The sequence below is a fragment of the Cupriavidus taiwanensis genome (genome assembly GCF_900250115.1).
Lineage (GTDB): Bacteria > Pseudomonadota > Gammaproteobacteria > Burkholderiales > Burkholderiaceae > Cupriavidus > Cupriavidus taiwanensis_B.
In genome coordinates this window covers 56394-112578 of sequence record NZ_LT984804.1, presented here as the reverse complement: position 1 = coordinate 112578, position 56185 = coordinate 56394, and the positions used below count along the sequence as shown (strand labels likewise).

The following is a 56185-nucleotide window of genomic DNA, read 5'->3' as shown; positions in this document are numbered from 1 at the left end:
GTGCAGCAACAGCGCCGCCAGCACGGCGGTCAGCAGGATCAGCGTCGACATCGCCGCGGCGGGCGCGGTATCGCCGGCATCGTCCATGTTCAGCACCGAGATCGCGGCCAGCACGGTGTCGGGGCTGTACAGGAAGATCACCGCCGAGACCGTGGTCATCGACGACACGAACAGGTAGCGGAAAATGTCGAGCAGCGCCGGCAGGCACACCGGCACGGTCACGCGCCAGCACGTCAGCAGCGGCGCCACGCCCAGCGACAGCGCGGCGGCCTCGAACTCCTGGTCGAGCTGGCGCAGCGCCGCGGCAGCGGTCAGGTGGCCGGTGGTGTAGCAGTGCGCGACATTGCACAGCACCAGCAGCGCCATGGTCCCGTACAGCGGGTGCAGCGGATTGCCGGGCGCGTTGAAGAAAAACACATAGCCCAGCCCCAGCACCAGGCCCGGCACCGCCATCGGCAGCAGGAAGCCCGCGCGCAGCACGCCATGCAGCCACGCGGGGCCGCGCGTGCGCAGGGTCAGCCAGGCACCGAGGAAGATCGCCACGGTGCCGGCCAGCGCGGTCAGTACGGACAGCTTCAGGCTGTTGCGATAGGCCAGCCAGCCGCCGCCATCCATGTTGTCGAAGTCGTAGTGCGCCAGCGTCAGGCTCAGGTTGTACGGCCACAGCCTGACCAGCGACGCGCCCACCGCGGTGACGACCACCGCCAGCAGCGCGGCGCTGACGGCCAGCACCAGCAGCAGGCAGGCGCTGTCGCGGCCGCGCTCGGGCGCCGGCACGTAGACCTGGGCGCGGCTGCCCAGCTGCGTGCGCTGGCGCCGCTGCAGCGCCATGTCGACGGCAAAGGTCAGCAGCGCGGGCGCCAGCAGCAGCATGCCGATCAGCGCGCCGCGGTCGAACTGCTGCTGCCCCACCACGGCCTTGTAGGCCTCGAGCGCCAGCACCGGGTAGCCGCCGCCCACCACCTTGGGCACGCCAAAGTCCGTGATCACCAGCGTCAGCACCAGGCAGGCCGCGGCGAACAGGCCCTGGCGCGCGCCCGGCAGCGTCACGGTGCGGAAGGTGCGCCACGGGCCGGCGCCCATGGCGCGCGCCGCTTCATAGAGGCGCGCATCGGCCAGTGACAGCGTCGCCACCAGCACCATCAGCGCGTGCGGGAAGGTGTAGAAGGCCTCGCCCAGCACGATGCCCCAGAAGCCGTAGATGCCGCCCGGGCCGAAGGCGTCGCGGAAGATGCCCTGGTTGCCGAACAGGTAGACCAGCGCGATCGCCGGCAGCAGCGACGGCGCGAACAGCGGCAGCAGCGCAATGCCGCGCCACAGCGGCCGCAGCGCGATGCAGGAGCGCTGCAGCGCATAGGCAAAGCCGAACGCCGGCGGCACCACCAGCGCCACCACCGTCAGCGACACCGCCACGCTGCGGCCCAGCAGCGGCAGGAAGTTGGGGCCGGACACCAGCGCGGCCAGGCGCGCGCCCAGCACCCACTGGCCGGCGCCGTCGAACCAGGCCTGGCGGAACAGCGCCAGCAGCGGCAGCAGCAGGCCGACGGCAAGCCCGGCCAGCCACAGCCACTTCATCGCCGCGGGCGCGCCGTGCGCCAGCCGCGCGGCCAGTCCGGTGCCGTGCTGCCGGCACGCCGGTGCCTGCGCCGGCAGCAAGGCGGTGGCGGCGCGCATCATGCGAATCCCCGCAGCGCCGGCGCCGGCAGCGCGATCCAGAACTTGTGCCCGCCGGGCTCCGGCAGCCGGTGCCGCGCCTCGCGCGCCACCTCGGCAAACAACGTCAGGCCGGGCAGGCGGTCGGCTTCCAGCGCCAGGCGGTAGCGGTTGCCGAGGTAGGTCTGGTCGACCACGCGCGCCAGCAGCCGGTTGGGCTCGGCGGGGTCCGGGTCCAGCCGCACGGCCTCCGGGCGGCAGCACAGCCGGCGGGCGCCAGCCAGCGGCTGCGGCGCGTCGACCTGCAACTCGAGCGCCTGGCTGCCTTCGCCAATCGTGAAGCGCCCGCCCGGCGCGCCGTGCCCGGGCAGCCAGTTGGCCTGCCCGACAAAGCCGGCGACGAAGGCCGACGCCGGCTGCTCGTAGATCTCGGCGGGGGTGCCCGCCTGCACGATGCGCCCGCCATCCATCACGGCGATGCGGTCGGCCATGGTCATGGCCTCTTCCTGGTCGTGCGTGACCATCACGGTGGTGATGTTCAGGCGGCGCTGCAGCTGGCGCAGCTCCACGCGCAGATGCTCGCGCACGCGTGCATCGAGCGCGGACATCGGCTCATCCAGCAACAGCAGCGACGGCGCCGGCGCCAGTGCGCGCGCCATCGCCACGCGCTGCTGCTGGCCGCCCGAGAGCTGCCCGGGAAACTTGCCTTCGCTGCCGGCCAGGCCGACCAGGTCGAGCATCTCGGCCACGCGCGCGTCGCGGCGCGCGCCCCCCATGCCGCGCCCGTGCAGGCCGTAGGCGACGTTCTGCGCCACGGTCAGGTTGGGGAACAGCGCGTAGGACTGGAACAGGATGCCGTAGTCGCGTGCCTGCGGCGGCAGGCCCGTCAGCTCGCGCGCGCCGGCGTGGATGCGGCCGGCGTCCTCGCGCTCCAGTCCGGCGATGATGCGCAGCAGGGTGGTCTTGCCGCAGCCGGACGGGCCCAGCAGGCACAGCAGCTCGCCCTGCCCCACCGACAGCGACACGCCGTCCAGCGCAAGGAAGCCGCCGGAGCCGCCCGAGCCGCCAAAGCGCTTGCTGACCTGCTCCACGGCCAGGAACGCCCTGCCCTGCGTTGGCTTGCCTGCCTGCATCACCGAACCTCCGTTGCATCTCGATCGAACCGGCCGCCAGCATAGGCAGCGCAGATGCCAGCCATATGGCAGATCGGCAAAGTATTTCGATGGAGGTATCGGGGGATTTGGGATGCGGCGCGCGAGTCAGGCCCGTTGCGGTGTGGAGGCGCTGGGCGCGCTATCTGTGTCCGGCACCGGCAGCGGCTTGCGCAGCACTTCGCGCAGCGCCTGCTGCGGCACGCCCTGGCTGAACAGGAAGCCCTGCAGTCCGTCGCATCCCTGCGCGCGCAGGAAGGCGAACTGCGCCGCGGTCTCCACCCCTTCGGCGATCACCTTGAGATGCAGCTGGTGGCCCAGCGCGATGATGGCCGCGGCCACGGCCTGGTCGTGGCCCGGCGTGGCCACGCCGTCGACGAAGGACTTGTCGATCTTGAGCCGGCTGATCGGCAGCCGGGTCAGGTAGTTGAGTCCGGAATAGCCGGTGCCGAAATCGTCGATCGACAGCCCCACGCCCAGCTCGCGCAGGCGACGGAAGGTCTCGATGGTGGTCTCGCCGCCATCGACCAGGATGCCCTCGGTGACTTCGATCACCAGCCCCTGCGGCGGCAGGCCGGCCTGCCGCAGGCAGCGCGCCACGGTGTCGGGGAAATCGGCCTGGCGCAGCTGCAGCGGCGAGATATTGACCGCCACCTCGAGCTCGCGGCCCAGTTCCGTGCGCAGCGCCTGGATCTCGCGGCAGGCGGTGGCCAGCGCCCATTCGCCCAGCGGCACCACCAGGCCGCTCTGCTCGGCAATGGGGATGAACTCGGCCGGCTGCATCACGCCGCGCTCCGCGGTCTCCCAGGTGATCAGCGCCTCGACCGCGGGAATGGTCAGCGTGGCGGTATCGACGATCGGCTGGTAGCGCAGCCGGAATTCGTTGCCGGCCAGCGCGCGCCGCAGCAGGCCTTCGATGGTGAAGCGCGTCAGCGAGGCCTCGGCCATGGCGCTGGCAAAGCGGCACAGGCGCGCGCGCCCGCCCTGCTTGGCGGCGTAGACCGCGGAGTCGGCGGACTTGAGAAGCTCGGTCAGCGTGTCGCCGTCGTCGGGGAACACCGCCATGCCGATCGACGGCGTCACGCGCAGGCGCTGGCCGCCGGCCAGCAGCTCTTCATTGACGCGCGCCTGGATCTTGGCGGCGATCAGTTCGGCCTCGCTGTCGTGGCGCAGGCCGCCCAGCACCACGCCGAACTCGTCGCCGCCCATGCGCGCCACCAGGTCGCCCTGGCGCACCGTGCCCTTGATGCGGTCGGCCATGGTGCGCAGCACGTCGTCGCCCACGGGGTGGCCGAGCGAATCGTTGATGCGCTTGAAGTGGTCCAGGTCGAGCAGCAGCAGCGCCACGCGCTCGCCGCGCGTGCGCGCGTGCAGCAGCAAGGCCTGGGCGCGCTCGCTCAGCTCGGCACGGTTTGGCACGCCGGTGAGCGGATCGTGCAGCGCCAGGTGGCGGATGTACTCGTCCACGCGCAGGCGCTCGGTCAGGTCGTAGCCGAGCGCCTGGTAGCCGGGCGACGGCGCGCCGGTTGCAGTCACCGGCAAGGCGGACACCGCCAGCCGCACCGGCATGCGCGAGCCGCCCTTGCGCACCCAGGTCCATTCGCGTTCATCGGTCAGCCCCAGCCGCGGCTTGGCCAGCAGCGCGGGCAGGCCCGCCGGCACCGGCGCGCCCAGCTCGGCGCCGAGCGCGCGCGCATGCTCGGCCAGTTCGGCGGCGACATGCAGGCCGGTCATGGGCATGTGGCCGACCAGTTCGGCGCTGCTGTACCACAACATGCGCTGGCCGGCCGCGTTGATGCCGGTGATCAGGCCGTGCTCGTCGAAGGTGATGACGCAGAAGGCGGCGTGGTCGAGCAGGCCGGCGTAGCGCGCCGCCTGCATCGCGGCGGCCTCCTGCGCGCGCCGCTCGGGCGCGAGGTCGGTGACCGCCCACAGCCAGTGCGACGCCGCACCTTCGCCGGCGGACAGGCGCGCGGCGCTGACGCGCAGCGCAAAGCTGTCGCCGTCGGCACGCACGCCGGCCAGTTCGCGGTGGATCGCCGAACTCGCCGCGGCGTCGGCGGGCACCACGCCGGTGGCGCCGGGGACCAGCGCGTCCAGGCCGCGCCCGGCCAGGCGCGTGGCCTCGGTGCCGAACAATTGCCCGGCGCGCTCGCTGGCGCGCACCACCACGCCCTGCGCATCGGTCACGACGAAGCCGTCGGCGGACTGCGCCAGGCAGGCCTGCAGCATGGCGCTGTCGTCTTCCCAGGCGTGCACGGCCCGTGCCTCGCGCTGGCGCGCGGCGCGGCCCTGGCGCGCCAGCGCATAAGTCAGCCATGCCAGCAGCAGTGTCGCCAGCGCACCCGTGGACGCGGCCAGCAAGGCGGGCCGCGTCCCATGCGCGGCCTCGAAGGCCGGGCGGGTGGCGGCGCGCAGCGTCCAGCTGCGGCCGCCATAGTGGAACTGGCGCTCGCCCCGCAGCAGCGGGGCGCTGCCGTCTTCGCGCAGCTCGCCTTCGGTGGGGCCGCCCGACAGCAGCGCGCCGGCGGCGGCAGGGCCGCCCTCGTGCAGCGACAGCTCGAGTTCGTTCGACGCCGCGGCCCCGACCGCGTGCATCAGGTCGCCCAGCCGCAATGACAGGTAGACGTAGCCGAGCACGGCCTCGCGCCGTTGCGCCACCGTGCTGAGCGCGGCACCGCCGCCGTAGACCGGCAGGAACACCAGCGCGCCGCGCTGGCGTGCCACGGCCTCGGCCTCGGCCTCGCGGATCGGGTCCAGGCCGGCGCTCAGGCGCGGCTCGCCGCTGTCGCGCGCGGCCTCGAGCGCGGCCCGGCGGGTGGGCTCGGAGAGCATGTCGAAACCCGCCACGCGCATGCTGCGCCCGTCCAGCGGATCGATGTAGAGGATGGGCGCGTATAACTCGCGCGCGCCGGCGGGATGGATGGTGTAATCGGCAAGGCCGTCGGCGCGGGCGGCCTGCACCAGCCGCGGTGCCTGCCTGGGCGTGGCGAGCGGTGCGTAGCCGATGGCCTGGGTGCCGGCCGGCAGGTCGTCGCGCTGCGCGGTATAGAGGTAGTTGCGCCATTGCGCGCGCGAGGCGCCGGGATTGGCCGTCATCACCGCGGCCACGCCGCGCAGCAGCCGTTCGTTCTCCAGCATGCGCTCGCGCAATGCGCTGCCGGCTTGCGCCAGCAGCGCGTCGAAGTGCTGCTGGGCGGCGCGGCGCTCGAGCCGGTCGGCCTGCAGCCATGCCCCCGCCGTCAGCAGCGTGCCGCCGGCCGCGACCAGCAAGGACAACAGGGCGGGAGAAAGCGAAGTCAGTCTCATGGTCGCTGGGTTCCGGCATGCGGCAGGGGCCCGGCCCCTGGCAGGCATGCCGCCACGCGGTCAGCCTTCGCCTTAGCGCGGGACTATACCGTGGCGCAGGCAGCGCGCACAGCCCCGCCGCGGCATGGCAACGGCTGCGGGGAAATGCCGGATGCCCCACCAAGGCAGGGGTATGGTAGGGTTGCACCCGAGACTCGACCTGCAGTTTGCGACAAGCCTGCGCTGTTCCCCGCTGCCCTTGCGCCCCCACTGCACACGACATGCCCGTTTACACGCCCACGCTGAAAGCGCGCATTGCGATCATCACCACCGTGCTGGCCGCGGTGTTCGGCACCGGCATCATACTGATCGCCCTGTATGACGCCCACAGCGATCTGCACGATGCGCTCGAGGGCCAGCAGGATTCCGTGGTCAAGCTGACCGCCAACCAGCTCGACACGGCCATGAACGACCGCATCCAGCTGCTGTCGCACCAGGCCGGCCAGCTCGGCGGCCTGCTGGCGCAGGCGCATGGCGCCGCGGCGCGGCAGCGCGCGCTGCAGGCGCTGTCCGCCGCGATCCCGGTGCCGGCGGCATTCAACGCGCTGCTGGTCGCGGACCAGCACGGCAATGTCCTCAGCGACCTGGGCGACGGTGCCGAAGTCAGCGACCGCGCCTACTTCCGCGAGGCCGCGCGCACGCTGGCGCCGGTGGTATCGCCGCCGATCCGCTCGCGCGCCAGCGGCCAGATGGGCGTGCTGGTGGCGGTGCCGGTGCTGTCGCCGCAGCGCGGCTTCCTGGGCCTGGTGGGCGGATGGCTGGACCTCTCCAGCGCCAATTTCCTGGTCGACATCCTGCACAACCGGCTCGGCACCACCGGCTACTACTGCCTGGTATCGGCCGGTCGCGAACCGGTCTACGTGCGCCATCCCGATCCCGCCCAGGCACGCCAGCCGGCCCGGCCCGTGGCCGACACCTGCGGCGAGGACGACAGCCCCGCGCCGCTGGAATTCCTGACGCCGGCGCGGCCGGTGATTGCGCGCTACCTGATGTCGAGCACCGGCTGGGAACTGGTGGCGCTGCTGCCGGCGCGCGAGGCTTACGCGCCGCTGCGGCAGATGCAGCAGCGCTTCCTCGGCATGGCTGGGGTGGCGATGGCCGGGGTGGCGCTGCTGATCTGGCTGGCAGTGCGGCGCCAGCTGGCGCCGCTGTCGCGCCTGCACCGGGTGGTGCTGGCCAGCGCCAACGACCTGTCCGCGTTCGAGCGCCTGCCCACGCGCCAGCAGCGCGACGAGATCGGTGACCTGACGCGCGCCTTCATCAAGCTGATGCGCGACGTGCGCGAGCGCCGCCAGGCGCTGGACCGCAGCGAGCGGCGGCTGCGCGCGGTGACCGACACGCTGCCGTCGCTGCTGGCCTTTGTCGACACCGAAGCGCGCTATGTCTTCAACAACCTGGCCTATGAGCGGGTGTTCGGCCTGAAGCCGGAACAACTGCGCGGCAGGCCGATGCGCGAGGTCCTCGGCGAGGCGCGCTTCGCGCGCGTGCGGCCGTTCCTGGAACGGGCGCTGGCCGGCAGCGCGGTCACCTTCGAAACCGAGGACGAGGGCTCCGACTACCATTGCATGGAAACCAGCCTGCGCCCGGAATGGAGCGCCGACGGCAGCGAAGTGGTCGGCGTGCATGTCCACGTGCAGGACATCACCCAGCGCAAGCTCGAGACCCGGCGCCTGGCGCGCATGTCGCGCACCGACCACCTGACGCAGCTGCTCAACCGCAGCGCCTTCGAAGGGCAGCTGCACGCAGCCATGGCGCGCAGCCGCGACGAAGGCACGCTGATGGCGCTGCTGTATCTGGACATGGACCGCTTCAAGGCGGTCAACGATATCCACGGCCACGCCGCCGGCGACCTGCTGCTGCAGGACTTCGCCCAGCGCGTGCGCGACTGCGTGCGCGACAGCGATACCGTGGCGCGGCTGGGCGGCGACGAGTTCGCCGTGGTGCTGGAAGACCTGCCGCAGCCCGCCGCCGCGCGCCGGGTCGCGCAAGCGATCCTGCAGGCGATGGATGTTCCGTTCAGCTTCGAGGGCGTGCGCGCCGACGTCGATGTCAGCATCGGCGTGGCGCTGTACCGCGGCGGCCCGGCGCAGGACCACGAGCTGATGCGGCTCGCGGACGTGCTGCTATACCGGGCCAAGGGCGCGGGCCGCGGCCGCTACGAGATCGGCCCGCCCGAGCTGGCCGACGCACCCGGCCCGCAGCACGCGCGGCCTTCCGCGGCTCAGTGAAGCGTGCCCGCGGGCTTGTCCGGCACCGCGCCGGCCGCGCCCTCGGGCTCGAACGGCACGTGGCGGCCGTCGCTGGACTGGTAGCCGAGCTGGGCATCGGCGCCGAGCATCTTTTCCCAGGCGATCATGGCCTGGGCGACGGCCTCGGGCGCGCCCTTGAACACCACCACGTCGTTGCCGCAGTTCGGGCATTCGCCGCCGAACACCGCGTCGATGCCGGGCAGGCCCGGCACGTCGAGCGCGTCGAACTGCGCGAAGGCGGTCTTGCAGTGCCCGCAGACCAGCTGGGCGGGGCGCAAGGCCTCGATCTTTGCGCGTGCCTGTGCCGCACGCTCCTCGGGAGTACCCCGCCGTTTTGCCTCGCCCATGATGTCCTTCCTTCCCCGTGCTGCCGGTGTGTGTGTTTGCAGCGGCCGGCCGCCTTGGCCGGTGCCGTGCCTGTTAGATGCGCAATGCGGGCCGGTGGTGCCCCGGACCGTGGCGCAGGTGACGGCTGCGATGCCTGAGTGCCGGCGCCTGCGTGCCGCGCTTACCCGGCATTGTAACCAGCGCTGCGCAGCAAATACCGGGCCGACAGGAAGCTGCAGCGCCTGCTATTGTGGATAACGATGCCCGGTGCGGGCGCGGATGCGCCGCCTGCCGCACTGCGGGCATGCCGGTTCCATCCACCTACCCCCGAAGGAGGACGTTCCATGATCCGACCCACCGTGCAGGAAAACGCCGCCCGCTACGCCGACTGCATTGCCGCCTGCAATGCCGCGGCGGCGGCCGCCCTCAAGTGCGCGGCCGCCTGCCTGGAAGAACAGGACGTGCGCAAGATGGCGCGCTGCATTGCGCTGGACATGGATTGCGCCGGCATCGCCCAGCTGGCCGCCTCGTACATGCTGCGCAACAGCGAGTTCGCGCCGCTGGTGTGCGAGGACTGCGCCGAGGTCTGCAAGTGGTGCAAGGAGGAATGCGAGCGCCATGATGCCGAGCACTGCCAGGAATGCGCACGCGCCTGCGCGGTGTGCATGGAGCAGTGCCTGAAAATGACGGCGTAGCGCCAGCGGAACTCAGTCGGCCGCGCCGCTGGCGCGCACCGGCGGCGTGTCCGCCAGCGCGGCGAAGGCATCGATCAGCCGTGCGCCGCGCCGCTCGCGCAGGCAATACAGGTATTCGTGCAGGCACGGCGCGGCATCGGTGAAGCCCAGCACGCGCAGGTCAGGATGGCTCGGCACCTCGTGCCGGGCGATCACCGAAACGCCCAGGTTGCGGATCACCGCTTCGCGGATCGACTCACGGCTGCCGATTTCCATCTGCGCCGCGGGGCTGACGCGCGCCTGCGCCAGCATGTCCTCGGTGGCGATGCGGGTGGTCGATCCCAGCTCGCGCGTCAGCAGCCGGCAGCCCGCCAGCGCGCTCACCGGCACTTCGCTACGCCCGGCGAGCGCATGGGTGCGATGCACCACCAGCATCAGCGGATCCACCCCCAGCAGCATGCGCGAAAGGCGCGCGTCGTCGACGCGCTGCGACGAGGTGGCGAGATCGACGCGGTACTCCTGCAGCGCCTCCAGCACCTCCTGCGAATTGCCGGTGACCACGCTCACGTCGATCGCCGGGAACCGGTCGCTGAAGCGGCGGATCAGTTCCAGCACGTAGTAAGGCGCGGTGGCGCCCACGCGCAGGCTGCCGGTGCGCAGGTCGCCCGAATGGCGCAGGAAGAAATCGATCTCGGTTTCCTGCTGCACCAGCGCCTCGACCCGCGGCAGCAGCGCCAGCCCCGCGTCGGACAGCGCCAGCCGGCGCCCGCCGCGGTGGAACAGCTCGACCCCATAGGCCTCTTCCAGCGCGCGGATCTGCGCGGTGATGGTGGGCTGCGACAGGCCCAGGCGCTTGGCCGCCTGCGTGACGCTGCCGATGCGGGCCACCATGAAGAAGGATTTGAGCTGGGCGATGAGCATGCGGCGGGAAGATGTCGCGAACGCCGGCAACGCGGCAAGACGGCGGCACGCGGGCGCTCGCCATGGCGAAGCGTTATTCTAATGGACCGCACCACGCCCTCCGGCCCAGCCGCCCGCCGCCTTGCCAAGGAGTAGCCCATGCCAGACCCGTCCACCACCGCCACCCGCATTGAAAAAGACAGCCTGGGCGACGTGCCCGTGCCCGCCGGCCATCTGTGGGGAGCGCAGACCGAACGCTCGCGCCAGAATTTCCGCATCGGCACCGAGAAGATGCCGCCCGCGCTGATCGAGGCCTTTGCCATCCTGAAGCTGTGCGCGGCGCGCGCCAACGGCGAACTGGGCGTGCTGCGGCCCGAACTGGCGCAGGCCATCGAGCAGGCCGCCGCCGAGGTGATCGAAGGCCGCTGGCCCGAAGAGTTCCCGCTGTCGGTCTGGCAGACCGGCTCCGGCACGCAGACCAACATGAACCTGAACGAGGTCATCGCCAACCGCGCCATCCAGTTGCTCGGCGGCGAGGTCGGCAGCAAGACCCCGGTGCATCCCAACGACCACGTCAACGCCAGCCAGTCGTCCAACGACAGCTTTCCCACCGCGATGCACATCGCCGCCACGCGCGCGGTCCAGCAGCAACTGCTGCCCGCGCTGGAGCAGTTGCAGCAGACCTTCGCGCGCAAGGTCGAGGCCTTTGCCGATATCGTCAAGGTGGGCCGCACGCACCTGCAGGACGCGGTGCCGCTGACCCTGGGGCAGGAGTTCTCCGGCTACATGGCGCAGGTGGCCGATGCGCAGTCGCGCCTGCAGCAGGCCATGCTGCGCGCGATGCCGGTGGCGCAGGGCGGCACCGCGGTAGGCACCGGCCTGAACGCGCCGCACGGCTTTGCCGCGGCCTTTGCGCGCGCGCTGGCCGACTACACCGGCCTGCCGTTCGAGCCCGCGCCCAACCGCTATGCGCTGCAGGCCGCGCACGACGCGCTGGCCGACCTGTCGGGCGCGCTCAACACCACCGCCTCGTCATTCCTGAAGATCGCGCGCGACTTCATGCTGCTCGGCTCCGGCCCGCGCGCCGGCTTTGCCGAGCTGGTGCTGCCGGCCAACGAGCCGGGCTCGTCGATCATGCCGGGCAAGGTCAACCCGACCCAGGCCGAGGCGCTGGCGATGGTGTGCTGCCGCGTGATCGGCAACCACACCACGGTGACGCTGGCGAACGGACTGGGCACGCTGGAGCTGAACGCCTACAAGCCGGTGATCATCTACAGCCTGCTGCAATCGGTGAGCCTGCTGGCGGGCGCGGCTTCGAGCTTTGCCGAGCACATGGTCGAGGGGGTCGAGGCCGATCGCGCGCGCATCGCCGAACTGCTGGAGCGCTCGCTGATGCCGGTGACCGCGCTCAATCCGCATATCGGCTACGACCGCGCCGCGGAGATCGCCAAGCTGGCGGTCAAGCGCAACCTGTCGCTGCGCGAGGCGGCGATCGCCTCGGGGCATGTCACCGAGGCGCAGTTCGCCGAGTGGATCGACCTGAAGGGGATGACGCGCGAGGTGTAGCGCGCGGATACAACCAAGGCGCCCGGCGCGGCATCGCTGCGCGCCGGGGCGGGCCGGCCTCAGCCGACGAAAGCCTTTTCCAGCACGAAATGGCCGGGGTGGCTCATATTGCCTTCGGCAAAGCCGCGCGCTTCCAGGATCGCGCGCACGTCCTTCAGCATATCGGGGCTGCCGCACAGCATGATGCGGTCGTTCTCGGTCGAGAACGGCGCCGTGTCCAGGCGCTCGAACAGCTCGCCCGAGGCGATCAGGTCGGTGATGCGGCCGCGGTTGTCGAACTCTTCGCGCGTCACGGTCGGGAAGTACACCAGCTTTTCGCGCACCAGTTCGCCCAGATGCTCGTGCTGCGGCAGGTGCTCCTGGATCAGCTCGCGGTAGGCCAGCTCTTCGACGAAGCGGCAGGTGTGGGTCAGCACGACCTTGTCGTAGCGCTCGTAGACGTCGGGGTCGCGGATGATCGACAGGAACGGCGCCAGGCCGGTGCCGGTGGCGAGCAGCCACAGGGTCTTGCCGGGCAGCAGATTGTCGACCAGCAGGGTGCCGGTCGGCTTCTTGCCGACGTAGATCTGGTCGCCTTCGCGCAGGTGCTGCAGGCGCGAAGTCAGAGGGCCGTCGGGCACCTTGATGCTGAAGAATTCCAGCGTTTCTTCGTAGTTGGCGCTGGCGATGCTGTAGGCGCGCAGCAGCGGGCGGCCGTTCACTTCCAGGCCGACCATGGCGAACTGGCCGTTTTCAAAGCGGAAACCGGGGTCGCGCGTGCAGGTGAAGCTGAAAAGGGTGTCGGTCCAGTGATGGACGGAAAGGATGGATTGCTGGTTGAGATTGCTCATGGCAAGACGCGGAATGCAGCGCAACGGCGCGCCAAAAATCGGCTGGGAAGGAAGCGATCTTAACGCAAGGCTCCGCTCGGCGCAGGCGGTGCCTGCAACGCCAGCAAGGGATTAGCCGTGAATCCGGGCCTGGTGAGCCGGATCCGTCACGCCCTGGATTGTTGATCGACCTTGTCTAATCCTTTCGCGCTGCGCCCATTTATCCAGCGAACGCCAACATCCATCATGCAGCCATTCCCACCCCACCAGGAAACTGCCATGACCTCCCTTCCCGCTACCTCACGCCGTGCCGCGCTCGTCACCGGCGCCTCGCGCGGCATTGGCCGCGCCATCGCCTTGCGGCTTGCCGCCGACGGCTTTGACGTCGTCGTCGGCTATGCCGGCAACGCCGCCCGCGCCGAAGAATCCGTCGCGGCGGCACGCGCGGCCGGGGCCAACGCGATCGCCGTCCAGGGCGACGTGGCGCAGGCGCCCGACGTGGCGCGCCTGTTCGATGCCGCGCAACAGGCCTTCGGCCGGCTCGACGTGGTGGTCAACAGCGCCGGCATCATGCCGATGGCGCCGGTGGCGCCGGCCGGCATCGACGCCTTTGACCAGACCCTCGCCACCAACCTGCGCGGCGCCTTCCTGGTGCTGGGCCAGGCCGCGGCTCGGCTGGGCCAGGGCGGACGCATCATCGCGCTGTCGACCAGCGTGATTGCGCGCGCCTTCCCGGGCTACGGGCCGTACATCGCGGCCAAGGCCGGCGTCGAAGGGCTGGTGCGGGTACTGGCCAACGAGCTGCGCGGCCGCGGCATCACCGTCAACGCGGTGGCGCCGGGGCCGGTCGCGACCGACCTGTTCTTCGACGGCAAGTCAGAGGAGCAGGTGGCGCAGCTGGCAAAACTGGCGCCGCTGGAGCGCCTCGGCACACCGGACGACATCGCCGCGGCGGTGGCCTTCCTGGCGGGGCCGGACGGTGCGTGGGTCAATGCGCAGGTACTGCGCGCCAATGGCGGCTATGCCTGAAGCCGACGTCCCGGCTTCACCCGCCGGGGGTGAGCGCGCCGGACAGTTCGCAGCGCTGGCGCGCCAGCGCTTCGCGCGAGTAGCCGTGGCGCACGCGCAGCTGGTGCTCGACGGCGTCGGCCTGGTCCAGGCACGCGAACACCAGGTCGTCCTTGACGCGTTGTGACACGCCCTTCAGGCGCGGCGCCTCGTACGCGACCTGGCGCGCGCGGCAGCGCAGGAACAGCAGGGTTTCCTGGGAAGCGATGATCAGCTGGTCATGCTCGATCCGCTTGCAGTCGACCAGATCCTGGGCGGAGGCGCTGGCGCCGGCAAAGAACAAAGGCAGGCACAGCCATCGGCGCAACGAGCGGTGCATGGCAAACGGGGGCGCAGTAGGCCAGTTGAGGGTACGGCTCGAATCATTGCCCAGACCCGCGCACAGTGCAAGCCGCAGTGCGCGCAACAGCGCATTGCGGGGCGCGGGGCCGGACCGTGCCGATCCGGATCCAGGGTCCGGCAAACCGGATCACGCTATGGCCGGCCGGGTTCCTGCGGCATCGCGGCATGCCAGCGGCGGCAGGCCCGGGCGTCGGTTCCTGGCCCGCCCACGCGGGGCCGGCGGCGCCCGGCATGGCAATATACGGGGGCTGTCACCGCCCCCGTCTTCTCCGATTACCCCATGGACCTGAATGCCCTGCGCCTGTTCGTCGACATCGTCGACGCCGGCAACCTGAGCGCGGCCGCGCGCAAGCTCAAGATGACGCGCGCCAATGTCAGCTACCGGCTCAAGGCGCTGGAGGAAGAGCTGGGCGTGCAGCTGCTGCGCCGGACCACGCGCCATGTCGAACCGACGCCGGTCGGCGCGGGGCTGTACGAGCACGGCCGCAATATCCTGGGCGAGGTCGCGGCGGCCAATGCGCTGATCAGCAACATGGGCAAGAGCCTGCAGGGCCATGTGCGGCTGTCGGTGCCGACCGGGCTGGGCCATTCGCTGCTGTCGCCGCTGCTGGTGCGGTTCAAGCAACGATACCCCGACATCACGCTCGACGTGGTGTTCGACAATCGCGTGCACAACCTGGTGTCCGAAGACGTGGAGGTGGCGCTGCGAATCATCTCGACGCCGCCGGATTCGGTGGTGGCCACCGAGATCGGCGCGGTCGACTGGATCGTCTGCGCCGCGCCCGCGTACCTTGCCGGCCACCCTGCGCCGCCGGCACTGGCCGGGCTGCAGTCGCACGCCATCGTGTGCGCGTCGCCGGTGGGCCAGAAGCTCAAGGCGTCGGGCGCGCGCGCGGGCGGCAATGGCAATGACGAGGTGCGCGAACAAGTGGTGCTCGAGCCCACGCTCAGCTCGGAGAATTTCGCCTTCCTGAAAGAGGCGGTGCTGGCCGGCCTGGGCATCGGCATCTTCCCGATCTATGCGATCGGCGCGGAACTCGACAGCGGCGCGCTGGTGCCGCTGCTGGCCGACTACCGCATCAGCGTGTTCGGCAGCAAGCTCTACATGCTGACCATGCCCAACCGCTACCAGACCCTGGCGACACGCTACCTGCTGAATTTCCTGAAGACCGAGCTGCAGGCGGTGTGGCCGCGGCTGCACCGCTAGCAGCGGGCCATCGCCATGGCGCCGGCGCACTATATTAGGAGCACAAGGATAACCGTCGGCGCATCCGAACCTAGGAGCAATCATGGCCCTGGCTAGTACGCTCGCAAACTGCCTGAGCAGCAAGAACACCCGCTACGACATCATCCGCCACCCCTACACCCTGAGCAGCATGGCCACGGCAGAGGCCGCGCACGTGCCCGGGGACCGGCTGGCCAAGACGCTGTTGCTGGAGGACGAACGCGGCTATGTCGCCGCTGTGATCCCTTCGAGCCATCACCTGCAGATGGCCGCCATCTGCGAACAGACCGGGCGCAACCTGGTGCTGGCGCACGAGGACGAGATCCGCGAGATATTCAAGGATTGCGACCTCGGCGCAATTCCGCCCGTGGCCATGGCATACGGCATGCAGACCTATGTGGACGACAGCCTGATGCAGCAGCCCGACGTGTATTTCGAGGGCGGCGACCACCAGGACCTGGTCCACATGAGCGGCGACCAGTTCAAGCAACTGATGTCGGATGCCGGACATGGGCAGTTCTCGCGCCGCATGATGTAAGCGGTGCGACGGCAGCGGCCACCACGCGGGTTGCGGCCCGCAGGGTGGCCGTTTTGCTGCTTCAGCGGCGCTGCGGGGTTGCCGCGGCGCTGCCCGCGGGCAACGCCGGCGCGCTGTCGTCCTTCAGGTCCACGCCGGAGCGCCCGAGCGCCGCCGCGCCGCGCAGCAGGAACACCAGCCGCTCGGCGGCCTGCGCATAGGACAGCCCCTCCGGGCGCACGTTGGAGATGCAGTTGCGCTCGGCATCGGTGCGGCCCACGCGCGGCGCATGGGTCAGGTAGATGCCAAGGCTGTCGGGCGAACTCAGCCCCGGCCGCTCGCCGATCAGCATCACCACCTGGCGCGCGCCCAGGCGCTCGCTGATCTCGTCGCCCAGCGCCACGCGCGACTGCTCGGCCACCACCACCGGACCGATGTGCCAGCCCTGCGGCAAGTGCTCGCGCGCCGCCTGCAGCAGCGGCAGCGCATGGCGCTGGGTCGCCAGCGCGGACAGGCCATCGGCAATCACGAACACCACATCCGGCGCCTGCCGCGGCCGCGCCGCATCCAGCCGCGCGCGGCTGGCTTCGTCGAGACGACGGCCCAGGTCGGGGCGGCGCAGGTAGTGCTCGCGGTCCGGCGCCGCGCTGTGCACCGCCGCGTGCGCAAGCCCGGCCGCATCCAGCGCCGCGGTGAGCGCGCCCACCTCCAGCGCCAGGTGCACCGCATCGCGCGCCTGCGCATGGGCCAGGCCGAAGGCCAGCACGGCGTCGGTGGGCTGGCTGTGGCCGGTGCGGCCCAGCGCGATGCGCGCGCGCGTGAAGCGGCGCAGCCGTTGCCACGGGTCGGCTTCGGCGGCGGCGGGTTCCGGCATGGCGGGAGCCTGGCGTCTGGCGGTCATCGTGGCGCCTTACAGGGTGTGGGCCATCTGCAGCAGCGGCTGGCGCGCGGCGGGCTCGAGCAGCCGGCCGGCGCCGTCGGCAATGCCCATGCGCAGCAGCCAGGCCTCGAATTCCGGCGCCGGGCGCAGCCCCAGCACTTCGCGCAGGTACAGCGCATCGTGGAACGAGGTGCTCTGGTAGTTCAGCATGATGTCGTCGGCGCCCGGCACGCCCATGATGAAGTTGATGCCGGCCACGCCGAACAGCGTCAGCAGCGTATCCATGTCGTCCTGGTCGGCCTCGGCATGGTTGGTGTAGCAGACGTCGCAGCCCATCGGCACGCCCATCAGCTTGCCGCAGAAGTGGTCTTCCAGCCCGGCGCGGATGATCTGCTTGCCGTCGTACAGGTATTCAGGCCCGATAAAGCCCACCACGGTATTGACCAGCAGCGGCGAGAACGCGCGCGCCACCGCATAGGCGCGCGCCTCCATGGTCTGCTGGTCGACGCCATGGTGCGCGTCGGCCGACAGCGCGCTGCCCTGCCCGGTCTCGAAATACATCAGGTTGTCGCCCACGGTGCCGCGCGCCAGCGCCTGCGCGGCGTCGTGCGCCTCGGCCAGCAGCGCCAGGCTGATGCCGAACGCCGCATTGGCGCGCTCGCTGCCGGCCACCGACTGGAACACCAGGTCCACCGGCGCGCCCTGGCCGATCGCGCGCAGCGTGTTGGTGACGTGGGTCAGCACGCACGACTGCGTAGGGATGTCGAAGCGGCTGCGCAGCTCGTCGATCATGCGCAGCAAAGAGACGATCGTGGCGAGGTTGTCCGAGGCCGGATTGACGCCGATGGTGGCGTCGCCGCAGCCATAAAGCAGCCCGTCGATGATCGACGCGGCGATGCCCTTGGGGTCGTCGGTCGGATGGTTGGGCTGCAGCCGCACCGCCAGCCGGCCCGGCAGCCCCACCGTGCTGCGAAAGCGCGTGACCACCTGGCACTTGCGCGCCACCGCGACCAGGTCCTGGTTGCGCATCAGCTTGCTGACCGCCGCCGCCATCTCCGGGGTGATGCCGGGCGCGACCCGCGCCAGCATGGCGCTGTCGGTCTCATGCCGCAGTAGCCAGTTGCGCAGGTCGCCCACGGTGGTGGCGCCGATCGCGGCAAAGGCGGCGGCGTCGTGGCGGTCGTGGATCAGGCGCGTGATCTCGTCGTCTTCATAAGGCACCAGCGCCTCGTTGAGGAAGCGCGTCAGCGGCACCTCGGCCAGCGCCAGCCTCGCCGCCATCCGCTCCTGTTCGCTCTGCGCGGCGAGGCCCGCCAGTGCGTCGCCGGAGCGCGCCGGGCTGGCCCGGGCCAGCAGCGTACGCAGGTCGGCAAAGACGTGGCGCTGGTTGCCGATGGTATGGGTGTAGGCCATGCGTTGCGTTCCTGTACCTGGCGACAAACGAAGACAGCGCGGCAAACCGCCGTGCACGATTCCCCCTAATATAGACACCCTTTGCGTGTGCCGATATGCCAACATCGGCATCAGGTCGCGGCGGCAGGTGCGACTGACGCAGCCATTACATCTGGATCGGCGAGAATCCAGGAATCATTTCAGCAAATTGCATGCCGGAGACTCCGATGAAAGACCCCGACCCGACCGCCACCCCGCGCCTGCCACCGGCCGCGTGGTACAGCGTCGGCACCGTCGCCTACCTGCTGACCGTGCTGGCGCTCTGGACTGTGCTGCACGCCAATCTGGTCGCGGCGCTGCTGTCCGGGCTGCTGCTGTATTCGCTGGTGGACGTGCTGGCGCCGCGCCTGAAGCGCCTGCACCAGCGCCACGACGCGCTCGCCGTGGCGATCCTGTCGGCGCTGATCCTGCTGGGGCTGACGCTCGCTGGCTGGCTGCTGGTGCGCTTTGTCAGCGGCGAGGGCAATACCCTGGACGGCTTGCTTAACCACGTCGCCGACATCATCGACCGCTCGCGCGGGCAGCTGCCGCCGTGGCTCAGCGACGCGCTGCCCAACGGCGTCGACGAGCTGGCCAACACGCTGATCGACACCCTGCGCGAGCATGCCGCGATGGCGCAGAAGCTGGGCGCCGAGGTGCTGCGCACGCTGGTGCATATCCTGATCGGGCTGGTGATCGGCGCGATGGTGGCGCTGTACCGCGCCGTGGCGCGCCCCAACCGGCGCCCGCTGGCGGCCGCGCTGGTGGCACGGGCGCGCACGCTGCAGCAGGCGTTCTCGCAATTCATCTTCGCGCAGATCCAGATCTCGACGATCAACACCGTGCTGACCGCGATCTACCTGCTGGTGGTGCTGCCGCTGTTCGGCGTGCACCTGCCGCTGAGCAAGACCCTGGTGGTGATCACGTTTGTGGCGGGGCTGCTGCCGGTGCTGGGCAACCTGATCTCGAACACGGCCATCGTGGTGGCCTCGCTGTCGGTGTCGCTGCCGATCGCGGTGGCATCGCTGGTGTTCCTGGTGGTGATCCACAAGCTCGAGTACTTCCTGAACGCGCGCATCATCGGCGCGCGCATCCAGGCGGCGGCGTGGGAACTGCTGATGGTGATGCTGCTGATGGAAACGCTGTTCGGCATCCCGGGCGTGATCGCCGGTCCGATCTTTTATGCGTACCTGAAGCGCGAGCTCGCCGGCGCCGGGCTGGTCTGAATGCAGTGGCCGGCACGCGCGGCCGGTGGTCGGACCAATAACCGGCTGTTAGCGCCTGGATTCAGGCCGCGTCCTGCTCCACGCGGCTGCGCACGAAGTCGATGTGGGTCTGCATTGCCGTGCGCGCCTCTTCCGGACGGCGCGCGCAGATGGCATCGCACAGCGTGCGGTGCTGCAGCAGCAGCAGGTCCGAGGCGCCGTCGTCCTGTTCGCGCAGGCCGGTGCCGTTGATGGTGATGTGCTCGCGCAGCATGCCGATCACGCTGGTATGCAGGTGCAGGAACATGGTGTTGTGCGAGGCCTGGGCGATGGCGTCATGCAGCTGCGCGTCGGCATCGGCCTCGGCCTGCTTGTCGTCGGCGGCGCGCGCGCGTTCCAGCTCGGCCATCAGTGCGCGGATGCGCTTCACGTCGGCGGCATCCGCGCGCAGCGCCGCAAAGTAGGCGGTGGCGCCTTCCAGCACGCGGCGGAACTCGAGGATGTCTTCGCGCAGCGCGGGATGGTCCGCCACCAGCTGGCCCCACGGCGAGGCAATGCCGGCGCGCAGCTGGTCGGTGGCATAGACGCCGGCGCCGCGCCGGCTCTGCAGCAGGCCGCGCGCGGCCAGGCGCTGGATCGCCTCGCGCACGGTGTTGCGCGCCACCGCGTACTGCTCGGCCAGCACGCGCTCGGCCGGCAGCCGCGTGCCGGGCGGCCAGGTGCCGTCGAGCAGCGCGGTCTCCATGCGCCGCATCACCGACTCCACGCGTCCACGGGTATGCCCGTGCCTGGCTGCCGTCATGCCGTGTTTCCTCGCCCCTGAACTTGCCGGAATGCGCGGGCCGCTTTCGGGTTGGTCCAACCAATTTGAAGTGCCGCGCGGAAGCGGGAATTATGCGCCCAAACGTGCGACCCAGCACGTGTGGAGCGAGACATGAAGGATCGTCAGTACCCCAGCGGGCCTGCCCCCATGCAGGCCTACCTGTTTGCCACCTGCCTGGTCGACATGTTCGTGCCCGAGGCCGGCCTCGATGCGGTGCGGCTGCTCGAGCGCGAAGGCCTGACCGTGCATTTCCCGCGCGGCCAGAGCTGCTGCGGCCAGCCTGCCTACAGCAGCGGCAACCCCGACGCGGCCCGTGCGGTGGCGCGCGCCCAGCTCGACCTGTTCGGCCAGCCTTGGCCGGTGATCGTGCCGTCCGGCTCGTGCGCCGGCATGATGCGCCACCACTGGCCGCAGCTGTTTGCCGACGATCCGGTGGCCGGCCCCAGGGCGCGCGAACTGGCCGGGCGCGTCTACGAGCTGGGCGAGTTCCTGCTTCACGTGCTGAAGGTGGACTTCGGCGCGGTGGCGCCGTCGGCCCAGCCGCCGGAGCGCATCGTGCTCCATACCTCGTGCGGCGCCCGTCGAGAAATGGGTACGCGCCAGCACGGCGTGGCGCTGGTCGACGCGCTGCCGGGCGTGACCCGCGTCGAGCATGCGCGCGAGTCCGAATGCTGCGGCTTCGGCGGCACCTTCTCGCTCAAGCATCCCGATATCTCGGGTGCGATGGTGCGCGACAAGGTGGCCTCGGCCTGCGCCACCGGCTGCGAGCGCCTGGTCTCGGCCGACTGCGGCTGCCTGCTCAATATCGGCCACACCGCCGCGCACGACCGCGCGCCGCTGCAAGTCGAGCACCTCGCCAGCTTCCTGTGGCGCCGCACCGGAGGTGCCGCATGAGCACGCCCGGCGCCCGCGAACGCATGCTCGGCCGGCTGCGCGCCGCCGCACCCGTGCCGTCCCCGCAGACCACCGAACTCGACCGCCGCATCGACAGCCATTTCGAAGCACGCCGCCGTGGCACATCCACGACGGGCGCACGCGTTGCCGCGATGCAGGCGGCGCTGCAAGGCCTGCATGCCGAAGTCTGGTGCGCCGACGCCAGCACCTGGCCGGCGCTGCTCGCGGCAGAACTGGCCCGGGCGGGGGTGAAGCGCCTGCTGCTCGATCCGGCCACGGTCGCCGGCGCGGCGCTGGCGGCCGCGCTGCCGGCCGGGATCGAAGCCATCGGCTACGAGCGCCCGATCGAAGCCTGGAAGGCCGAACTGTTCGACACCGTGGACGCCGGCTTCACCGTGGCGCGCTCCGGCATCGCCGCCACCGGCACGCTGGTGCTGGCGCCCGACGCGGGCTCGCCGCGCACGGTGTCGCTGGTGCCGCCGCTGCATGTCGCGCTGGTGCGCGCCTCGACCCTGCATGACGACCTGCACCTGGCCGCGCGCGCCGAGCGCTGGGCCGACGGCATGCCGACCAACCTGGTGCTGGTCTCCGGCCCGTCCAAGACCTCGGACATCCAGCAGACGCTGGCCTACGGTGCGCATGGTCCGCGCCGGCTGTGGGTCGTGATCGAGACCGACACCGCGGAGGCCGCACAATGAGCCAGCACACCCTGCAATTCGTCGCGCCGCAGGCGTTCAAGGCGCGCGCCCGCGAGGCGCTGGACGACCCCAAGCTGCGCCAGAGCTTCCGTGGCGCGATGGACTTCCTGCAAGGCAAGCGCCTGGCGCAGTTCCCCGACGCCGACGAGCTCGAGCGCCTGCGCGACCTGGGCGAGGCGGTGCGCCAGCACGCGCTGGCCAACCTGCCGGACCTGCTGGTGCAGCTGGAACAGAAGCTGACAGCGGCCGGCGTGCAGGTGCACTGGGCCGAGACCGCCGACGAGGCCAACGCCATCATCCACGGCATCGCCAGCGCCAGGCAGGCCACGCGCGTGATCAAGGGCAAGTCGATGGCCAGCGAGGAAATCGAGCTGAACCATTACCTGGCCGAGCGCGGCGTGGCTTGCATCGAGTCCGACATGGGCGAGTACATCGTTCAGCTCGCCGGCGAGAAGCCCTCGCATATCGTGATGCCGGCGATCCACAAGACCAAGGGCGATATCGCGCAGCTGTTCACCGAGCATATCCCCGACACGCCCTATACCGAGGACGTCGACACGCTGATCCAGACCGGCCGCCGCGCGCTGCGCCAGGCCTTTGTCGAGGCCGACATCGGCCTGTCCGGCGTGAACTTCGCCGCCGCCGACACCGGCACGCTGTGGCTGGTGGAGAACGAGGGCAACGGCCGGCTCTCCACCACCGTGCCCGACGTGCATATCGCCATCATGGGCATGGAGAAGGTGGTGGCCAGGCTCGAGCACATCGTGCCGCTGTCGACGCTGCTGACGCGCTCGGCCACGGGGCAGGCCATCACCACTTACTTCAACCTGATCTCGGGGCCGCGCCGCGCGGGCGAGCGCGACGGCCCGCGCGAAGTGCACCTGGTGCTGCTCGACAACGGCCGCACCCAGGCCTATGCCGACGCGCAACTGCGCGCCACGCTGCAATGCATCCGCTGCGGCGCGTGCATGAACCACTGCCCGGTCTACACCCGCATCGGCGGCCACGCCTACGGCACCACCTACCCGGGCCCGATCGGCAAGATCCTGTCGCCCCACCTGCTGGGGCTGGACGCCACCGCCGACCTGGCCACCGCCTCGAGCCTGTGCGGCGCCTGCGGCGAGGTCTGCCCGGTGCGCATCCCGATTCCGCAACTGCTGGTGCGCCTGCGCACCGAGGCCAACCGCGATCCCGCAGAGCCGGTCGCCAACCCGCTGCGCGGGCAGGGCACCAAGTACAGCCGCGGCGAACACCTGGTGTGGCGCTTCTGGAGCGGCGCCTATTCGCATCCGGCGGCCTACCGGCTGTTCCGCTGGGCCGCGACGCGCCTGCGCGCGCTGACACCGGCGCGGCAGATGGGATGGACGCAGCACCGCACGCCGCTGAAACCGGCGGCGAAGAGCCTGGCGGATCTGCTCAAGGAAAAGGGGCAGCCGGAGTAGGCGTCGGCGCCAGGCGCAGCGTAGCTGCTGACGCTTCCAGCACTGTGTACTCCCTCTCCCGCTTGCGGGAGAGGGTTGGGGAGAGGGCGGGAGCATCGACGAAGTACAGCGCTGCCGCATAACGACGTCCTGCCCTCTCCCCCCGCCCCTCTCCCGCAAGCGGGAGAGGGGCGCAAACAAACGGGAACCGAAACGGTCTCGGCACCCGCACACACAACAAGAATTCTTCCCGAACCACCACCAAATCAGGAGACCAACCTTGCAACCCTGGACCCAACTCTACACACCGCTAGGCAGCCTGTGGCTGTCCTCGCTGGCGGCAGCAATCCCCATCCTGTTCTTCTTCTTTGCGCTCGCGGTGTGGCGCATGAAGGGCCATGTCGCTGCGGCGGTGACGCTGCTGCTGGCGCTGGCCGTGGCGATCCTGGCCTACGGCATGCCCGCGCAGCAGGCGCTGGCTTCGGCCGGCTTCGGCTTTGCCTACGGGCTGTGGCCGATTGCGTGGATCATCGTGACCGCGGTGTTCCTCTACAAGATCGTGGTCAAGACCGGCCAGTTCGACGTGATCCGCGCCTCGGTGCTGTCGATCACCGACGACCAGCGCCTGCAGATGCTGCTGATCGGCTTTGCCTTCGGCGCCTTCCTGGAAGGCGCGGCCGGCTTCGGCGCGCCGGTGGCGATCACCGCGGCGCTGCTGGTGGGGCTGGGCTTCAACCCGCTGTACGCGGCCGGGCTGTGCCTGATCGCCAATACCGCGCCGGTGGCGTTCGGCGCGATGGGCATTCCCATCATCGTGGCCGGGCAGGTGACGGGCCTCGATCCCTTCCATATCGGCGCCATGGCCGGACGCCAGCTGCCGCTGCTGTCGCTGCTGGTGCCGTTCTGGCTGGTGTTCATGATGGACGGCGCCAAGGGCGTGCGCGAGACCTGGCCGGCGGCGCTGGTGTGCGGCGGCAGCTTCGCCGTGACGCAGTACTTCACCTCCAACCATATCGGGCCGGAACTGCCGGACATCACCTCGGCGCTGGTCAGCCTGGTATCGCTGGCGGCGTTCCTGAAGGTGTGGCAGCCGCGCAGCGCATCGCAGCGCGCCGGCGGCAGCGCCGGCAGCGTCAGCGGCGGCACCGTCGCGCTGGCTGGCTTCGGCGGCGGCTTCGGCGGCGCGATGGCAAGCCGCAAGGCATCGCCCTACACGCTGGCGCAGACGCTGCGCGCGTGGGCGCCGTTCGGCATCCTGACCGCCATCGTCACGGTGTGGAGCCTGCAGCCGTTCAAGGCGCTGTTCGCCGCCAACGGCCCGCTCGCCGGCACGGTGCTGAAGTTCAAGATCCCGGGGCTGGACCAGCTGGTGATCAAGGCCGCGCCGATCGTGGCCACGCCCAAGGCCTATGACGCCGTGCTGAAGATCGACCTGCTGTCAGCGGTGGGCACCGCGATCCTGCTGACCGCGCTGATCTCCGCCGTGCTGCTGCGCATGAAACCGCGCGACCTGCTGGCCACGTTCGGGGAAACGCTGGTGGAACTGGCGCGCCCGGTGCTGTCGATCGGGCTGGTGCTGGCCTTCGCCTTCGTCGCCAACTATTCCGGCATGTCGTCGACGCTGGCGCTGCTGCTGGCCGGCACGGGTGCGGCGTTCCCGTTCTTCTCGCCGTTCCTGGGCTGGCTGGGCGTGTTCCTGACCGGCTCCGACACCTCGTCGAATGCGCTCTTCTGCGCGCTGCAGAACACCACCGCGCACCAGATCGGCGTGTCCGACACGCTCATGGTCGCGGCCAACACCACCGGCGGCGTCACCGCCAAGATGATCTCGCCGCAATCGATCGCGGTGGCCTGCGCGGCGACCGGGCTGGTGGGCAAGGAATCGGAGCTGTTCCGCTTCACGGTCAAGCATAGCCTGCTGTTCGCGGTGATCATCGGGGTGATCACGATGGTGCAGGCGTACTGGCTGCCGGGGATGATTCCGGGCTGACACCTGCGCATCACCGATTGGGGGCTCCCCCCTCTCCCGCTCGCAAGCGGGAGAGGGGAACAAACCGGTGGAGTATGTCTGCCCGGCAGCGCCTATTCGAGGAAATCACTGCCCTCCGTCAACGGCGCATACCGGTACGTCGCCGGCGTCCTGCTCAGCTTCACCGGCGCGCCCAGCCCCTGGTACCCCCCTTCCATCTCCACCACCATGCCGCGGTGCCGCGTATGCGGATGCTGCAAGGCATCGGCCACCGACAGCACCGGCGCGCACGGCACGCCGGCGGCCACCAGCGACTCCGCCAGCGCCTTGCCGTCGAACGTGCGCATGCGCGCTTCCAGCCCGGCCTTCAGCGCCACGCGATTGACCGAACGCGCGCCGGCGGTGGCGTAGCGCTCGTCGTCGGCGAGCGCCGGCACCTGCAGGTGCTCGCACAGGATGCGGAACTGCCGGTCATTGCCCACCGCCAGGAACACCGGGTCGGTGGCCGTGGCGACGGTGTCGTACGGATAGATATTGGGATGCGCATTGCCGGTGCGCTGCGGCGTCTTGCCGCTCATGAACCAGTTGGCCGCATGCGGATGCAATAGCGACAGCCCCGAGTCATACAGCGCGGCCTCGACGAACTGCCCGCGCCCGCTGCGGGCGCGTTCCTGCAGCGCCAGCAGCACGCCGATCACGGCGTTGAGGCCGGTCACCATGTCGACCACCGGCAAGCCCACCCGCAACGGATCACCATCGGCCTCGCCGTTGATGCTGAGGATGCCGGACATGGCCTGGATCGCGGCATCGTAGCCGGGCAGGCCGCCCAGCGGGCCGTCGGCGCCGAAGCCCGACACGCGGCAATGGACCAGGCGCGGGAAGCGCTCCGACAGCACGTCATAGCCCAGCCCCCACTTCTCCAGCGTGCCGGTCTTGAAGTTCTCGACCAGCACGTCGGCCTCGGCCAGCAGCGCCAGCAGCACCTCGCGGTCGGGCTCGGCGTTCAGGTCCAGCCGCATCACGCGCTTGTTGCGGTTGAGGCCGAAGTAGTAGGAGGCCACGCCGTCCTTGAACGGCGGGCCCCAGGTACGGGTGTCGTCGCCCTGCGGCGGTTCGATCTTGAGCACGTCGGCGCCGTGGTCGCCCAGGATCTGGCCGCAGTACGGGCCGCCCAGGATGCGGGACAGGTCGACCACGCGGATGCCGGCGAGCGCGCCGGGACTGGCTTGGGTCATGGCTGCGATCTCCTGTGCGTGGTCAGTCAAGCTGGGCGCCGGACTTCTGCACCACGGCGCGCCACTTGCCGACCTCGGCCTTGACGAAGTTGCCCAGCTGCTCCGGCGTGGTCGACGGCGCGAACTCCAGCCCTTGCGCCTGCAGCGTCTTGCGCACGTCGGGCTGTTTCAGCGCGTCGGCAAAGGCGCGGTTGAGCTTGCCCACCACCTCCGCCGGCGTGCCGGCTGGCGCGACCACGCCGAAGAACACCGACACGTCAAACCCGGGCACGCCTTGCTCGGTCACCGTCGGCACGTCGGGCAGCGCCTGCGAGCGCGCCCTGGTGGTCACGCCCAGCGCGCGCACCTTGCCGCTCTTGATGAAGGGCATCGCGGTCAGCACGTCGGTAAAGGTCATGCTGACCTGGCCGCCCAGCAGGTCGTTCAGCGCGGGGCCGGTGCCCTTGTACGGGATGTGCTGGAAATCGGTGCCGGTGACGTTGTTGAACAGCACGCCCGCCAAATGCGACGAAGCGCCATTGCCGGACGAGGCATAGGTCAGCTTGCCCGGGTTGGCCTTGCCATAGGCGATCAGTTCATTGACGTTCTTCGCCGGCACCGACGGATTGACCACCAGCACATTGGGCAGCTGGCCGATCTGGATCACCGGGGTGAAGCTCTTGACCGGGTCGTAGTTGATCTTGCGGTACAGGCTGACGTTGATCGCCAGCGGCGCCGAGGTGCCGAACATCAGCGTATAGCCATCGGGCTCGGCGCGCGCCACCGCCTCGGCGCCGATATTGCCGCCGGCGCCGGCGCGGTTCTCGACCACCACCGGCTGTCCCAGGCTGGTCTTGAGCGCGGCCGCCAGCGTCCGGGCCATGGCATCGGTGGGGCCGCCCGGCGGATAGGTGACCACCATCATGATCGGCTTGGTCGGGAAGTCCTTCTGCGCCAAGGCAGGGGCGATAAACAGCGAACACGCGGCGATGGCCGCGACGCGGTGCCAGAGTTTCATGGCGTTGTCTCCTGATGTAGGACGTCTCCCGCGGGGTCTGCGGGATGGTTTTGGGGGTGCTCCCTCTCCCGCTTGCGGGAGAGGGTTCGGGAGAGGGCGGGAGTTTCGACGAAGTGACGTGTGTCGGTATGCCAGTGCCTGCCCTCTCCCCCGGCCCCTCTCCCGCAAGCGGGAGAGGGGAGCAAACAAGCGGCAAGCGGGATGTCGTCAGAACACGTTGACCTGATCGATCGCGCCGGCGGCACGCACCGCGCCGTCAGCCGGCGCCACGGTCTCGGCCAGCCACTCCGGCTCGGCGCCAGCCGCCAGCGGGTCCTGCGGCAGCACGCGGTGACGCAGCACCAGCTGCGCCAGCCGCATGCGGCGCACCGAGCCGATGCGCCCGGCTTCCCAGGCCATCGCCACCGCGCTGGTCACGTGGTACAGCGCCGAGGCCGCCTGGCGCGCCAGCAGCTCGCCGTCGGCACCGGCCGCGGCAGCCTGGCCGGCCAGTCGGGCGGCGCTGGCGATGGCGCCTTCGAACACGGCGCGGGCGTCCGCCTGCATCGGCGTATCGGCCAGCAGCCCGGCCAGGTGCGCCTGCAGCACCGGCAGCGCGCCCTCGCGCCGGACCGCACGCAGCACGTCGAGCGCGACGATATTGCTGGTGCCTTCCCAGATCGAACCGAGGTGGGCGTCGCGCACCAGGCGCGGGTCGCTCCATTCCTCGATATAGCCGCAGCCGCCGCGAATCTCCATGGCGTCGCCGGTGACCTTGCGCGCGTCGCGACAGGCGCGGAACTTGATCAGCGGGGTCAGGATGCGCATCAGCGCGTAGGCGTCGGTCTCGCCGGCGTCGGCGCGGCGCAGCGCCTCGGCGGTCTGGAATACCATGGTGCGCGCCTGCTCGGTCGGCAGCGTCAGCTTGAGCAACTGGCGGCGCATCAGCGGCATGTCCTGCAGGCGCTTGCCGAAGGCCTGGCGCTCGCGCGCGATGAACAGGCCTTCGGTCAGCGCGCGGCGCATCAGCCCGGCGGCGCGTACGCCGTTGGACAGGCGCGAGTTGTTGATCATGTCGGCCATCTGCACGAAGCCGCGGCCGGGTTCGCCGACCAGCCAGGCATGCGCGCCTTCGAGGCGGATTTCGCCACTGGCCATCGAGCGCGTGCCCAGCTTGTCCTTGAGCCGGATGATGCGGTAGTGGTTGGCGCTGCCGTCGGCCAGCTTGCGCGGCAGCAGGAACAGCGACACGCCCTTGTGGCCGGGCACGGCGTTGCCGGCCTCGTCTTCCACGCGCGCCAGCACCATCGCCAGCGCGGCATCGGGGTTGGAGCAGAACCACTTGTCGCCATGCAGGCGCCAGCCGCCCTCGGCCGAGGCATCGCGCACCGCGCGGGTGGCGGTGGCGGCCACGTCGGAGCCCGCGCCCTGCTCGGTCATGAACATCGCGCCCTGGTACAGGTCGTCAAAGACCTGCGTGGTCAGGTTGGGCAGGTAGCGCCCGACCAGCGCCGGGTCGCCGAACTTGCGCAGCGTGCGCGTCAGCGAATCGGTCATCGACAGCGGGCAGCACAGGCCGAATTCCGCCTGCACGAACAGATAGGTAAGCGCGTACTTGGCCGCCGGCGGCATGGGCTTGTCCCAGCCCAGCACGCCGCCACGGTGCGACGCCGCGGCGAGCCCGAACTCGGCGAAGGCCACGCGCTCCATCTCGACATAGGCCGGATGCTTGTCGATGCGCTGCGCATCGACCCCGGCGCGGGTGCGGTAAGTCAGCTCCGGCGGGTTGCGGTCGGCCACGCCGGCGAGCTCGTCGAGCACGCCGCCGGCCAGCGCGCCCATGCGCTCGAGGTGCGGTAACAGGTGGTTGAACAGGTCGGGCGGCAGGTACAGCGGCAGCAGCGCGCGCAGGTCCGGGTCGGCGGCGAACAGGCTGCCGCCCTGGCGGTCAGGCACCGGATGCACGGCCGCCGCTTGCGCGGCGTGGTGTTGCTGGGGGATGTCGCGCACGGCGCTGGATGGCATGGCAGGTCTCCTGGTATGGCGGTGCCGGCTGGCGGCCCCTTTGGGCTCCATTATTCAAACCCCATGGATTTGCGTCTAATTCTAAAATTGGCTTGATCCATATAATTTCTGTATCGCCATGGAATTCCGCCACCTGCGTTACTTCCTCGTGCTGGCCGAGGAACTGCACTTCGGCCGCGCCGCGCGCCGGCTGGCCATTTCGCAGCCGCCGCTGTCGCTCAATATCCAGCAGCTCGAGGCCTCGGTCGGGGCGCGGCTGTTCGACCGCGACAGCCGCGGCGTGCGGCTGACCGCGGCCGGCCGGGCCTTTCGCGAAGCGGCCACGGCGCTGCTGGCGCAGGCCGAGGCCGCGCGGGTGCTGGCGCGCGAGATCGAAGCGGGCGCGATCGGCCGCCTGCGCGTGGGCTTTGTCGGCTCGATGCTGTACCGCGGGCTGCCGCAGACGCTGCGCGAGTTCGAGGCGGCCTACCCCGGCATCCACGTGGCGCTGACCGAACTGAACTCGCAGGAACAGATCGACGCGTTGCTGCATGACGAACTCGACGCCGCCTTCATCCACACCGGCCGGGTGCCGGACACGCTGCAGGCCACGCTGGTGCACGCCGAGCCGTTCGTCTGCTGCCTGCCCGCCGACCATGCGCTGGCCGCGCTGGCGCAGCTGCCGCTGACCGCCTTGCGCGGCGAACCGTTCGTGCTGTTCTCGCGCAAGGCCTCGCCGGACTATTACAGCCGGATCTTCGACATGTGCGCCGCGCAAGGCTTCTTCCCGCAGATCCGGCATGAGGTGCGGCACTGGCTGTCGGTGGTGTCGCTGGTGTCGCAAGGCATGGGCGTGGCGGTGGTGCCCGCGGCGCTTGCGCGCTCGGGCATGGCCGGCGCGGCGTTCCGGCCGCTGGCGGAGGCGGCGGTGCGCTCGGAGGTCCATTGCGCGTGGAAGACGGCACCGGACCATCCGGCGCGCGACCACTTCGTCGCCATGGTGGCGGGCAAGGCGGCGCAGCCAAAGCGCGGCCACAAAGAAAAAGCCACCGGTCCAGGGACCGATGGCTTGTGAAGTACGCGTGGAACGGGGTGTTCAGCGTGCTGTGAGCTTAACGCCGCTGGCTTGCGGCTTCTATAACGCAAATGCAGTAATTGCACCCGCTTGGAGGCATTGGGCGCCCTCGCTGTTTCATGCCCGAAGCGCCGTGCGCATATAGAACCACGGCCGCGCCCCCGCACGCGCTCAGCGATATCGCCTTAGCGGTTATCATTCGCCTCCTGCCGCTCACGATGCGGCAAGGCTGGCGTGCCCGCCCTTTGAGGGGCAACCTAACGCCTCATTTGCGATACAATGAAAACGATTTTCATTTACATACCCCGGCGCGGTCGCACCGACCGCTTGGCGGCAGGCCGCGCCACGGACTGGAAGCATGATGCGGTTGTCTGAACTTCCACGGCGCACGCCCGCCGTAGTGCAATCGGTGGACGACGCCACCCCCGGGGATCCGGTTGCGCGCCGCCTGCGCGAGCTGGGCTTCGTTGCCGGCGAAGCCGTGCAGGTGATCGCCTACGGGCCGTTCGGCATGGACCCGCTGGTGGCGCAGGTAGGCTTCACGCGCTTTGCGCTGCGCCGCTCGGAGGCGGCGCGCATCGGCGTCGAAATCGCCAGCGCCTCGGTCACCCGCATCGCCCCCGCCACCCCGGGCGACGAGACTGCCCCTCCGTCCGCCAAGCGGACCGCCTGAGCCTTCCCGGATTATGTCTGCAGCTGCTTCCCCTTCCGCCCTGCGCATTGCGCTGGTCGGCAATCCCAATTGCGGCAAGACCGCACTGTTCAACCGCCTGACCGGCAGCCGTCAGAAAGTGGCCAACTACGCCGGCGTCACCGTCGAGCGCAAGGAAGGCTACTTCGTGTCGCCGGCCGGACGCCAGGTGCGCATCCTGGACCTGCCCGGCGCCTACAGCCTGCATGCGGCCAGCCTCGACGAAGCCATCACCCGCGATGTCTGCCTGGGCCAGCGTGCCGGCGAAGCGCGCCCTGACCTGCTGGTGTCGGTGGTCGACGCGACCAACCTGCGCCTGCACCTGCGCTTCGTGCTGGAGTTGCGCCAGCTCGGGCTGCCGATGGTGGTGGTGCTCAATATGAGCGACGCCGCCGCGCGGCGCGGCATCCAGATCGATCGCGACAAGCTGTCGGCCGCGCTCGGCGTGCCGGTGGTCAGCACCGTGGCGGTCCGGCGCGACGGCGCCGCGGCGCTGGTCAGCCTGCTCGATGCCACGCTGCCGCCGGCCCCGCCGGCCGGCGCCGCGTCCGGTCCCGATTTCGACGTGCATGCCGAAGTCAACCGCCTGCTGTCGGCTGCCGTGAGCATGCCGGCGCGCACCGCCGCGCTGGACGACCGCCTCGACCGCATCGTGCTGCACCCGGTGTTCGGCCTGCTGCTGCTGGCGGTGCTGCTGTTCCTGATGTTCCAGGCGGTGTTCTCGTGGGCCGAGCCGCTGATGGACGGCATCGAGGGCGGCGTGCACTGGGCCGGCGAGATGCTGGGCGCGTGGCTGCCCGACGGCATGCTCAAGAGCCTGCTGGTCGACGGCCTGGTCGCCGGCCTGGGCAGCGTGGTGGTGTTCCTGCCGCAGATCCTGATCCTGTTTCTGTTTATCCTGACGCTGGAGGAATCCGGCTACCTGCCGCGCGCGGCGTTCCTGCTCGACCGCCTGATGATGGGCGCGGGGTTGTCGGGGCGCTCGTTCATCCCGCTGCTGTCGAGCTTCGCCTGCGCCATCCCCGGCATCATGGCGACGCGCACCATCCAGGACCCGCGCGACCGGCTCACCACCATCCTGGTGGCGCCGCTGATGACCTGTTCGGCACGGCTGCCGGTCTATGCACTGCTGATCGGCGCCTTCATCCCCGAGCGCACCGTAATGGGCCTGTTCAACCTGCAGGGCCTGGTGCTGTTCGCGCTGTACGTGGCCGGCATCGTCAGCGCGCTGGTGGTGGCCTATGCGCTCAAGTTCCTGCGCCGCGACCGCACCGACCATCCGCTGCTGATGGAGCTGCCCTCGTACCGCATCCCCAACCCGCGCGACATCGCCATCGGCCTGTGGGAGCGTGCCCGCATCTTCCTGTCGCGCGTGGGCAAGGTGATCCTGGCGCTGACGGTGCTGCTGTGGTTCCTGTCGACCTTCCCGTCCGCGCCCGCGGGCGCGACCGCGCCGGCGATCGACTACAGCTTTGCCGGCATGATCGGCCATGCGCTGCAGAAGGTGTTCGCGCCGGTGGGCTTCAACTGGCAGATCTGCATTGCGCTGGTGCCGGGCCTGGCCGCGCGCGAAGTCGCGGTGGGCGCGCTCGCCACCGTTTACGCGCTGTCGGGCAGCGAAGAGACCGTGGCCACGCAGCTGGCGCCGATGATCGCCGCGCAATGGTCGCTCGCCACCGCGCTGTCGCTGCTGGCGTGGTACGTGTTCGCACCGCAGTGCATCTCCACGCTGGCGGTGATCCGGCGCGAGACCGACTCCTGGAAGGTGATGGCGCTGTCGGCCGCCTACCTGACCGGGCTGGCCTACCTGGCCGCGTTCGTGACCTACCGCGTCGCGCTGATGTTCAGCTGAGGCCAGCCGCCGCCATGAGCCTCTACCACGCCATCGAAACCCTGCTGGTCCCGCTGATCGTGCTGGCGTGCGCGGTGTCGGTGGTGGCGCGCTACGCGCCGCGCACGCGCGAGCGTGTCAAGGCGGCGCTGGCGGCGCGCCTGGGCGGTGCTGGCGCCGCCGGCTGGCGCGGCCGCCTGGCACGCTGGCTGGCGCCGCAGTCCGTAGCAGGCTGCGCCAGCGGCTGCGACGACGGCGGCTGCAACACCTGCGGCGCCAATACCAGCACTCCCGCCAATCCGGACAAGCCTGCCGAGCAGGTCGTGCGCTTCGTGCGCAAGCGCTGAACCGCGCGCTTTTCCTCCCTCATCATTTACGCAGAAACGGGTACGCCCGCTGCTGCCGCACAGCGCGGCGAGCGGCGCATGGGGCGCATCCGTGCGTGCTTGCGCGCGGCGGCTTGGGCCTTGTGCCGGTCGATCCGGCCCTTTGCCAGGCTGGTTCCCATGCACGCAGAATTGGGTACGCTTTGCACGCCGCGCCTGTCGTGCATGCGCGGAGGTGCCGAAAACGGCCACGCAGAATCGGGTACGCTTTCACCCTTACCACTCATCCCGGGCACACCGCAGGCGCACTCCCTCTCCCGTTGCGGGAGAGGGCCGATGCATCGGCGAAGTCAAGGCCTTCGCTCTTGCCAACGCCGGCCCTCTCCCCCGGCCCCTCTCCCGCAAGCGGGAGAGGGGAGCAAACCGGCAGCCCGTCTGTGTCCCAGCAAAGCAAAACGCGCAAAGCAAAACGCCCTCCGTCCGGAGGGCGTCTCGCCAGCTGCGGGATGCCCGCGCTTACCTGACCGTACCGTAGAACACCAGCTTCAGCGGCGTATTGTCGGCGACCGCGCTGCAGCTCGCGGTGATGGTGAAGTCGCCCGGCCCGGTGCCGCTGGCGCGCACCTGGTTGGGCAGCATCACCATGCTCGGGCTCAGCGATACCGGCCCGGTGCTGGACCATCCCCAGTCCTTGCACGCGGTGAACTGCGCATCCTCGCCCAGGTGCTTCATGCGCGCGGTGACCTCGGTCGGCATCGGCGCCAGCAGCAGCAGCGTGATCGGATCCTGGTTGTCGCCCACCAGTGCCCACAGCGGATTCTCCGTCACCGTCAGGGTGGCGCTGCGGCGCTCGCCGAGCTTGCTGCTGACCGCGGTCACGGTCAGGCTGCCCTGCACCGGACCGGTGTCGCCGGCCAGGCTGGTGCGCACCGTGGCGTCATGCGTACCCGCCGCTTCCGTTGCCGACAGCGTCGCCGAAGTGCCCGTGTAGCCCCAGGTCCCGTCGAAGTCCGCGGTTACGTCCTCGCCGTCGTGGCGCAGCACGCGCGCGGTGAAGGTGTCGGGACGATTGCTGAACACCTGCAGCGCGTTGACCTCGCGCCCGCCCTTGGTGGTCACCACGCGATAGGCCGCGGCGCCGTTCTTCTGCACCGTCACCGCGATGACGCCGGCAAGGGCATGTCCGTCCGGCGCGGTCACCGACACCGAGACACTGGCCGTGGCCGCGGTCGTGGGTGAGCCGTTGCTTGCCTTCAGCGTGGCGCTGTTCTGGCTGGCCGTGACCTGGACCGCGGTGCCGCTGCTGGACCAGGCCCAGTTGGAGACGCTGGCCGACACGTCGCTGCCGTTGCTGTCGAGCAGCGTCACCTTGACCGGCAACTCCTGGCCATCGCTCATCGACAGGCTGGTGGCGGGCATCGACAGCGTGTAGCTCAGCGCCGATGCCGGCACCACGGTGATGGTGGCCGATTGCGCGGGCAGTTGCACGGTGGTGTTGTCGGCGCCCCGGACCGTGGCCACCACCTGCACGGTGGTGGTGCCCGGCGCCACGCCCCGGACCACGGCGCTGCCCGGCGTGCCGGCGCCCGGCGCCACGGTGGCGACGGCGCTGTCGGTGCTGGTCCAGTCAAAGGTGGCGTTGCCCGATACGTCGACGCCGTTACTGTCCACGGCCAGCGCGCTGATAGTCAGCGTGCGGCCGACACCGACCTCGCCCGAGGTCACGCTCATCTTCGCGGTATAGGTCAGCGGCGTGGTGGTGCCGCCCGAAGCCGGCGCCGCAGGCGCGCTGCTGCCACCGCCGCCGCATGCCGCCAGCAACAAGGCCGCGGCCGAACCCACCAGCCAGGATGCCCACGTTCTCAGTCTCATGATGTTCCCCCCGTGTCGTGTTTTTCCCGCGCTAACAGCGTAGGCACAAAGCGGGCCGCGCCATACCAGCCAGAGGACTGAGGTGCAGCGCACAGAACATCGCCGCGAGTCATCCATTCAGCGCAGTGCATCGCCATTCGGCCGGGGGAAGACAGGGGCCGCCAGGCACCTGCCGCGGCCAGGCCCCCAACCGTTTGGCGCAGCCCGTTTCCACGATCCCCTGATCGGGCCACGACGGACTGCCGCGCACGACGGCAGGCGCGCCATGCTTGACCGGGCCGCGACTTGTCGACTAACCTTGCCCGGTCATAGGGACATGCGCTGCGTGCGCAACCACTCCGGAGCGGCCGCGGCCCTCCCACTCCAGCCACGATGAACCGTTACCCCAGCACTCCCGCCAGGCTGCCGATGCGTCCCGCATCGCTGCCCGCGCACGCGTGCTGGCTGACCTGGCATCGGGCGGCGCCCCGCGCGCTTCCTCGCTACTGCTAAGCCTACCGATCGGTTGCCGGGCCTAGGGCCCCGTGGCAGTTCGGCAGCCTCGCGCCACCCTTTTCCGTTTTTCCATTTTTCATCTTCCCTTGCGAGGAAGGAGAACCCGTATGCGCGTCAATCCCGCCACCAAGTACCGCCCCGCCGCCACTGTCGACCTTCCTGACCGCACCTGGCCCGGCCGCACCATCACGCGCGCGCCGCGCTGGATGAGCACCGACCTGCGCGACGGCAACCAGGCCCTGATCGAGCCGATGAACCCGGCGCGCAAGCTGCGCTTCTTCGAACAGCTGGTGAAGATCGGCCTGAAGGAAATCGAAGTGGCGTTCCCCGCCGCGTCGCAGACCGACTTCGACTTCGTGCGCATGCTGATCGAAGAACGGCGCATTCCCGACGACGTCACCATCGTCGTGCTGACGCAGTCGCGCGAAGACCTGATCCGCCGCACCGTCGAATCCGTGCGCGGCGCGGCTCGCGCCACCGTGCACCTGTACAACCCGATCGCACCGGCCTGGCGGCGCATCGTCTTCAATGCCTCGCGCGACGAGATCAAGGCAGTTGCGGTAGCGGGCACGCGCCTGATCAAGGCGCTGACCGATGCCATGCCCGAGACCGCGTGGACCTACGAGTATTCGCCCGAGACCTTCAGCCTGGCCGAACTCGATTTTTCGCTGGAAGTCAGCGATGCGGTGTCGGCCGCGTGGCAGGCGGGCCCGGGCCGCCCGATGATCCTGAACCTGCCGACCACGGTGGAATGCAGCACGCCCAACGTGTTCGCCGACCAGATCGAATGGATGCACCGCCGCCTCGCGCGGCGCGAGCACATCGCGCTGTCGGTGCACCCGCACAACGACCGCGGCACCGCGGTGGCGGCGGCGGAGCTGGCTTTGATGGCGGGCGCCGACCGCGTCGAGGGCTGCCTGTTCGGCAACGGCGAGCGCACCGGCAATGTCGATCTGGTGACGCTGGCGCTGAACCTCTATACGCAGGGCGTGGCGCCGCAACTGGACTTCTCCGACATCGATGCGGTGCGCCAGTGCGTGGAGCACTGCAACCAGCTGCCGGTGCATCCGCGCCATCCGTATGTGGGCGACCTGGTGTTCACCGCGTTCTCGGGCTCGCACCAGGATGCGATCCGCAAGGGCTTTGCGCAGCAGCAGCCGGACGCGATCTGGGAAGTGCCTTACCTGCCGATCGACCCGGCCGACCTCGGCCGCAGCTACGACGCGGTGATCCGCGTCAACAGCCAGTCGGGCAAGGGCGGCATGGCTTACCTGCTGGAACAGGTGCATGGCCTCTACCTGCCGCGCCGCCTGCAGATCGAGTTCAGCCGCGCGGTGCAGGCCATGACCGACGACAGCGGGATGGAAGCGAGCGCGGACGACCTCCATGGCCTGTTCCAGCGCGAGTACCTGGCGCGCGAGGCGCCGCTGCGCTATGTCTCGCACCAGCTGGCAAGCGACAGTAGCGGCGCCACCGTGATCACGGTGCAGATCGAGCGCGACGGCCGACCCTGCAGCGTGCGCGGCAGCGGCAACGGCCCCATCGACGCCTTCATCGATGCGCTGGACCTGCCGGTACGCGTGATGGACTACCACGAGCATGCGCTGAGCGCCGGCGCCGATGCGCGCGCAGCGTGCTACGTCGAAGTCCGCGTGGGCGACTCACCGACCGGGTTCGGCGCGGGCATCGACGCCAACCTCGTCACGGCTTCGTTGCGTGCGGTGCTGTCGGGCGTGAACCGGCACCTGCAGGCGGGCCGTGCTGCCGGCGCTCACACCACCGCCAGCGCCGCCGTGGCCTGATGGCTGACGTGTAGCGTTTCGCAAGAAAACCGGTGTGCCCCGCCCCCACGGGGCACACCCGGAAAGACGCCCTTGCGGACGCCCACGACATGCCTGGTGCGGATGCGGACACGCGTTGCGCGTGCTCGGATCTTTCGCACAGCGTAAGCGGCAGCATCGGGCTGCGCTACGAATCATTTCGCATGTGGTTAGAAGCGATGTCCGAGGACGCGTCGCTCGTGAAGCGTTGTAGCGCGATGGCGACGCCGCGCGCACCATTTGGTTCCGCTTGTTTTGTGTCAAGGCCCCGGCCAGCCCCCTCGGCCACACTGGGCCCGGCTTCGATAACAAACCAAGCAGACCTCATGAAAACACTGTCTCTTCGCACCGCCACCTGTTCGGCCATCGCCGCCTGCGCCATGCTCGGCGCCTTCGCCACGCCCGCGGCCGCCGCGGACGACGCCCAGGGCAACTGGATGGTGCGGCTGCGCGGCACCTACCTCGACATGGCCAACAGCTCCGATCCCGTCGGCGGCGCCGGCCCGTCGGACCGCATCACGGTCAACAACAAGTGGATACCCGAACTCGACGTCACCTACTTCTTCACGCCGAACATTGCCGCGGAACTGGTGCTGACGGTGCCGCAGAAGCAGAACGTCTACCTCGACGGCAACAAGATCGGCACCTTCAAGCACCTGCCGCCGACGCTGCTGATGCAGTACCACTTCATTCCCAACGGCACCTTCCGCCCGTATATCGGCGCGGGCCTGAACTTCACCCGCATCTGGGGCGAGAACCTCGCCAACAACTCGCTGCAGCTGGATGGCTGGAGCGTGGGCCCGGCGCTGCAGATCGGCATGGACTACAAGCTGACCAAGAACTGGTTCCTGAACGCCGACATCAAGAAGATCTGGCTGTCGAGCGACGTGAAGGCGGGGGACGTCAAGGTTTCCAAGGTCAGCCTGGATCCGTGGCTGTTCAGCTTTGGGGTTGGGTATCGGTTCTGAGTGGCGGCTTCCTGCCAATAGAAACGGCGCCTGGTGGCGCCGTTTTTCTTTTTGCTGCAAGACATGCCAGTGAAGCTGCCATCCCTACCGGAACGCCGGCTCGTCAAAGCTGCGCAGCTTGCGCGAATGCAGCTGCTCGACGCCGTTCTCGCGCAGGATGCGGATCGCTTCCAGGCCGATGGTCATGTGCTGGCTGACGCGCTGGCGATAGAACGCGTTGGCCATGCCGCGCAGCTTGAGTTCGCCATGCAGCGGCTTGTCCGATACGCACAGCAGCGTGCCATACGGTACGCGCAGCCGGAAGCCGTTGGCGGCCACCGCCGCGCTTTCCATGTCGATGGCGATCGCACGCGACTGGTTGAAGCGCGCGTACAGCGCCTTGGACTTCAGTTCCCAGTTGCGGTCGTCGGTCGATACTACCGTGCCGGTGCGCATGCGGGTCTTCATCTCGTTGCCGGACAGCCCGGTCACGCGCGCCACGGCTTCCTGCAGCGCCACCTGGATCTCGGCAATGGGCGGCACCGGCACCCACGGCGGCAGGTCGTGGTCGAGCACGTGGTCGTCGCGCACGTAGGCGTGCGCCAGCACGTAGTCGCCGAGCTGCTGCGAGCGGCGCAGGCCGCCGCAGTGGCCCACCATCAGCCAGCAGTGCGGGCGCAGCACGGCGAGGTGGTCGGTCATGGTCTTGGCGTTGGACGGCCCCACGCCGATGTTGACCAGTGTCACGCCCAGCTTGTCGCCGCGCACCAGGTGGTAGGCCGGCATCTGCGGCAGCGCGCGCGGGCGCGTGGCGTCGTCGGGTTCGGCCGCGCCCAGGTCCTGCACCACGTCGCCGGGCTCGACGAAACGGGTGTAGCCGCCGCCGTCGCCGTCGCCCATCAGCGCGCGCCCCAGCGCGACGAACTCGTCGACATAGCGCTGGTAGTTGGTGAACAGCACAAAGCGCTGAAAGTGCTGCGGCGCCGTGCCGGTGTAGTGATAGAGCCGCTGCAGCGCCAGGTCCACGCGCTCGGCGGGGAACAGCGACAGCGGCCAGGCTTCGCCCGGCACCGGCTCATAGGTGCCGTTGGCAATGCCGTCGTCGATGCGGTTCAGCTCGGGCAGCACGAACGAGGCTTCCAGCTCGCGCGCCTGGGTGTAGCTGATGTCGGTGGTGGAGGCCTCGATCACGAACGGCAGCGGGATCGGTCGCCGGCTCAGGCCCACCACCACCGGCACGCGGTGATAGCGCATCAGCCGCTCGATCTGGTCGCGGTAATAGTCGGCCAGCAGGTCGGGGCGCGTCACCGTGGTGCCGTATACGCCGGGGTATGCCACGGTGCCCCATGAGGGCCGGCTGTCGGTGACCATGGTCTCGATGTTGACCGAGATCCCCAGGTAGGGATAGCACGCATGCGCGGCAGAGGGCAGCGGCTTGCCGCCGGCGAAGGCATCGAAGCGCGCGCGCACGGCGCCGACCGATGCATCGTAGATTTCGCGGATGCGGGCAACCGCCGCATCCGCGTCGGTGAACTCGGCGAGCTGGTCGGCCGGATGCGCGGAGGAGAAGACGGGGGCGTTCATGGAGGCCATGATACCGCGCCGGAGCGTCGCCGTGAGCGACCCCGTGGGCGACCCCGCGAGCAACGGCCGGAGCCAGGCGCCAAATTGACGCGCCCGCGCACGCTCGCTACACTCCGCCAATTGCGCAGCACGGCTTGCCGTGCCGTTCTCGACTCGCGGCGTCCCTGGTGGCAAGGGGCGGCGAGGGGCCGTACATGCTTTGCTGGGAGAGCCGCCGATGGAAATCCGTAACCTGTTGCCCGACGACCTCGAGGCAGCCAGACAACTACTGATCGCCAATGGCTGGGCTCACCGGGTGGGCGGGCCCGACAAGTTCGCGCGGCTGGTGGCCAATTCGCAGCGCGTGGCCGTGGCGGTCGAGAAAGGCGAGGTGGTCGGCTTTGCCCGCGCGCTATGCGACGACGTCTGCGACGGTTTCCTGTCGATGGTGGTGGTGGCGCCCGGCCACCGCCGGCACGGCATCGGCCGCGCCCTGGTGCGGCATATCGTCGGCAGCGATCCCGATATCAGCTGGATGCTGCGCGCGGCGCGCTCGTCCGAAGCCGCCTTTTTCGGCCAGCTCGGCTTTACGCCCTCGATGGTCGCGATGGAGCGGCGCCGGCCCTGAGCTGCCGGTTTCCATCCGCAGCGTCAGCGTTCCTCCATCTTCCGCCGGAATTCCTCGGCCGTACCCACCTGCCGGAACAGCGGCCCGCCCGGCGCAAAGCGATCGGCGCTGGCCAGCGGCCCCACCACCACCGGTTCGAAGCCCGCATCGCGCACCAGTTGCGCGGCCACCTGCAGCGCGGCCGCATCATCGCCCGCGATCGGCACCGCCACCCGCCCGCCGGGCCGGTGATGCTCGCTGGCAAACTGCCCTGCCCCCATGAAGTTGAAGGCACGCACCACGCGCGCGCCGCGCAGGTAGCGCGCAGTGGTGAGGCCGATGCCATCGCGGCGCGCCTCGTCGGCGATGGGGCCGTCGCGGTGTGCCATAGGCGTTGGTGGCATCGAGCACGATCTTGCCTTGCCAGGCCCCGGCATGGTCGCGGCTGAGTTGCGGCAGCGCGCCATAGGGGGTGGCCAGGAACAGCACGTCCGAGAACGCAATGGCCTCGGCCACGGTGCCGGCGCGCGCGAGCGTACCCAGTTCTTCTACCAGCGGCTGGAGCGCCTCCGGGTGGCGCGACGAGAACAGGACCGGGTGCCCGGCCTTGACCCACAAGCCGCCCACGGTGCCCCCGATGCGGCCGGCGCCGATCACGCCGATGCGCTGCGCCGCAGCCTCGCGGGCCGGCGCCGGGCCGGGCTGGGCGCGCACGGCGCGCGGCAGCGGTGCGGCCAGCAACAGGGCCGCGGCGCCGGCGCGCAGCCAGCGGCGGCGGGTCACATTGGCAGGCATGGCAAGTCCTCCGGCAGACCGGGCCGACGCATCCGGTACGCGCGGCGACCCTGGGATGACTCTAGGCGAAAAGCCGCCGCCCGTGGCTAACGGTCGCCGCGGATCGGGCCATATTCGGCCGGCACCCACGTATAGCCCGCGGTGTCGCGGCGCACATGGCCCAGGCCCGGGAATGGCATGTGCGCGCCGCCTACCCACAACCTGCCCTTGGCGGCCTGTTCCAGCAGGCGCTTGCGCGTGATCACGGCCTGGTGGCTGTCGACGTCGAACTCGATCGCCACCTGCGGCCGGCGCAGCTGCAACGCGTGGTTGTGCACGATGTCGCCCCACAGCAGCAGGCTGTCGTTGCCCGAGGTGAACAGATAGCCGCTGTGTCCGGGGGTATGCCCGTTGGCCGGCACCACGCGCACGCCGGCAACGGGCTCGCCGCCGGCGCCGCCATTGAAGGTGCGCAGGCGCTGCGCCGCCTGGTACGGCGCGACCGCGGCACGCGCCATGGCGAACAGGCCCTGCGCCTCCTTCGGCGCGGCGGCGGCGTTGGCATCGCTCAGCCAGTAATCGAGGTCGGCCTTGTCGACGTAGACGGTTGCGTTCGGGAACGCGGCCTTGCCGTCGCTGGCCAGGCCGCAGGCATGGTCGCCGTGCAGGTGCGTCAGCAGCACGGTATCGACCTGCTCGGGCGCATAGCCCGCGGCGCGCAGGTTCTCGCCGATGCGCCCCAGGGTGGGCCCGAAGCAGCCCGCCGCGCCGGTGTCGACCAGCACCAGGCGGTTGCCGGTATGGATCAGGTAGGCGTTGACCGCGGTCTGCATGCCCGGCGTCGAGGCCACGAACATGCGCGCCAGCAGGCTCTGCAATTCGCGCGCGCTGGTGTACTTGAACAGCTTGGGGTCCAGGTCGATGTAGCCGTCATAGAGCGCGGTGACTTCCAGCTGGCCGACCATCATGCGGTAGTAGCCCGGCACCTGGGTCTTCTGCTGCGCCGGCGGCGCGGCGGTCTGCGCGCTGGCCACGCCGGCGGCCAGCGCGACACTACCCATGGCGATGGCGATGACGGCGCGCGATACGGCCCGGCGCAGCGCCGGACGCCGGCACCGGCTGAAGGTGGCATGGCGCACCACGGACTGCAGCTTCATATCCTGTTCCTTGTTCTGGTTGGTGTTGTCGAGGAAAAGGCCGCCGCCGCAACGGCGCGCGGCCAGCACGCATCTTAGCCGCGCCTTGCCAGACAAGGGCGCAAGCGGCAAAGCGTACCTACTTCTGCGTAAAAAAACGGGGCCATGTGGCCCCGTTTTCCATGCATGGGAGCTTGCGCCGCCCGGTGTTCACTCCGGCTGGATATTCGCCGCCTTGATGATGCGGCCCCACTTGCCGGACTCCTGCGACTGGAACTTCGCCAGCTCCGCGGGCGTGCTGGTGAAGACCTCGGTGCCGGTGGACTTGTAGAAGCCGGCGGCGGTCTCGCTGCGCGCGGCCTTCACCATCATCGCGTTGAGTTTGGCCACCACCGGCTGCGGCGTACCCGCCGGCGCGTAGGCGGCGAACCAGTAGCTCATCTCGTAGCCCTTGACGCCGGCTTCATCGATGGTCGGCACTTCCGGCGCCAGCGGCGAGCGCGCCTTGCCCGACACGCCCAGCGCGCGCAGCTTGCCGCTCTTGACCTGCGGCAGGCCGGTGGCGGTGTCGGTGATCATCATCTGGATCTGGTTGCCGAGCAGGTCGGTGATGGCGAGCGGATTGCTCTTGTACGGCACGTGCAGCAGCTGCACCTGCGCCATCTGCTGGAACAGCTCGCCGGCAATGCGCGACGACGAGCTGCCGCTGCCAAAGCTGAGCTTGCCCGGCTGCTGCCGCGCCAGCGCGATGAACTCGCCCACGGTCCTGGCCGGCACCTGCGGGTTCACCACCATGATCTGGCCGCCGCGTCCCAGCGCCGTGATCGGCGCGTAGTCCTTGACCGGGTCGTAGGGCAGCTTCTTGAAGAGGTGCTCGTTGGCCGCATGCGTGGTGTTGGTGCTGATCAGCACGGTGTAGCCGTCCGGCGCCGCCTTGGCCACGTCGGACGCGGCGATGAAGCCGTTGGCGCCGGGCTTGTTGTCGACCACCACGGTGACCTTGCTGTCCACCGTGATGGCCTGGCCAATCGCGCGCGCAAGCTGGTCGGTGGCGCTGCCGGCGGCAAACGGCACCACGAAGCGGATCGGCTTGTCGGGAAACTCGGCCCAGGCCTGGCCCGCGGGCAGGATCAGCGCGAGCGCGGCAACGGCCACTGGCTTGAAGAACGGATGCATGGAAGTCTCCTGTCGAAATCGTTATCGTTGAAGGCAAGGGTTTCAGGGCTGGTCCGGCGCCCCCGGCGCGAGCCGCGGCGGCAGCGGGATCTCGAGCTGCAGCAGGCGGAACGACAGCGCCTTGCCGTGGGTGTCCAGATTGAGCGCATCGTTGACGCCGCCATCGAGCACGCCGTCGAGGACGAAGTTCATCGCGTGCAGCGACGGCACCAGGTAGCGCGTGACCGCCGCCGGCCGGCGCTCGCGAAACAGCGCACGCACCGCGTCTTCGGTCACGTGCGCGACCAGGTGGTCGAAGTCGCGCGGGTCATAGGCGATCACGCTGATGTTGGAACGGTCGCCCTTGTCGCCGGTGCGGCCATGGGCGAACTGGTAGAGCGCGGCGGTAGCGGACATGGCGGGCTCCTAGTCGATGAAGGTGTGGGTGGGCGTGACCGCGGCGCGCGGCACCAGGCACGACACCGCGTTCAGCCGTGCGCGCTGCGCCGTGCGCACGCCGCCGCCGCCGGCAGGGCCGCAGGTATAGAGCGCATTGACCTCGCGCTGCAGCGCCTGTGCCACGGTCAGGTCGTCATGCGCCAGCGCGGCGCGCAGGCGCACATCCTGCGCCTGCGCCTCGTGCGGCTGGGGCTGCGCGAGCATGGCGCCGGCATCGTCGGCGAGCACGCTGAGCACGCCGATCAGGTCGAAGCGCAGCGGCGCGTCGTGGCCCAGCATCCGCATGCGCCGGCGCAGGATGTCGGCGGCCAGCCGCGCGCGCGCCGCGGCGTTGGGGCCGGCGTAGGAGATCTCGCCCTCGGCCAGCCAGCCGCCGTGGCTGAACACATTGGCCTTGAGCTGCGCCGGGCGCGGGTGGCCGCGCACGTTGCGCACGGACACGCGGTCCGGGCCCAGCTGCGCCACGGTGACGGCGCCGATGTCGGCCACCACGTCCGGCGTCAGGTAGGCGCACGGGTCGTGGACCTCGTACAGCAGCTGCTCCTTGACCGTGCGCAGGTCGACGCAGCCGCCGGTATCGGCGGCCTTGAAAATCTCGATGCAGCCGTCGGCATCGAGCCGCGCGATCGGAAAACCCAGCGCGTGCACGTCCGGCACCTCCTTGCGGCCCGGGTCGGCAAAATAGCCGCCGGTGACCTGCGCCCCGCATTCGAGCAGGTGCCCGGCCATGGTGGCGGCGGCAAGCCGGTCCCAGTCGTCCCAGGCCCAGCCGAAGTGCGCCATCGCCGGCCCCAGCGCCAGCGCCGGGTCCGCCACGCGCCCGCACACCACCACCTGGGCTCCGGCGGCGAGCGCGTCGGCAATGCCTTGCGCGCCGATATAGGCGTTGGCGCAGACAAAGCGTTCGGCGTCGAAGGCCTCGCCCAGGATGCCGTGCAGGCGCGCGCGCCCGGCCTCGTCGGACAGGTCATCGCCCTCCACCACCGCCACGCGCGGCGCGGCCAGGCCCAGTTCGCCGGCCAGTTGCAGCACGCGCCGCGCCGCCGCGCGCGGATTGGCCGCGCCGAAATTGCCGACGATGGCAATGCGGTGCTGCAGGCACAGCCCGAGCACCGGCGCCAGCAGCGCATCGAGCAGCGGCTCGTAGCCCTGCGCGGGATCGTTGCGCCGCGCCAGCTGCGCCAGCGCCAGCGTGCGCTCGGCCAGGGTCTCGAAGATCAGTGCCGCCGGCTGCGCCGCGGCGATCAGGGTGCGCACCACCGGCAGCGCGGCATCGGTACGGTCGCCGGAGAAGCCGGCGCCGGAGCCGATCAGCAAGGGAGCAGTCATGGTCGAGGGAGGCATCGGAAGCCAGGGTTGGGCAGGTCGGTCTCATTCTAGGGTGGGCGGGCCCAGCCAAAAAATGGATTATTTGGATTAATCTATCGACTTCCTGGATATATCTGCCGGGGCCATGAACCTGTCGGTCAAGCACCTGCGCGCCTTCGTGGCGCTGGCGACCTACCGCAATTTCACGCGCGCGGCGCGGGCCTGCCACCTGTCGCAGTCGGCCTTCAGCGCGCTGGTGCAGACGCTGGAAGAGCAGGCCGGCAGCCGGCTGTTCGAACGCACCACGCGGCATGTGGAGCTGAGCACGGACGGCGTGCGCTTCGAGCAGACCGCGCGCCGGCTGCTGGCCGATTTCGAGACCGCGTTCGAAGATTTGCGCGCGCACGCGGAGCGGCGCAAGGGCCGGGTCTCGATCGCGGCGCTGCCCTCGCTCGCCGGCGGCGACCTGCCGCCGCTGCTGGCGCAGTTTCGCGCGTGCTATCCGGGCATCGTGCTGGAACTGTTCGACCAGCTTGCCGATGGCTGCATCGAGCTGGTGCGGCAGGGCCGCGCCGACTTTGCGCTGGCACCGGCGCCGGCGCAGGACGATGACCTGCGCGTCGAGCCGCTGGTGCGCGACACCTTCCACCTGGTGTGCCCGGCGGACCATGCGCTGGCGCGCAAGCGGCGCATTACGCCGGAGATGCTGGCGGGGCTGCCGTTCATCCAGCTGTCGCGCACGACCAGCGTGCGCCAGCACCTGGACGCCGCGCTGCATCCGCTGCGCCTGGCCAGCGTGATGGAGGTGGAGCACCTGGCTACCGTGGCGGCGCTGGTGCAGGCGGGGCTGGGCATCAGCGCGGTGCCGTCACTGGCGCTGTTCCAGTTCCGGCGCGAAGGGCTGGCGATCCGGCCGCTGCAGCTGCCGTCGCTGGTGCGCGATATCTGCCTGGTGCGGCTGAAAGACCGCGGCGATTCGGCCGCCGCCGCCGCGATGATCGAGGCGCTGCAGGCGTTCTACCGCGGCGGCAAGCCCCCCGCGCGGCGCTGAGGCGCGGGCAGGATCGGCACGCAGAATTGGGTACGCTCCGGCCTGGCCGGCGCGTCAGAAGTGCCCGAGATAGCCGCCGTCGACCGCCAGCACCTGCCCGGTGACATACGACGCCGCCGGCGATGCCAGGAACACCACCGCGCCCGCCACCTCGTGCGGCTGGCCCCAGCGGCCCAGCGAGGTGCGCTGGCGCAGCCACTCGGCCACGCTCTGGTCCTCGACCATGGGCTGGTTCGGCTCGGTGGCGAAATAGCCGGGGGCGATCGCGTTGACGGTGACGCCGTGGCGGCCCAGGTCGGCGGCCATGGCGCGCGTGAGCGCGTCGAGCCCGCCCTTGGTGGCGGGATAGAGCACGTCGCCGGCGCGCGCCACCTGGCCCGCGATCGAGCTGACATTGACGATGCGCCCGTAGCCGCCGTGGCGCATGCGCTGCGCGGCCAGCCGGCACAGCGCGTAGGGCGCCACCAGGTTGGTCTCGAGCATGGCGCGCAGGTCGCCGGCATCGAGCTGCGCCATGTTGCTGCGGTTGCGCGCGCCGGCATTGTTCACCAGGATGTCGAGCCGGCCCGGCCCGGCATCGATGCGGTCGAAGGCCGCCGCCACCGCGGCCTCGTCGGTGATGTCGAGCACCAGCGCCTCGGCGCTGCCGCCGCGCGCCGCCAGCGCGGCGACGGCCTCGCGCACGCGCGGCGCATTTCGCGCCGCCACCAGCACATGGGCACCGGCATCGGCCAGCCCGGCGGCGATAGCCAGGCCCAGGCCCTGCGCGCCGCCGGTCACCAGCGCCACGCGGCCATGCAGCGCGAACGGGGTACGGGAATCGGGGGAGGGGATCGGAGTAGCCATGCCGGCGACTATACCGCAGCGGCCGGCCCCGGGGCCCGCGGCCGCGCGCTAGCGGATCAGCTTGCCGGTGGACGACACGATCGACATTTCCACGAACGACGAGCCGGTGTGCCGCGCGGCGCTGTAGCTGATCAGGATGCCGCCGAGATCATAGTCGCGCATGCCCTCCAGCGCCGCGACCAGCCGCTCGCGGGTCGGCTCGGGTCCGGCGCGGCGCAGGCCTTCGACCAGCACCTTGGCCGACATGAAGCCCTCCATGCCGGCGTTGGACAGCTCCACGCCCTGCTGCTTCGCCAGGCTGCGGTATTCGCTGGCCAGCGTCATCTGGCTGGAGTTGGTGCCCGGCACCACCTGCGTGATGATCAGCCCGCGCGCGTCGTCGCCGAGTTCGCGGATAAAGGCATCGGCGGCATTGTTGGACAGCGTGACGAACTGCGCCTCGCTGCCGGCGCGGCGCAGCTCGCGGATGACGCGCGCCGCCTCGGAACCCGAGCCGATCACCAGCACCGCCTGCGGGTTGGCCTTGTGCATGGTCGCCACGCCCTGGGTGATGTCGCCCATCGGCCGGGCGAAATTGACCATGGCCGCGGGCTGCACGCCGCGCGCCTGCAGCGCACCGTGGTAGCCCTCCAGCACGTCCTTGCCGAAGCCGTCGTTGGCGTAGAAGATGCCGATGCGGCTCATTCCCGACGTCGCCAGGTGGTTGATCGCGCGCGCCACTTCGTCCTGGTACTTGGCGCGCACGTTGAACACGTAGCGGTTCACCGGCCGGTGCAGCGTGATGGCGCCGGTGAGCGGCGCGATCAGCGGTACCTTCTGCGCGGCGATGATGGGCAGGATGCTTTCGTTCTGCGGCGTGCCGCGCACCATGAAGAGCGCGAACACCTTGTCTTCGTCGAGCAGCTTGCGCACATTGTCGGGCGTGCGTTTGGCATCGAAGCCGTCATCGTAGGTGACCAGTTCGATGCGCCGCCCGGCGACGCCGCCATTGGCGTTGACCGTGCGCAGGTACACCTGCGCGCCGGCGATCTGCTCCTTGACCGATCCCGCCACCGGCCCGGTGATGCCGGCCGACTGGCCGATGCGGATGGTGTTGCGGGTCACGCCCGGTTCCGCCAGGGCCGCCTGCGCGGCCCAGCCCAGCGTGGCGGCCAGCAGGCCGCACGCGATCCATTTTGCCTTCATTGTCTCGACCCCTCCGCCTGGACGGCTGCTTTCGTTGTTCTGTGGCAGCGCCGGGCAAGGCCCGCGCGCCGTCACGCAAGGTACCGCATGCGTCCGACGTGGGCAAACCGGGAAAACAGGGGTGTTGCAGCGGCATCACACCGGAACCTGAGCGGTTCCGGTGGGGCCGGGTGCCGGCGGCAGGCGCGCCGGAGCGCGCCGCGCGGGCGCGCGCAGAGAGAGATGCGGCGCCGCGTGGCGCCAGCCGGCGGCAGGCGCCGGATCAGGGGAACGCCGGCACGGCCGGATCGACGCCGGCGAAGCTGGCTTCCGGGTGCGCGTTGCGCAGCAGGGTTTCGACTTCCTCGACGCGGGTGCGCGGCACGTCGACCATCAGCAGGATCTTGCCCGCCTCGATGTCTTTCTCGAACGCGCGCAGCCGGCTGTTGGGCGCGGAACTGCCGATCATGCTTGCGGCCCAGGCCCCGAACACCGCGCCCAGCACCGCCAGCACGCCGACCAGTCCCCACTGCGGGGTGTCGCTGACGATCGGGAACATCGCCACCACCACACCGGCCACCACGCCCACGCCGCCGCCGACCATCAGGCCCATTTCGGCCGCATGGACGATGTCGGAAGTCTGGAACAGGTTGGCTTCATGCAGGCCGGTCATGTCGGCACCGTCGCGCGCCACGAAGTGGATGTGGCTGTTCTCGACGCGGGCCAGCAGCAGGTCATCCATGGTGCGTCTGGCACTCGCCAGGTCGGGCAACAACCAGAAGATGCGTTTGCGCATGTCTCTCTCCTTGTTCAGGCCGCACCACCGGTGAGGTTGAGGCTGGTCGGAAAAAGTACCGCTGGCGGCGCGGGGTTATTTCTTTGTACGCCGTTCATGGGGCCAGCGCAAGGCGCGTTTCGGCACTGGCGCACGGTGCCGGCGGATGTGATGCGCACGCGTGCCCCGCGCGGGCGGGGCACGCGTCACCTCTGGCCCGACGGCCTTCAGAAAGTGATCGGCAGGCGCACATTGACCTGCAGGTCGGGCGTGTCGCGCGTCAGCCCGGCGCCCACCGAAAGGTTCAGCGTATAGCGGTTGTTGAAGCGGTACGAATACCCCACCAGCAAGGTGCCCTGCGTCAGGCGCACCGAGCCGGGCACGGTCATGCCGTTCTGCTTGGTCGGCCAGATGATGGCCTGGTCGTAGCCGATACTGAACGACGCCTTCTCGTTGAGCGACAGCCCCATGCCGAAGCTGAACTCGAAGATGTCGCCCGGCGCGATCTTGCCCAGGTTCTCCTTCTCGCCGTTCAGCACGGTGCGGCTGACGTTGTCGCGGGAAAAGTTGTGCAGGTAGCTGAAGGTGCCGAAGAACACCGCCGGATCGGTCGGCAGCAGCCAGGTGATGCCGGGCTGGATCGCGTGGAAGCCGGTGCCGGTGGGCAGCCCGAGCGGCAGGCCGGTGCCGGTGGCATTGCCCACGCAGCGCGTCACGCAATCGGTGACCACCTCGAAAGGATCCTTGCCGGTGTTGGACTTGTAGCGCAGCCAGCCGACGAAATACGGGATCCGCTCATTGCCGTAGTTGAGCTGGTAGCGCACCGTGGCCTCGATATCGCCCATGCCCTTGCCGCTGGCATTGAACACGTTGTCGACGGCGGTGCCGGTGAACACCTCGCGGCTGATGGTCGAGCCCGAGGTCTGCACGTACGGCACCTTGGCCTCGATCTCGAACCGCTTGGTGACGCCGTAGCGCAGCGCGATCGATTCGATATAGGTCGAGGTCTTGACCTCGCGCACATCGATCAGGCCGATCAGGAGGGCGGGAATGATCGAGTAACCCACCAGCGCGACGCGGTTGTTCGACGAGTAGCCGTACTGGAAGCCCGGCTCGACCACCAGCTTGCCCTCGGCGGTGAGCACCCCGGGCTGGTCGATCAGCGGTGCCACCTCGGGCGGGCGCCGGTCGGTCTCGGGCGGACGGCCGACGGGCTCTTCCACGGCCACCGTCTGCGGGCTGGCCGACTCGCCCTGCTGCGCCCCGGGCTGCGGCGCCTGCGCCATGACCTGCTGCGGACTGCTAGCCAGCCCCGGCGCGCCCTGCGTGGCACTGGCGGCCGCTGCCGCGGTGGCGGCATTGGTGGCGTTGTCGGCCGGCATCACGCCGGGCCCGGTGCGCTGTCCGCCGCGCTTGGTGGCCAGCACCTCGGTGCCGATCACGCTGCGCAGTTCACGGATCACTGCCTCCTGCTCGGCCAGCGCGCGCTTCATGGCATCGAGCTGGCTGGCCTGTTCGGCGAGCTCCCTCTGCAGTGATTCCAGTCCGGCCGCGGGTGACCCCGCCTCCGGCGGCGTCTGGGCTTGCGCCAGTCCGCCGAGCAACAGCAACGTCGAGCATCCCGCATTGCGGATGCCCTGCATCGACCGCTTCTTCATCACGTCTTCCTCCCCCGGACGGCAGGCTGTCTTGCAGGAGCCTGCGACCTGTACTGCCTGCTACCTCGCTAACGGCTATCTCATGCTTGCGGCCCGCAGCAGCGCCTGGTTCAGCGCCGTGTTGGCCAGTTGCGACCGGAAGGCCTGCAGCGTATTGACGCTTGCGTCGATTGTCATCAGGCTCCGGATGCTCTGGTTGTTCAGCGTGTTCTGGATCACGGTCACCGGCGTTCCCGCCAGAGCTCCCACCGACGCGGCATTGCCCGGGCCGTTCTGGATCACGTTGAGCAATCCGTTGGTGATGACCTGGCCGGTGGCGGTACTCACGGCTGTCGCCGGCAGGCCCGCCGCACCTGCGGCACCCGCGGCGCCGGCGGTCCCGGCGCTGGCAGAGGCACCACCATTGGCCGCTGCCGCCGCCGTGCCGCCCGCCTGCGCACCACCCGCAGCCGATGCCGCCGCGCCGGTGCCATTGGCATGCATCGCCGCGGCGGCGTCGGCCGTGACCGGGTTGCCCGCCAGCGCGTTGGCAACCGCGGCATTGGTGCTGGCCACAATGGAGGGCCCCAGCGTCGCGGCGAGCCGCGCGGCCTGGTCGGCAGTGATGCGGCTGACGTCCGGGATGTTAATGCTGGTAGCAACCACCAGGTCGCCGTTGATGTACACCGCACGTTCGATACCGAACGAAACCTGCAGCCCGGGCATCTCGAAGCCGCCGCGCATGTCGTCGAGCTTGTCATGGGCCACCGGTTTCCAGCCGGCCATGCTGCCGCGCGCGGCAGCCACCGGGTGGGAGTCGACGCGCTCGCGCGCGGCCATGGCTGCCTGCGACGGCGGCGCCGAGGGATCGGTCGCCGCGGGCTGCGGCGGCATGCCGGCCTGTGCCGTGCCGGCGTACGCCAGGCCGGCGCCCAGCACCATCGCCGCGGCCGCTGCGGCGGCGCTGCGTGGCACGGCCGGGCCCGGCAAGCAAATCTGCAACATGATGCGTTCCTCAAAAATCTCCGGCGCCATGGCGGGGCATGACCGTGAAGAACAGGTTGTCCCGGTTGACGCCCATCCAGTAAGGACCGCTGGGCGCGACGCGCCAGTCCGCGGCGAGATTGAAGCGCGCGCGCTCGGTGCGGTTGTGGATCACGAACAGCAGCTGGCTGTCCCAGATGCGCTCGAACTGTTCGCGCGACATGGCCCGCGTGCCGCGCGCCGGATCGCCGACCAGCACGCGGTTGCCCTGCACGCCCTTGACCACCACGAAATGGTGGTAGCCGTTCTCCACGATCAGCACGATCGCCGGCACCTGCGTTTCTTCCAGCTTGGACAGCGGCAGCTCGAAGCCATCCGCCTCATAGCCCAGCGCCGCCAGGAAGCGCTTCATGTCCAGCAGCGAGAACCCTTCGGCGCGGATCTTCTGCTGGTCGCCGTTGAGGTACATGTTCTGGAACACGGTGGCCTCGTTGATCGGATGGCCGTACTGGTATGTCAGCAGCGTGGCCACCGCGGCCGAGCCGCAGCTGAAGTCGAACTGCTGGCGGATGGTGGACTTGAAGCGCGCCTCGCGCAGGCTGGTGACCCTGACGCTGTAGGGTTCGCCGACCGGGCCGTAGATCGGAACGTCGGCGGCCTGCACGCCGGGCACGTGCGCCGTCGCCAGCAGCCAGGACACGCACGCCAGCAGGATTCGCAGCGGCTTCATCATTTGAACTGGACGTTGACGATGGTGGCGTTCTGGATCAGTACGTTCGATCCCGAGTTCTGGATCGCGGTGGGAATCCCCGCCGCATTCGAGAACGCGCCATCCGTGATGTGGTTGGTGCCGGACAAGGTGTTGACCGCGGCGTTGTCGGCCACGGTGCCGTGCAGGCGCATATCGTTGACGGTGACTTCCGCACCGCCGCGGACGTCATCCAGCCGCGACACGGGCACGGCCCTGGCCGCGCCGGCGAACAGCGCGGCCGGCGCTGGCGCCGGTGCGGCCACCGCCGCGGTGGCCGCGGCAGCGTCTGCACGCGCGGCGGCCATGGCGGCCTCCAGCCCTGGCGGCTCCGCGCGGGCCTGCAATGCTGGCCAGGCGAGTAATGCCGCGGCGCAGGCGCCGACGGCGAAGCGGACCGGTTGCATGGTGTTTCCCCCCCTGCCGGTGCGCCGACTCTCTCCTGTCGGCTGCATGGCAACTTGGCTTGCGTAGGTAAGACAGGGCCCGGGCGCCCGCACACAGGATGCGGGCGCCGGTCCTGCCGGCATGACTGCGAAACCGCCGGCCGGGTCCCGGGGCAAGCCCGGGACCCGGCCGCGTTGCGCGTCTTACCTGCCGCCCACGTTGAGGTTGGCCTGCACGTTCACGCTTTGCTGCACCAGCGAGGCCACGCCGCTGTTCTGGCTGGCCATCATGATGCCCGCCGCCGTCTGACCGACGCTGGTCATGGTGTTGGACATGTTGAAGGTGCCTGCGTCGACCAGGTTGTAGCCGCCGTTGCCGCCGCTGCCGCCCAGGCCGCCGTTGCCGACGCCGCCGGCGCCACCGGTACCGCCGGTCGCTGCACCGCCGCTGCCGCCGCTGCCGCCGCTGCCGCCGTTGCCGCCGTTGCCGCCATTGCCGCCGTTACCCGCGGAGTTGCTGCCGTTCGTGGCCACGCTGGTAGCCGCGCCCGAGTTGGCCGCCGCGCCGGCACCGCCCGCGCCGCCGACGCTGCTCTGCCCGCCGCCGGCACCGCCGGTCGCCGTGCCCGTGCCAGCCGTTGCCGTCGAGCCAGCCCCGCTGGTGCCGCCAGCACCGCCAGTGCCGCTGCCGGCGCCACCGGTGGCGACCGCGCCGGAACTGCCGGCACCGCCGGTACCGCCGGTCGCACCCGCGCCGCCGCCCGTGCCCGTGCCCGCGCCCGCCGTGTTAGTACCGGCCGCCCCGGAACCGCCACCGGCGCCGCCGGCACCGCCAGCGTCCGCGCCGCGGCCGTTGGCATCGCCGCCGCTGCCGCCCGAGCCGCCGGCTGAACCGGCCAGCCCACCCAGCGCACCGCTGGCACCCAGGCCGCCGCCGCCGATTGCGCCAGCGCCGCCGCCGCGACCGCCCGCGCCAAGCGAAGCGCTCAGGGCACCGCCGCCCTTGCCATAGGCATCGCCGCCACTGCCGCCCGTGCTGCCAGCCGCGCTCAGTGCGCTGCCGCCGCGGCCATAGGCGCCGCCGCCATCGCCAGCGCGACCGAGCGCCGCGCCGCCATCGCCACCGTCACCGCCAATGGCGCGGCCGCTGGTAGCATCACCGGCGCGCGCACCGCCGTTGTAGGCGAACGACTTGGCGCCGACTGCACCGGCTGCGCCGACCGCACCGGCCGCGCCGGCCGCACCGGATCCGCCGCTGCCGCCAGCGCCGGTACCGCCCTGACCGCCTTGACCGCCCTTGCCGCCGAAGCCGGTGCCGCCGTTGGCATTGCCGAAGTTCTTGGCCACGTTACCGATGTTGGCGACGGTGTTGCCGGTGACCTGGCCGCTAAGCTTGCTGACCGCGATCGCCTTGCTGGTGTTGAAGGAATTGGCGATGCTAGACGAGGCATTGCCTGCGTTGGCGGCGGCATTGCCCAGCCCGCCCTGGTCCAGCGTCAGGCGGGTGCGGTTGTCGGAGTTGGTCTTGCTCTTGTTGTTGGAGTTGGTGCGGTTGTTGGAGTCATTGGTCGACTTGTCGACCACAACCGTCGCTGTGCGGTTGTTGGAGTTGGTCTGAGACTTGTCGACGTCGATGGTGGTGGTGCGGGTGCTGGTGCTGTGATCGGAGTTGTCCTGGTTGGACGTCGAGTTCTCATTGGCGAGAGACCCGGCGCCGCGTTGGGTTGAATTGGCGGTGGCTGACTGATGGTTCCAGCCGTCCGTGTTGTTATTGGTCGGGTTACCCCACGCCGAACCAGCAAAGGCGAGGGCAATCGCCGACGCCAGAAGTGTCTTGTTCATACGATGCTCCCAGGAGGATTTCACAGTCACAGCGGCTCTGCTCCTAACCGGCACTCATCGACGAGCGCACGGCCGGAGGTTCAGGTCGGGCTTGCTGCCAAACCAGCCTGCCCTGCGCATAATCGGTGCCAGCTTCGTCACCCGAGGCGGCAAGTCCTTGTATTACAAGGGCCACCTGGCGTTGCGGCAGGGGTTTTGGCCGATGTTTTGCCGGATCAACATGGCCCCGCCTGATGTGCGGCCGGGGACATGTCACATTGCTGTGACAGAGGGGTCCCATGGGGTTGGTGGGATCCTCCGGGGGGAGCCAAGAAAGCCTTGTTTTTCAAGGGTTTGCGGCGCCTGCTCGGGATTTGCCCTGATGCTGCGACCGCGTTTCGGCGGTGAAACATGGGACCGGGGGTGCCGCCGCCGCCGCCCATGTGAGCCGGCCCACATTGCCGCCTTGACGCAACGCTGGCGGCTTGCGCAAGTGTGCGCCGAGGCCATGGCCGCGCGCCGGCCGCCGGCCGGCACGCCGCCGGCGCAACCGGGCGAATCCGTCCCGATGGGTCGCCGCGCCTTGGCGCAGCGTCGCAGCGGTGCAAGGCCCTTGTCGCGAAAACCCCTCAGCGTTTATCCTCGCTAGGTCCTATGTCTGATTTAAAGTACATTAGAGGCATTACAGACTTGTCATCTCTCCACAAGGGAAACCATGAGTGAAGCCGTCGTTCCCCTGTATCACCAGATTTACGTGGTGCTGCGCCAGCAGATCGTCGAAGGCCGCTTCGGCCAGGGTCCCTTGCCCGGGGAGATCGACCTTGCCAAGCAGTTCCACGCCTCGCGCGTGACCATGCGGCGCGTGTTCGACCGGCTGGTGCAGGAAGGACTGGTGCGCCGCCACCGCGGGCTGGGCACCTTCGTCAATCCGCATCCGGTGCGCCCGGCCGCGGCCGGCGGCGAGGAACGCGGCACCAGCCTGCTCGACAACATCATCGACATGGGCCAGAAGACCTCGGTCAAGGTGATCTCGATCGACGAAGTCCATGCCACGCCCGATGTCGCCGACTCGCTGCAGATCGAGGCGGGCGACCCGGTGGTAAAGATCGTGCGGGTGCGCCACTACCGCAACCGTCCGCTGTCGCACATCACGGTCTACCTGCCGGCGACGCTGGGCCGGCCGCTCACGCGCCAGGCGCTGGAAGAGACCCCGGTGCTGCGCCTGCTGGAAGCGGGCGGCGTCAAGCTCGGCCGTGCCAGCCAGGTGCTGTCGGCCCGGCTGGCCGACGTGGTGGTGGCGCCGCTGCTGGATGTGCCGGTCGGTGGCGCGCTGCTGGCGGTGCGCCGCG

47 protein-coding genes and 1 pseudogene (2 of these 48 only partly in view) are annotated in these 56185 nt (G+C 70.0%); 20 read left to right on the top strand and 28 right to left on the bottom strand.

Translation table 11 applies throughout. The features are described from left to right. The 3 genes from CBM2586_RS17315 to CBM2586_RS17305 all read right to left on the bottom strand — a co-directional run. On the bottom strand, nt 1–1677 hold the 5' portion of the coding sequence (locus tag CBM2586_RS17315; protein WP_115688875.1) for a putative 2-aminoethylphosphonate ABC transporter permease subunit. Its footprint begins 69 nt before the window's first position; only the first 1677 of its 1746 coding nucleotides appear in the window; the start codon lies at nt 1675–1677; the stop codon falls past the left edge of the window. Continuing rightward, nucleotides 1674–2786: a putative 2-aminoethylphosphonate ABC transporter ATP-binding protein gene (locus CBM2586_RS17310; protein WP_115665792.1), complete on the bottom strand. Its 1113-nt coding sequence runs from the start codon at nt 2784–2786 to the stop codon at nt 1674–1676. Before CBM2586_RS17310 ends, CBM2586_RS17315 begins: the two co-directional genes overlap by 4 nt. A 126-nt stretch (nt 2787–2912) precedes the next feature. Next, entirely contained in the window at nt 2913–6113 is a 3201-nt protein-coding gene (locus CBM2586_RS17305; RefSeq protein WP_115688873.1) for a bifunctional diguanylate cyclase/phosphodiesterase, read from the bottom strand. Between the two features lie 260 nt (nt 6114–6373). On the opposite strand from CBM2586_RS17305, the gene CBM2586_RS17300 reads away from it, so the two are divergent. After that, nucleotides 6374–8380, top strand: coding sequence for a sensor domain-containing diguanylate cyclase (locus tag CBM2586_RS17300; RefSeq protein WP_115665794.1), 2007 nt, complete (start codon nt 6374–6376; stop codon nt 8378–8380). Here CBM2586_RS17300 and CBM2586_RS17295 read toward each other — a convergent pair. Continuing rightward, nucleotides 8374–8748: a hypothetical protein gene (locus tag CBM2586_RS17295; protein ID WP_062804036.1), complete on the bottom strand. Its 375-nt coding sequence runs from the start codon at nt 8746–8748 to the stop codon at nt 8374–8376. The genes CBM2586_RS17300 and CBM2586_RS17295 overlap by 7 nt on opposite strands. A gap of 324 nt (nt 8749–9072) precedes the next feature. Between CBM2586_RS17295 and CBM2586_RS17290 the strand changes: the two genes are divergently transcribed. After that, complete coding sequence (locus CBM2586_RS17290; RefSeq protein ID WP_012354956.1) at nt 9073–9423, top strand: four-helix bundle copper-binding protein; 351 nt, start codon at nt 9073–9075, stop codon at nt 9421–9423. Nucleotides 9424–9435: 12 nt separating this feature from the next. On the opposite strand, the gene CBM2586_RS17285 is transcribed toward CBM2586_RS17290, so the two are convergent. Then, nucleotides 9436–10323, bottom strand: coding sequence for a LysR family transcriptional regulator (locus CBM2586_RS17285; protein WP_115688871.1), 888 nt, complete (start codon nt 10321–10323; stop codon nt 9436–9438). Between the two features lie 138 nt (nt 10324–10461). On the opposite strand from CBM2586_RS17285, the gene fumC reads away from it, so the two are divergent. Next, nucleotides 10462–11868, top strand: coding sequence for a class II fumarate hydratase (gene fumC / locus CBM2586_RS17280; protein WP_115688869.1), 1407 nt, complete (start codon nt 10462–10464; stop codon nt 11866–11868). Nucleotides 11869–11927: 59 nt separating this feature from the next. Here the strand turns inward: fumC and CBM2586_RS17275 are convergent, their stop codons facing one another. Beyond that, nucleotides 11928–12698: a ferredoxin--NADP reductase gene (locus CBM2586_RS17275; protein WP_115665798.1), complete on the bottom strand. Its 771-nt coding sequence runs from the start codon at nt 12696–12698 to the stop codon at nt 11928–11930. 258 nt (nt 12699–12956) lie between these two features. Here CBM2586_RS17275 and CBM2586_RS17270 point away from each other — a divergent pair, with 258 nt between their 5' ends. Then, nucleotides 12957–13706: an SDR family oxidoreductase gene (locus CBM2586_RS17270; RefSeq protein WP_115688867.1), complete on the top strand. Its 750-nt coding sequence runs from the start codon at nt 12957–12959 to the stop codon at nt 13704–13706. 16 nt (nt 13707–13722) lie between these two features. On the opposite strand, the gene CBM2586_RS17265 is transcribed toward CBM2586_RS17270, so the two are convergent. Continuing rightward, nucleotides 13723–14064 carry a hypothetical protein gene (locus tag CBM2586_RS17265; protein ID WP_111520887.1) on the bottom strand — a complete coding sequence of 114 codons (342 nt, stop codon included), beginning with the start codon at nt 14062–14064 and terminating at the stop codon, nt 13723–13725. A 303-nt stretch (nt 14065–14367) separates the two neighbouring features. Here CBM2586_RS17265 and CBM2586_RS17260 point away from each other — a divergent pair, with 303 nt between their 5' ends. Then, nucleotides 14368–15294: a LysR family transcriptional regulator gene (locus tag CBM2586_RS17260; protein WP_115665800.1), complete on the top strand. Its 927-nt coding sequence runs from the start codon at nt 14368–14370 to the stop codon at nt 15292–15294. A gap of 82 nt (nt 15295–15376) precedes the next feature. Further along, nucleotides 15377–15850, top strand: a complete 474-nt coding sequence (locus CBM2586_RS17255) for an aminoacyl-tRNA deacylase (RefSeq protein ID WP_115665801.1) — start codon at nt 15377–15379, stop codon at nt 15848–15850. Between the two features lie 61 nt (nt 15851–15911). Here the strand turns inward: CBM2586_RS17255 and eutC are convergent, their stop codons facing one another. Together eutC and CBM2586_RS17245 are read right to left on the bottom strand one after the other, a co-directional pair. Then, nucleotides 15912–16730: an ethanolamine ammonia-lyase subunit EutC gene (gene eutC, locus CBM2586_RS17250; protein WP_115688865.1), complete on the bottom strand. Its 819-nt coding sequence runs from the start codon at nt 16728–16730 to the stop codon at nt 15912–15914. Nucleotides 16731–16739: 9 nt separating this feature from the next. After that, complete coding sequence (locus tag CBM2586_RS17245) at nt 16740–18122, bottom strand: ethanolamine ammonia-lyase subunit EutB (protein WP_115665803.1); 1383 nt, start codon at nt 18120–18122, stop codon at nt 16740–16742. A 206-nt stretch (nt 18123–18328) separates the two neighbouring features. Here CBM2586_RS17245 and CBM2586_RS17240 point away from each other — a divergent pair, with 206 nt between their 5' ends. Beyond that, entirely contained in the window at nt 18329–19366 is a 1038-nt protein-coding gene (locus CBM2586_RS17240) for an AI-2E family transporter (RefSeq protein ID WP_115665804.1), read from the top strand. A 61-nt stretch (nt 19367–19427) separates the two neighbouring features. Here the strand turns inward: CBM2586_RS17240 and CBM2586_RS17235 are convergent, their stop codons facing one another. Next, nucleotides 19428–20147 carry a FadR/GntR family transcriptional regulator gene (locus CBM2586_RS17235; protein WP_172583378.1) on the bottom strand — a complete coding sequence of 240 codons (720 nt, stop codon included), beginning with the start codon at nt 20145–20147 and terminating at the stop codon, nt 19428–19430. A gap of 132 nt (nt 20148–20279) precedes the next feature. Between CBM2586_RS17235 and CBM2586_RS17230 the strand changes: the two genes are divergently transcribed. The 4 genes from CBM2586_RS17230 (at nt 20280) to CBM2586_RS17215 (ending at nt 25171) form a co-directional block, all read left to right on the top strand. Beyond that, nucleotides 20280–21062 carry a (Fe-S)-binding protein gene (locus CBM2586_RS17230; protein ID WP_115688863.1) on the top strand — a complete coding sequence of 261 codons (783 nt, stop codon included), beginning with the start codon at nt 20280–20282 and terminating at the stop codon, nt 21060–21062. Beyond that, on the top strand, nt 21059–21760 hold the full coding sequence (locus tag CBM2586_RS17225) for a LutC/YkgG family protein (protein ID WP_115665806.1): 702 nt from the start codon (nt 21059–21061) through the stop codon (nt 21758–21760). The genes CBM2586_RS17230 and CBM2586_RS17225 overlap by 4 nt, the downstream gene beginning before the upstream one ends. Beyond that, nucleotides 21757–23202, top strand: a complete 1446-nt coding sequence (locus tag CBM2586_RS17220; protein WP_115688861.1) for a LutB/LldF family L-lactate oxidation iron-sulfur protein — start codon at nt 21757–21759, stop codon at nt 23200–23202. Before CBM2586_RS17225 ends, CBM2586_RS17220 begins: the two co-directional genes overlap by 4 nt. A 259-nt stretch (nt 23203–23461) precedes the next feature. Next, nucleotides 23462–25171: a lactate permease LctP family transporter gene (locus CBM2586_RS17215; protein ID WP_115665808.1), complete on the top strand. Its 1710-nt coding sequence runs from the start codon at nt 23462–23464 to the stop codon at nt 25169–25171. A gap of 92 nt (nt 25172–25263) precedes the next feature. Here the strand turns inward: CBM2586_RS17215 and CBM2586_RS17210 are convergent, their stop codons facing one another. From CBM2586_RS17210 to CBM2586_RS17200, 3 genes are all read right to left on the bottom strand, one after another. Further along, nucleotides 25264–26385, bottom strand: a complete 1122-nt coding sequence (locus CBM2586_RS17210; protein WP_115688859.1) for a CaiB/BaiF CoA transferase family protein — start codon at nt 26383–26385, stop codon at nt 25264–25266. A gap of 22 nt (nt 26386–26407) precedes the next feature. After that, the gene (locus tag CBM2586_RS17205; RefSeq protein ID WP_115665810.1) at nt 26408–27382 is read right to left on the bottom strand and encodes a Bug family tripartite tricarboxylate transporter substrate binding protein; all 975 of its coding nucleotides are present in this window, start codon (nt 27380–27382) and stop codon (nt 26408–26410) included. A gap of 207 nt (nt 27383–27589) precedes the next feature. After that, a complete protein-coding gene (locus CBM2586_RS17200) occupies nt 27590–29386 on the bottom strand; it encodes an acyl-CoA dehydrogenase family protein (protein WP_115665811.1) in 1797 nt (598 codons plus the stop codon). Nucleotides 29387–29504: 118 nt separating this feature from the next. On the opposite strand from CBM2586_RS17200, the gene CBM2586_RS17195 reads away from it, so the two are divergent. The 4 genes from CBM2586_RS17195 (at nt 29505) to CBM2586_RS17180 (ending at nt 33309) form a co-directional block, all read left to right on the top strand. Then, the gene (locus tag CBM2586_RS17195; protein WP_115688857.1) at nt 29505–30440 is read left to right on the top strand and encodes a LysR family transcriptional regulator; all 936 of its coding nucleotides are present in this window, start codon (nt 29505–29507) and stop codon (nt 30438–30440) included. A gap of 361 nt (nt 30441–30801) precedes the next feature. Beyond that, nucleotides 30802–31113: a FeoA family protein gene (locus tag CBM2586_RS17190; RefSeq protein ID WP_115665813.1), complete on the top strand. Its 312-nt coding sequence runs from the start codon at nt 30802–30804 to the stop codon at nt 31111–31113. A gap of 13 nt (nt 31114–31126) precedes the next feature. Then, nucleotides 31127–32983, top strand: a complete 1857-nt coding sequence (feoB, locus tag CBM2586_RS17185; RefSeq protein WP_115665814.1) for a ferrous iron transport protein B — start codon at nt 31127–31129, stop codon at nt 32981–32983. Nucleotides 32984–32997: 14 nt separating this feature from the next. Beyond that, a complete protein-coding gene (locus CBM2586_RS17180) occupies nt 32998–33309 on the top strand; it encodes a DUF6587 family protein (RefSeq protein WP_115688855.1) in 312 nt (103 codons plus the stop codon). A 495-nt stretch (nt 33310–33804) separates the two neighbouring features. On the opposite strand, the gene CBM2586_RS17175 is transcribed toward CBM2586_RS17180, so the two are convergent. Beyond that, entirely contained in the window at nt 33805–35160 is a 1356-nt protein-coding gene (locus CBM2586_RS17175) for a hypothetical protein (RefSeq protein WP_115688853.1), read from the bottom strand. A gap of 602 nt (nt 35161–35762) precedes the next feature. Between CBM2586_RS17175 and leuA the strand changes: the two genes are divergently transcribed. Both leuA and CBM2586_RS17165 read left to right on the top strand, forming a co-directional pair. Continuing rightward, nucleotides 35763–37457 (top strand): 2-isopropylmalate synthase, encoded by a 1695-nt coding sequence (leuA, locus tag CBM2586_RS17170; protein WP_115665817.1) that lies wholly within the window; start codon nt 35763–35765, stop codon nt 37455–37457. Nucleotides 37458–37801: 344 nt separating this feature from the next. After that, nucleotides 37802–38443, top strand: a complete 642-nt coding sequence (locus CBM2586_RS17165; protein WP_115665818.1) for an OmpW/AlkL family protein — start codon at nt 37802–37804, stop codon at nt 38441–38443. A gap of 84 nt (nt 38444–38527) precedes the next feature. Here the strand turns inward: CBM2586_RS17165 and CBM2586_RS17160 are convergent, their stop codons facing one another. Beyond that, the gene (locus tag CBM2586_RS17160) at nt 38528–40015 is read right to left on the bottom strand and encodes an AMP nucleosidase (RefSeq protein ID WP_115665819.1); all 1488 of its coding nucleotides are present in this window, start codon (nt 40013–40015) and stop codon (nt 38528–38530) included. A gap of 208 nt (nt 40016–40223) precedes the next feature. Here CBM2586_RS17160 and CBM2586_RS17155 point away from each other — a divergent pair, with 208 nt between their 5' ends. Next, nucleotides 40224–40613 carry a GNAT family N-acetyltransferase gene (locus CBM2586_RS17155; protein WP_062804004.1) on the top strand — a complete coding sequence of 130 codons (390 nt, stop codon included), beginning with the start codon at nt 40224–40226 and terminating at the stop codon, nt 40611–40613. A gap of 23 nt (nt 40614–40636) precedes the next feature. On the opposite strand, the pseudogene CBM2586_RS17150 reads toward CBM2586_RS17155, so the two are convergent. From CBM2586_RS17150 to CBM2586_RS17130, 5 genes and pseudogenes are all read right to left on the bottom strand, one after another. Further along, a pseudogene (locus CBM2586_RS17150) lies at nt 40637–41387 on the bottom strand (NADPH-dependent F420 reductase). An 86-nt stretch (nt 41388–41473) separates the two neighbouring features. Beyond that, nucleotides 41474–42523 carry an MBL fold metallo-hydrolase gene (locus CBM2586_RS17145; protein ID WP_115691339.1) on the bottom strand — a complete coding sequence of 350 codons (1050 nt, stop codon included), beginning with the start codon at nt 42521–42523 and terminating at the stop codon, nt 41474–41476. A gap of 189 nt (nt 42524–42712) precedes the next feature. Further along, a complete protein-coding gene (locus tag CBM2586_RS17140; protein WP_115665821.1) occupies nt 42713–43678 on the bottom strand; it encodes a Bug family tripartite tricarboxylate transporter substrate binding protein in 966 nt (321 codons plus the stop codon). A gap of 42 nt (nt 43679–43720) precedes the next feature. Continuing rightward, complete coding sequence (locus CBM2586_RS17135; RefSeq protein ID WP_115665822.1) at nt 43721–44074, bottom strand: AtuA-related protein; 354 nt, start codon at nt 44072–44074, stop codon at nt 43721–43723. Nucleotides 44075–44083: 9 nt separating this feature from the next. Next, nucleotides 44084–45445: an acyclic terpene utilization AtuA family protein gene (locus CBM2586_RS17130; protein ID WP_115666521.1), complete on the bottom strand. Its 1362-nt coding sequence runs from the start codon at nt 45443–45445 to the stop codon at nt 44084–44086. Nucleotides 45446–45569: 124 nt separating this feature from the next. On the opposite strand from CBM2586_RS17130, the gene CBM2586_RS17125 reads away from it, so the two are divergent. After that, nucleotides 45570–46475, top strand: coding sequence for a LysR family transcriptional regulator (locus CBM2586_RS17125; protein ID WP_115665823.1), 906 nt, complete (start codon nt 45570–45572; stop codon nt 46473–46475). Between the two features lie 54 nt (nt 46476–46529). Here the strand turns inward: CBM2586_RS17125 and CBM2586_RS17120 are convergent, their stop codons facing one another. From CBM2586_RS17120 to CBM2586_RS17085, 8 genes are all read right to left on the bottom strand, one after another. After that, complete coding sequence (locus tag CBM2586_RS17120) at nt 46530–47321, bottom strand: SDR family oxidoreductase (RefSeq protein WP_115665824.1); 792 nt, start codon at nt 47319–47321, stop codon at nt 46530–46532. Between the two features lie 48 nt (nt 47322–47369). Next, a complete protein-coding gene (locus tag CBM2586_RS17115) occupies nt 47370–48506 on the bottom strand; it encodes an ABC transporter substrate-binding protein (RefSeq protein ID WP_115688851.1) in 1137 nt (378 codons plus the stop codon). A 262-nt stretch (nt 48507–48768) separates the two neighbouring features. Then, entirely contained in the window at nt 48769–49281 is a 513-nt protein-coding gene (locus CBM2586_RS17110; protein WP_115665826.1) for a DUF1269 domain-containing protein, read from the bottom strand. Nucleotides 49282–49487: 206 nt separating this feature from the next. Continuing rightward, nucleotides 49488–50918 (bottom strand): acetate kinase, encoded by a 1431-nt coding sequence (locus tag CBM2586_RS17105; protein WP_115665827.1) that lies wholly within the window; start codon nt 50916–50918, stop codon nt 49488–49490. Between the two features lie 75 nt (nt 50919–50993). Then, nucleotides 50994–51902 carry a flagellin gene (locus tag CBM2586_RS17100; RefSeq protein WP_115666522.1) on the bottom strand — a complete coding sequence of 303 codons (909 nt, stop codon included), beginning with the start codon at nt 51900–51902 and terminating at the stop codon, nt 50994–50996. A gap of 10 nt (nt 51903–51912) precedes the next feature. Beyond that, nucleotides 51913–52611, bottom strand: a complete 699-nt coding sequence (locus CBM2586_RS17095; protein WP_115666523.1) for a C39 family peptidase — start codon at nt 52609–52611, stop codon at nt 51913–51915. After that, the gene (locus CBM2586_RS17090) at nt 52611–53036 is read right to left on the bottom strand and encodes a hypothetical protein (protein WP_115688849.1); all 426 of its coding nucleotides are present in this window, start codon (nt 53034–53036) and stop codon (nt 52611–52613) included. The genes CBM2586_RS17095 and CBM2586_RS17090 overlap by 1 nt, the downstream gene beginning before the upstream one ends. A gap of 183 nt (nt 53037–53219) precedes the next feature. Continuing rightward, complete coding sequence (locus CBM2586_RS17085; RefSeq protein WP_116292606.1) at nt 53220–54857, bottom strand: hypothetical protein; 1638 nt, start codon at nt 54855–54857, stop codon at nt 53220–53222. 694 nt (nt 54858–55551) lie between these two features. Between CBM2586_RS17085 and CBM2586_RS17080 the strand changes: the two genes are divergently transcribed. Beyond that, a protein-coding gene (locus CBM2586_RS17080) for a GntR family transcriptional regulator (protein ID WP_115665830.1) crosses the window boundary here: on the top strand, nt 55552–56185 show its 5' portion. It continues 152 nt past the right edge of the window; 634 of the gene's 786 nt are visible here — the first part of the coding sequence; it begins with the start codon at nt 55552–55554; its stop codon lies off the right edge, out of view.

Bases quoted from the DNA above. Each gene is read 5' to 3' on its own strand.
- CBM2586_RS17190 (WP_115665813.1), top strand. From the start codon at position 30,802: ATGCGGTTGTCTGAACTTCCACGGCGCACGCCCGCCGTAGTGCAATCG.
- CBM2586_RS17115 (WP_115688851.1), bottom strand. From the start codon at position 48,506: ATGAAGGCAAAATGGATCGCGTGCGGCCTGCTGGCCGCCACGCTGGGC.
- CBM2586_RS17195 (WP_115688857.1), top strand. From the start codon at position 29,505: ATGGAATTCCGCCACCTGCGTTACTTCCTCGTGCTGGCCGAGGAACTG.
- CBM2586_RS17235 (WP_172583378.1), bottom strand. From the start codon at position 20,147: ATGACGGCAGCCAGGCACGGGCATACCCGTGGACGCGTGGAGTCGGTG.
- CBM2586_RS17130 (WP_115666521.1), bottom strand. From the start codon at position 45,445: ATGACTGCTCCCTTGCTGATCGGCTCCGGCGCCGGCTTCTCCGGCGAC.
- CBM2586_RS17305 (WP_115688873.1), bottom strand. From the start codon at position 6,113: ATGAGACTGACTTCGCTTTCTCCCGCCCTGTTGTCCTTGCTGGTCGCG.
- feoB (WP_115665814.1), top strand. From the start codon at position 31,127: ATGTCTGCAGCTGCTTCCCCTTCCGCCCTGCGCATTGCGCTGGTCGGC.
- CBM2586_RS17260 (WP_115665800.1), top strand. From the start codon at position 14,368: ATGGACCTGAATGCCCTGCGCCTGTTCGTCGACATCGTCGACGCCGGC.
- CBM2586_RS17290 (WP_012354956.1), top strand. From the start codon at position 9,073: ATGATCCGACCCACCGTGCAGGAAAACGCCGCCCGCTACGCCGACTGC.
- CBM2586_RS17090 (WP_115688849.1), bottom strand. From the start codon at position 53,036: ATGCAACCGGTCCGCTTCGCCGTCGGCGCCTGCGCCGCGGCATTACTC.
- CBM2586_RS17125 (WP_115665823.1), top strand. From the start codon at position 45,570: ATGAACCTGTCGGTCAAGCACCTGCGCGCCTTCGTGGCGCTGGCGACC.
- CBM2586_RS17145 (WP_115691339.1), bottom strand. From the start codon at position 42,523: ATGAAGCTGCAGTCCGTGGTGCGCCATGCCACCTTCAGCCGGTGCCGG.
- eutC (WP_115688865.1), bottom strand. From the start codon at position 16,730: ATGACCGCCAGACGCCAGGCTCCCGCCATGCCGGAACCCGCCGCCGCC.
- CBM2586_RS17165 (WP_115665818.1), top strand. From the start codon at position 37,802: ATGAAAACACTGTCTCTTCGCACCGCCACCTGTTCGGCCATCGCCGCC.
- CBM2586_RS17300 (WP_115665794.1), top strand. From the start codon at position 6,374: ATGCCCGTTTACACGCCCACGCTGAAAGCGCGCATTGCGATCATCACC.
- CBM2586_RS17220 (WP_115688861.1), top strand. From the start codon at position 21,757: ATGAGCCAGCACACCCTGCAATTCGTCGCGCCGCAGGCGTTCAAGGCG.
- CBM2586_RS17155 (WP_062804004.1), top strand. From the start codon at position 40,224: ATGGAAATCCGTAACCTGTTGCCCGACGACCTCGAGGCAGCCAGACAA.
- leuA (WP_115665817.1), top strand. From the start codon at position 35,763: ATGCGCGTCAATCCCGCCACCAAGTACCGCCCCGCCGCCACTGTCGAC.
- fumC (WP_115688869.1), top strand. From the start codon at position 10,462: ATGCCAGACCCGTCCACCACCGCCACCCGCATTGAAAAAGACAGCCTG.
- CBM2586_RS17245 (WP_115665803.1), bottom strand. From the start codon at position 18,122: ATGGCCTACACCCATACCATCGGCAACCAGCGCCACGTCTTTGCCGAC.
- CBM2586_RS17105 (WP_115665827.1), bottom strand. From the start codon at position 50,918: ATGAAGAAGCGGTCGATGCAGGGCATCCGCAATGCGGGATGCTCGACG.
- CBM2586_RS17310 (WP_115665792.1), bottom strand. From the start codon at position 2,786: ATGCAGGCAGGCAAGCCAACGCAGGGCAGGGCGTTCCTGGCCGTGGAG.
- CBM2586_RS17110 (WP_115665826.1), bottom strand. From the start codon at position 49,281: ATGCGCAAACGCATCTTCTGGTTGTTGCCCGACCTGGCGAGTGCCAGA.
- CBM2586_RS17210 (WP_115688859.1), bottom strand. From the start codon at position 26,385: ATGACCCAAGCCAGTCCCGGCGCGCTCGCCGGCATCCGCGTGGTCGAC.
- CBM2586_RS17140 (WP_115665821.1), bottom strand. From the start codon at position 43,678: ATGCATCCGTTCTTCAAGCCAGTGGCCGTTGCCGCGCTCGCGCTGATC.
- CBM2586_RS17205 (WP_115665810.1), bottom strand. From the start codon at position 27,382: ATGAAACTCTGGCACCGCGTCGCGGCCATCGCCGCGTGTTCGCTGTTT.
- CBM2586_RS17160 (WP_115665819.1), bottom strand. From the start codon at position 40,015: ATGGCCTCCATGAACGCCCCCGTCTTCTCCTCCGCGCATCCGGCCGAC.
- CBM2586_RS17135 (WP_115665822.1), bottom strand. From the start codon at position 44,074: ATGTCCGCTACCGCCGCGCTCTACCAGTTCGCCCATGGCCGCACCGGC.
- CBM2586_RS17230 (WP_115688863.1), top strand. From the start codon at position 20,280: ATGAAGGATCGTCAGTACCCCAGCGGGCCTGCCCCCATGCAGGCCTAC.
- CBM2586_RS17275 (WP_115665798.1), bottom strand. From the start codon at position 12,698: ATGAGCAATCTCAACCAGCAATCCATCCTTTCCGTCCATCACTGGACC.
- CBM2586_RS17255 (WP_115665801.1), top strand. From the start codon at position 15,377: ATGGCCCTGGCTAGTACGCTCGCAAACTGCCTGAGCAGCAAGAACACC.
- CBM2586_RS17295 (WP_062804036.1), bottom strand. From the start codon at position 8,748: ATGGGCGAGGCAAAACGGCGGGGTACTCCCGAGGAGCGTGCGGCACAG.
- CBM2586_RS17175 (WP_115688853.1), bottom strand. From the start codon at position 35,160: ATGAGACTGAGAACGTGGGCATCCTGGCTGGTGGGTTCGGCCGCGGCC.
- CBM2586_RS17240 (WP_115665804.1), top strand. From the start codon at position 18,329: ATGAAAGACCCCGACCCGACCGCCACCCCGCGCCTGCCACCGGCCGCG.
- CBM2586_RS17270 (WP_115688867.1), top strand. From the start codon at position 12,957: ATGACCTCCCTTCCCGCTACCTCACGCCGTGCCGCGCTCGTCACCGGC.
- CBM2586_RS17180 (WP_115688855.1), top strand. From the start codon at position 32,998: ATGAGCCTCTACCACGCCATCGAAACCCTGCTGGTCCCGCTGATCGTG.
- CBM2586_RS17085 (WP_116292606.1), bottom strand. From the start codon at position 54,857: ATGAACAAGACACTTCTGGCGTCGGCGATTGCCCTCGCCTTTGCTGGT.
- CBM2586_RS17200 (WP_115665811.1), bottom strand. From the start codon at position 29,386: ATGCCATCCAGCGCCGTGCGCGACATCCCCCAGCAACACCACGCCGCG.
- CBM2586_RS17285 (WP_115688871.1), bottom strand. From the start codon at position 10,323: ATGCTCATCGCCCAGCTCAAATCCTTCTTCATGGTGGCCCGCATCGGC.
- CBM2586_RS17120 (WP_115665824.1), bottom strand. From the start codon at position 47,321: ATGGCTACTCCGATCCCCTCCCCCGATTCCCGTACCCCGTTCGCGCTG.
- CBM2586_RS17095 (WP_115666523.1), bottom strand. From the start codon at position 52,611: ATGAAGCCGCTGCGAATCCTGCTGGCGTGCGTGTCCTGGCTGCTGGCG.
- CBM2586_RS17265 (WP_111520887.1), bottom strand. From the start codon at position 14,064: ATGCACCGCTCGTTGCGCCGATGGCTGTGCCTGCCTTTGTTCTTTGCC.
- CBM2586_RS17100 (WP_115666522.1), bottom strand. From the start codon at position 51,902: ATGTTGCAGATTTGCTTGCCGGGCCCGGCCGTGCCACGCAGCGCCGCC.
- CBM2586_RS17225 (WP_115665806.1), top strand. From the start codon at position 21,059: ATGAGCACGCCCGGCGCCCGCGAACGCATGCTCGGCCGGCTGCGCGCC.